We start from the raw sequence: 53,624 nt of genomic DNA, 5'->3' as shown, positions 1-53,624 counted from the left end.
CGCGGCATAGCGACCCGCTTCGACAAGACCCCGCAGAGCTACGAGGCCGGACTCCACCTGTGTGGTGCGATGCTCTGGCTCCGCAGCATCGCACCACACTCATGATCAAACTCCAGACAGGACCTAGCGAGAAGTCCACAAGGTCGTCGAGGCCGAACGCCGCGAGCTTGCGCTCGGCGTTGCGCCGCGTGTTGCCGGTCAGCAGGGAAGAGACGATGTCGCTGTCACCGGCGCAGTGGCGCAGGACGCGTTCGGCTCCGGCGAGGACTCGGCCGCGCTCGACCAGGTCGGCCGTCCGCGCGGCGAAGAGGCGGTCCTGCACGTCCAGGAAGCGGGCGAAGCCGTCGTCGGCGGGGTCCACGCTGTTGGCCAGCAGGGTGTCGTGGAACCAGCGCCACTCGGTACGCCCGGCGCCACGCGTCTCCTGGTGCTCGGTCAGGCCGCTGTACTCGGCGAACGCGGCCGAGAAGATCTCGAAGCCGACTCCGTCGACGTCGAGCAGGGTCTTGTCGATATCCCACAGCACCAGGCGCTTGCCCACGTGTTCTCCCATCAGCTTGACGTGGCGTGCTGTCACCGTATCCGAGCCCGTGTCTTAGTTCCCCCTGTTCGCCGGGAAATGCGCGATGGCGCCCGATACGGGTGGGGCCGACGTGCACAACAGGGGAAGGTGAGGCTAGGCTAACCTACGAATCCATTCGCTATTCCGTGTCCGATCGATCGGGAGTGCCTGTGCAGAGCTGCCATCCGCTGGTCGGCGTCGCTCGCTGGATCAACGCACGCGAGCTCTACATCGATGTGGACCTCCTGGGGGCCACCGACCCTGCCCCCTCGGGTGGGGAGTGGACACGACTCGACCGAATGCCCGACCGGGTCCCCGAACTCATCGCCCTCCTGCTGGAGCGCTCCTGTGCGGGGTACACCACGTCGGCCGCGGCCTTCCTCGCCTCCGACGCCGCGCGCCAGGTGCTCGCCTTCGCCTGTGTGGCGGCGTACCTGACCGGGCGCGCTCCGGACCTCGCCCCACAGCGGACCTGGGTGCGGCACGACCCGGAGACGGGCCGGCTCGACCGGCTCGCGCTGCGCCAGGGCGCGGTGGCCGTGGTCGACGGCGACCCGATGGCGCGCCGCCCCGGCGCCGTGTGCGTCAGCGATGAGGATGCGCTGGACGCGTGGTTCATGGGCGCGGCAGTGGCCGCTCTGGAGCCGGTGATCGACGCCGTGCGCGCCCACACGCGCTACGGGACCCGGGCGCAGTGGAGCATGGTGGCCGACGCGCCGCACGCCGCGCTCATTGGGGCGTCCTACGAGATCGGCGCTGACCAGCGGACCGCGTGGGAACGGGCCCGGCGCATGGTGGAGTGGATCAACGCCGATCGTGCCCGCGTCACTCCCAAGCAGCGCCCCTTCCCGCTCGTCCTGGCCGGGCAGCCGGAGCACCGCCCGGAGCGGATGTTCATGGTGCGCGGCGGCTGCTGCTTCTACTACCGCTTCGGTGGCGCCAAGTGCGCCATCTGCCCCCTGTCGAGCGACGAACGGCGTGAGAGCGTGCTGCGGGAACACTTCGAGCCCACGACGGCCCCGACCACCAGCTGACCGCGCGCGGATGACATGGCGCGGCACTCGTCCCGCCTCTCGCCTTTTTTCTCCCGGCCCTCACCTACACTCCGGCGCTAAACCGCTGCAGAGTCGGCCTCTATCTGGCAATATAACTCTCAGTAGTTAATACCTGACAGAAAGAGATGGCTCTCGTGTACTCCACACCCCGCCGCCTCGCCGCGGTCTGCGGTGCCGTACTCCTGGGCAGCCTGCTGTCGGTGGCCATCGTGCTCCCGGCCCACGCGGAGCTCTTCAACGAGTGCTCGATCGCCCGTGGGATCAAGTATGGGCGGCTCACTTTCCCCGACCCGTATGAGGAGAAGGCACTGCACCCGTGCGTGAAGAACATCCCGGTGCTCTTCCAGTGCCCGCACGGCTTCCTCTACAACCGCATCGACAACGTGTGTGACTCGCCCGGCCTGAAATCCTGACCACCACCCCCAGGTCGCCAATGACGACGCCTACGTGGTGCTGCTCGTCGAGGACGACGTCGAGAAGTTCACCACGAGGGAAGCTCACCGACGCGTCCACGCCCGCCACGAGGCCGGGTGTCGTGATCGTGCGGCCGGGGTAAGCCCATTTCTGGGGCGGGACGTCGACTTTCAGGGGGAATCCATGACGACCGCTGCAGACATCATGCATCAGAACGCTCAGTGCATCGACGAGGGCGAGACATTGGACGTCGCCGCCCGGATGATGCGCGACATGGGGGTGGGGGCGCTCCCCATCTGCGGTTCGGACAAGCGCCTCAAGGGCATCATCACCGACCGCGACATCGTACTCCGCTGTGTGGCCGAAGGCCGTGACTGCCGCACCACGACCGCCGCCGACCTGGCCCAGGGAACTCCGTTCTGGGTGGACGAGGAGGCGGAGATCAGCGAGGTCCTCCAGGGCATGATCGAGCACCGCATCAAGCGGGTCCCGGTCATCCGCGACCACCAGCTGACCGGCATCATCAGCGAGTCCGACCTCGCCCGCGCCCTGCCCGAGCAGCAACTCGCGCAGTTCGTCGAAGCAATGAAGTCGGGGCCCGCCGACCAAGTTCCCGGCGCCGGCACCCGGCCGCACCTCACCCACCACTGACCGACACGCGTTACGCCCGACCAGGGACCCCGCCCGATTCACACCGGTCGTGCGGGGTCTCGACGTGCGCGCCCTCGGCGACTGCTGCCGTGACCCCGGCACTGGACGCGTTCTCACCGCTACCGTCGAACGTGGGCCAATCAAGTGGCTGGTCCCAATCACGGTTCGACATGGCCGCTAGACGGATGCCTTCGCGGATGACCTCCGCCGCCGGGACACCACGACGGCGTGCGGCTTCTCTGACAAGGGCGAGGTCCTCCGGATCGACGTAGATGTTCGTCCTCTTCATGGGCATGCAGCAATGCTGCCCCAGGTCCCACTCTGCTGCCCGGAGATCGCGGTGCAGGCGAGCTGCCGGGGGGAGTTGAACACCAGCCTGATCCTCCGCCAGAACAACCAAGGCCAGGCCACCGTCCGCGACTACGGTTTGCTGGAGAGCGCGGTGCACCGACCGCAGTCCTCTTCGTTCGGTGTCGAGCACCATCCGGGACTCTTCGAGAAGGCCGCAGCGCTGATGCACTCCTTGGCGCGGAATCACACGTTCGTTGATGGCAACAAACGCGCGGCCGGGAACTGTACTGCGGTCTTCCTCGGTATCAATGGTGCTCCACTGGTGTCCCCGCTTGATGAGGACCGAGCGGAGCAGTTCGTCCTCGACGTGAACACAGGAGCGCTCGACGACATCGAAGCCATCGCTGCGGCCCTGTGCCCCTTCCACTTGGTGCCCTGAAGCTCGTCAGCACTCGATGACGTTGACGGCCAAACCCCCGCGGCTGGTCTCCTTGTACTTGTCGTGCATGTCGCGGCCGGTGTCTCTCATGGTCTTGATGACCTTGTCCAGGGAGACGAAGTGGCTGCCGTCGCCCCGGAGGGCGATGCGCGTGGCGCTGATGGCCTTGACCGAGGCCAGGGCGTTGCGCTCGATGCAGGGGACCTGCACCAGGCCGCCGATCGGGTCGCAGGTCAGGCCGAGGTTGTGTTCCATGGCGATCTCGGCGGCGTTCTCCACCTGGGCGGGCGTGGCGCCCAGGGCTTCGGCGAGGCCGCCCGCCGCCATGGAGGAGGCGGAGCCGACCTCGCCCTGGCAGCCGACCTCGGCGCCGGAGATGGAGGCGTTCTCCTTGAAGAGGATGCCGATGGCGCCCGCTGTGAGCAGGAAGCGGACGACGCCGTCGTCGTTGGCGCCGTCGGTGAAGTGGGTGTAGTAGTGCAGCACCGCGGGGACGATCCCGGCCGCGCCGTTGGTCGGGGCGGTCACCACGCGGCCGCCCGCCGCGTTCTCCTCGTTCACGGCCAGCGCGTAGAGGGTGATCCAGTCGCTGCCGCGCATCGGGTCGCTGAGGTCGGTCCGGTCCGGCTTGAGGAGGCCGGTCGCGTCGCACGAGCCGCCCAGCTGGCGGTAGAGGCGGTGGGCGCGGCGGGGGACCTTGAGGCCGCCGGGGAGGGTGCCCTCGGTGGTGACGCCGCGGCGGACGCACTGGCGCATCACGTGCCAGATCTCCAGCAGCTCGTCGTGGATCTGCTGGCGCGTGCGGCCGAACGCCTGCTCGTTGGCGAGCATGATGGAGCTGATCGACATACCCGTCTCGCGGCACAGCCCGAGTAGCTCCGCGGCCGTGGCGAACGGGTAGGGGAGCGGGGTGTCGTCCGGCTTGATGCGGTCGGCCCCGGCGGCTTCCTCGTCGACGACGAAACCGCCGCCCACCGAGTAGTAGACCCGCGAGCGGAGCTCAGCGCCCTCGGCGTCGAAGGCCGCGAACCGCATGCCGTTGGGATGACCCGGCAGGCTCTCCTTGCGCCGGAAGTCGACGTGTACGGCCGGGTCGAAGGTGATCTCCCGGTGTCCGCCCAGCGCGAGGAGCCGGGTGGTGCGAACCCGGCTCAGCAGCTCCGGTACCGCGTCGACGTCGACGTCCTCCGGGGTCTCCCCGAGCAGCCCGAGGATGACCGCGGTGTCGCTGCCGTGCCCCTTGCCGGTGAGCGCGAGCGAGCCGTACAGCTCGGCCCGCACCGTGGCCACCCGGTCGAGCAGGCCGGTGTCGGCCAGGCCCGTGACGAACGTGCGGGCCGCCTTCATCGGGCCGACCGTGTGCGAGCTGGAGGGGCCGATACCGATCTTGAAAAGGTCGAAAACGCTGATAGCCATGGTTCCTGCCCTCCTCGTTGAGTACAGGGTGCGATAGTCGGAAGCGGTTGCGGGGCACCGGCCGTGTAAAACGCCGACAGCCGGGCCCTGCGCCGAACTCGGTGCGACGGCGCACGGCCCGGCTGTCTGATGACGAGGTATGAGGTCGTGCGGCGGCGATGCGCCGCACGCCCCGAACCCGCGCGCCGGGGTGGCGGAGATGTCCCGCTACAGGCCCGGGTAGAGCGGGTGCTTGCGCGCGAGGGCGACCACGCGGTCGCGCAGGGCGGCCGCGTCGTACTCCGGCTTGAGCGCCTCGGCGAGGATGTCGGCGACCTCGGCGAAGTCCGTCTCGTCGAAGCCCCGGGTGGCCAGCGCCGGCGTACCGACGCGCAGCCCGGAGGTGACCATCGGCGGGCGCGGGTCGTTGGGCACCGCGTTGCGGTTGACCGTGATGCCGATCTCGTGCAGGCGGTCCTCCGCCTCACGGCCGTTGAGCTCGGAGTTCACCAGGTCCACCAGCACCAGGTGGACATCGGTGCCGCCGGTGAGCACCCGCACCCCGGCCTCGACGGCGTCGGGCTGCGTGAGGCGCTCGGCGAGGATCCGCGCACCGGCCTGGGTGCGCCGCTGGCGGTCGGCGAACTCCTCGCCCGCCGCCATCTTCAGCGCGACCGCCTTCGCCGCGATCACGTGCTCCAGCGGACCGCCCTGCATGCCGGGGAACACCGCGGAGTTGATCTTCTTGCCCAGCTCCTCCTTGGCGAGGATGAGCCCGCCGCGGGGGCCGCCGAGCGTCTTGTGCGTGGTCGTGGTGACGACGTCGGCGTAGGGCACCGGGTTGGGGTGCAGCCCGGCCGCCACCAGCCCGGCGAAGTGCGCCATGTCGACGAAGAGGATCGCGCCGACCTCGTCGGCGATCTCGCGGAACCGCGCGAAGTCCAGCTGCCGCGGGTAGGCCGACCACCCGGCCACGATCATCTTCGGCTGGTGCTCCTTGGCCAGCTTCTCGACCTCGTCGTAGTCGACGGTGCCGTCCTCGTCGCGCACGTGGTAGGCGACGGCGTTGAGGATCTTGCCGGAGTAGTTGAGCCGCATCCCGTGGGTCAGGTGTCCGCCGTGCGCAAGGTCCAGGCCCAGGATCGTGTCGCCCGGCTTGAGCAGCGCGAAGTACACCGCTGTGTTCGCCTGGGCGCCCGAGTGCGGCTGCACGTTGGCGTGTTCGGCGCCGAACAGCGCCTTGGCGCGGTCGATCGCGAGCTGCTCGACGACGTCGACGTGCTCGCAGCCGCCGTAGTAGCGGCGGCCGGGGTAGCCCTCGGCGTACTTGTTGGTGAGGACCGTCCCCTGGGCCTCCAGCACTGCCTGCGGCGCGAAGTTCTCGGAGGCGATCATCTCCAGCGTGTCGCGCTGGCGGGCGAGCTCGTCGTTGACGGCCGCCGCGACCTCGGGGTCGAACTGCTCCAGTGTCTGGTCGAGCATGTTGCGCGTCTCGGTCATGTGATCAGACCTCGCCTTCGGTGACCTGGGTGTACTGCTCGGGGGTCAGCAGGTCGGCCGGGTCTTCGGAGAGTTCCACCTTGAAAAGCCAACCGCGGCCGTAAGGGTCTTCGCCGATGATCTCGGGGTTCTCCACCGCGGCCTGGTTGACGTCGACGACCTCGCCGTTCACCGGCGCGTAGATGTCGCTGACGGACTTGGTCGACTCGACCTCGCCACAGGTGTCACCGGCCTCCACCGTGGTCCCGGTCTCCGGCGGGTCGACGAAAACGATGTCTCCCAGCGCCTCGGTGGCGAAGGCCGTGATGCCGATGGTGGCGACACCATCGGCGATGGCCACCCACTCGTGCTCTTTCGTGTAGTTCAGCTCAGCGGGAACGCTCAATTCAACTCCCCAGGAGATCATTCGTTATCCGGCACCGCGCGACACGTCCGCGCGGTCGTGTCCTGCACCATGCGGCTCGTCATCGGCCCTGACAGAGATTCTGCCGGGTCGCCGACGCGGCCCGCACCGCGGCTCGCGCTCTGGCCCCCATGAGGCCAGCTACATCAGCGGTCCCGCTTGTAGAAGGGCAGCTCGACCACGTCGACCGCCTCCGCGCGGCCCCGCACGTCCACGGTGAACTCACCGGACGTGATGTCGAGGTCGCCGTCGACGTAGGCCATCGCGATCGGCTTGCCCAGCGTAGGGGAGGGGGCGCCACTGGTGATGGACCCCACCGGCGTTCCCTCCCGCAGGACCTCCTGACCGTTGCGCAGGGGGCGGCGGCCGCGGCCGATGAGGCCGACCAGGCGACGCGTGCGCTCGGTCTCGGCGGCCTTGGCCAGGGCGGCGCGGCCCACGAAATCGCTGTCCTTCTCGAACTTGACCACGCGGCCCTGGCCGGCGTCGAAGGGCGTGAGTTCGGCGCTGAGCTCGTTGCCGTACAGCGGCATCCCCGCCTCCAAGCGGAGCGTGTCGCGCGCGGACAGTCCGGCCGGGGTCAGGCCGTAGGGTTCTCCGGCGGCGAGCAGCGCGTCCCAGACGGCGGGGGCGTCGGAGCCCGGCCGGAGGAAGATCTCGAAGCCGTCCTCACCGGTGTAGCCGGTGCGGGCCAGCAGGACGGGGTATCCCGCCACGGTGTGGGCGTAGCCCGCGTAGTACTTGATCCCGGAGAGGTCGGCGTCGGTGAGGGGGCCCAGGATCCGCACGGCCTCCGGGCCCTGCAGCGCGATGAGAGCGTACTCGGCGGACTGGTCCTCCACCCGGGCGTCGAACCCCGCGACGCGCTCGGTGAGCGCGGCCACGACGGTGTCGTGGTTGGCGGCGTTGGCGACGACAAGGTACTCCTCCTCGCCGAGCCGGTAGACGATCAGGTCGTCCAGCACCCCGCCGTCCGCCGCGGTGATCATCGTGTAGCGGGCGCGGCCGACCTTGACCTTGGAGAGGTGCCCGACCAGCGCGTAGTCGAGGAACGCGGCGGCCTGCGGGCCGGTGACGCTGATTTCCCCCATGTGGGACAGGTCGAACAGGCCGGCGTGCTCGCGCACCGCCTTGTGCTCGGCGGTCTCGCTGCCGTAGCGCAGCGGCATCAGCCACCCGGCGAAGTCGACCAGGGTGGCACCCAGCCGCTCGTGGACCGCGTGCAGCGGTGTGGGGCGGGGGGCGCTCGTAGGCTCCGTCATGGGCACTCCCGAGAGGATGGACGTCGAATCTGCAAAGGCGTTGCCATCCTCCCCCTCTGTCATCGGTGCCTGAGAGCTTCGCCCGCGCGCGGCGTGGCTTGCACCTTCGGCGAGGAGCGGTGAGCTCCTGCTTTCCAGAGTGGTCTCGCCCGTACGGTCCTGTGCGCCTGAGAGGTTGTCTTCGGGGAGGAATTGCTCCTTCGGCGGCCCGCGCTGGATGCGGGGGCACTCTCCCGTACGGGGTCAGCGACTACCGGTCAGCCTAGCAGCGGCGATAACGAGCCCCAAGGGCGCCCGTCCCCCCGCCCTCCTCCGTTGAAGATCAGGGCGAATGCCCTGGACTCCGTCCGTGTTGCCGCGACAGAAGCCGTGATCACCACGGGGCCGGGCCGTGGGTGTGCTGGGCGGTCCCGCGGGGTGGGAAAGCGCTGTCCGCAGCCCTGTCGCCGATAATGACGGCGTTTGGCCAGACAGAACGGACAGAGTCGAGGCCTGCCGCCATGACCATCGCAAGAAAACGCGGCAACACTGGACGTGCGGGCACCCTATTCTCCCGGTGATCATGGCGATTCTCCCGGCACACCGGAGATGGTCGGATGTCAGGCCTTGCGGCGGTTGCGGACGGCCTCGGCCAGTCCGCTGAGGACACCCTCGGTGGTCTCCCAGCCCATGCACTTGTCGGTGATGGACTGGCCGTAGGTGAGGTCGGCCGGGTCGTTGAGCTTCTGCGCGCCCTCGATGAGGTTGCTCTCCAGCATCACGCCGACGATGCCCTTCTCACCCGCGGCGATCTGGTCGCCGATGGCGTTGGCGACACCCGGCTGGCGGGTGTGGTCCTTGCTGCTGTTGGCGTGGCTCGCGTCGATCATGACGCGGCGGGGCAGGCCCGACCCCTCGATGACATCGAGCGCCGCACCGACGCTTTGCGCGTCGTAATTGGGGCCGGAACGCCCGCCGCGCAGGATCACGTGGCAGTCGGGGTTACCTTGGGTCACCACGACCGACCCGGCGCCGCTGGGGTCGACACCGAAGAAGGTGTGCGAGGCGGCGGCAGCGCCGCAGGCGTCCACCGCGACCTGCACGTCGCCGTCGGTGCCGTTCTTGAAGCCGACCGGCATGCTCAGGCCGCTGCTGAGCTGGCGGTGCACCTGGCTCTCGGTGGTGCGGGCGCCAATGGCGCCCCACGCGACGGCGTCGGCGATGTACTGCGGGGTGATCGGGTCGAGGAACTCGGTGCCGGAGGGGACCCCCAGCGAGCCGATGTCGAGCAGCAACTTGCGGGCGGCGCGCAGCCCGCGGTGCACGTCATAGGTCTCGTCCAGGCCCGGGTCGTTGATCAGGCCCTTCCAGCCGAGCGTGGTGCGCGGTTTCTCGAAGTAGACGCGCATCACCACGCACAGCTCGCTGCTGAGCGACGGGATGAGGCCCTTGAGGCGGTGGGCGTAGTCGAGCGCGGCCTCGGGGTCGTGAACCGAACACGGCCCGACGATCACCAGCAGCCGGTCGTCGGTGCCGTCGATGATCCCCTTGACCTCAGCGCGGGCGTCCTCGACGAGGGCGCTGCGCTCGGGGCCCATCGGCAGCTCGGCCAAAACGTCCTGTGGCGCGACCAGGGGAAGGTAGCTTTCGACCCTGGTGTCGTTGGTGTTCGGCATGCCGTTCCTCTATCCCTCATCCCCACGTGGCCTCCGGCAACACTAACGCGACGGGACCGGCGCGGCTTCCGACGCCCCTCGATTGTGGTGGGGCTCATCGACACTGATCGCGGGGCGGGGCCGGTCACGACCGCGGAAACAACGACCGCGGCCCCGCGCCGCATCCGGGCCGGCCGGGGAGCCGTCTCACAGCGTTGCCGGCCTCGTCGGTGCCGTCCACGCTCATTCTTCCTCGTCCTTGAGCCCCGGGAAGTCCTCTTCCCAATACTCGTACTCGTTGCGGGAACCGCGGCCGGTGCCGCGCCGCTCCTCGGCCGCGCGCAGCTCCACCCGACGGATCTTGCCGGAGACCGTCTTGGGCAGCTCGGCGAACTCCAGGCGCCGCACCCGCTTGAAGGGGGCGAGGTTCTCCCGCGCGTAGCGGAGGATGTCGCGCGCGGTCTCGGGGTCCGCGGCCCTGCCCTCCGTGAGGGTGACGTACGCCTTGGGTACGGCCAGCCGCACCGGGTCGGGGGACGGCACGACGGCCGCCTCGGCCACGGCCTCGTGCTCGATGAGTACGCTCTCCAGCTCGAAGGGGGAGATGCGGTAGTCGGAGGCCTTGAAGACGTCGTCGCCCCGCCCGATGTAGGTGATGTAGCCGTCGGCGTCGCGGCTGGCGACATCACCGGTGTGGTAGCGGCCGTGGCGCATCACCTGCTTGGTGCGCTCCTCGTTGTCGTGGTAACCGGCCATCAGCCCGACGGGGTCGTCGGCCAGGTCGAGGCAGATTTCGCCCTGGTCGCCCACCTCCCCGGTGACGGGGTCCTCCAGCGCGATCGTGAACCCCGGCATGGGGCGGCCCATGGACCCGGGCCGGATCTCCTGGCCGGGGCCGTTGCCGATCTGCACGGTCGTCTCCGTCTGCCCGAACCCGTCGCGCACGGTCAACCCCCAGGCGCGCCGCACCTGCTCGATGACCTCGGGGTTGAGCGGCTCACCCGCCGCCACCACCTCGCGCATGGGGACGTTCCACGCCCCAAGGTCGGCCTGGATCAGCATCCGCCACACCGTGGGCGGGGCGCAGAACGTGTCGACGCCGCAGTGCGCTATCTGGCTCAGCAGGTAGGAGGGGTTGAACTTGGACTGGTTCACCACCAGCACCGTCGCCTGGGCGTTCCACGGCGCGAAGATGCTGCTGTAGGCGTGCTTGGCCCAGCCCGGTGAGGAGATGTTCAGGTGCACGTCGCCGGGACGGATCCCCACCCAGAACATGGTGGACAGGTGCCCCACCGGATAGGACAGGTGGGTGTGCAGCACCAGCTTGGGCTGGGAGGTGGTGCCCGACGTGAAGTACAGCAGCAGCGGGTCGTCGGCGGAGGTGGGGCCGTCGGGCACGAAGTCCAGCCCGGCGTGCTGCGTGTCGGTGTAGTCGAGCCAGCCTTCCATGATCCCGACCGCGATGCGGGTCCAGTGCCCGCCGAGGCCCTCGAACTTGGGGGTGTCCACTGCGTTGGCGATGACGTGGGCGACCCCGCCCCGCTCGATGCGGTCGGCGAGGTCGGCCGTGGAGAGCAGCGTGGTCGCCGGGATGACGACCGCGCCCAGCCGCATGGCGGCCAGGGTCGCCTCCCACAGCTCCACCTGATTGCCGAGCATGATCAGGATGCGGTCGCCGCGATGCACGCCCTGGGCGTGCAGCCAGTTGGCGACCTGGCCCGAGCGCCGCGCGAGCTCGGCGTAGGTCTGCTTCGTCTCGGTGCCGTCCTCCTCGACGATCCACAGCGCGATCCGGTCGGGGTGCTCCGCGGCCGCGACGTCGAAGTGGTCCAGCGCCCAGTTGAAGTGCTCGGGCCGGGGCCAGCGGAACTCCCGGTGGGCCAGAAGTTGGTCCTCGCGGTGGTCGAGCAGGAAGTCGCGGGCGGAGCGGAACTCGCGGGTTGCCGGACTGGACATGGGCGGACCTCCACGTCGTCACTGTGACTCTGGTCACCATACCCGGACGAATGCCCCATGCCCGAGTCGACCCGCTCAAGATCAACGGGAAGTGCGATCCTGTCTAGGATTGGGTCGATGGCCGCCGGTGCCGCGGGTCGTCGTCCCCTTCGGCCGCTCACCGGCCGAGCCCCGTCCTCTGCTTTCAAAATTCTGTTAGACACGGCCCTCCACGTCTGCACGGAAGGTGCATGCCCGATGCGCACGCTGTACCCGCCGATCGATCCCTACGAGACCGGCATGCTCGATGTCGGTGACGGGAACCGGATCTACTGGGAGCTGTGCGGGAACCCCACGGGTAAGCCCGTGGTCTTCCTGCACGGTGGCCCCGGCGGCGGGTGCGGGCCGACGCACCGGCGCCTCTTCGACCCGGAGAAGTACCGCATCCTCCTGTTCGACCAGCGCAACTGCGGCCGGAGCGTGCCGCACGCCAGCGGGATGGACGTCGACCTCAAGACCAACACCACCCAGGCGCTGGTCAGGGACATGGAGCGGCTGCGCCGCATGATCGGCGTGGAGAAGTGGCAGGTCTTCGGCGGCTCCTGGGGCAGCGCCCTCGCCCTCGCCTATGCCGAGGAGCACCCGCACCGGGTCAGTGAGCTGATCCTGCGCGGCATCTTCACGCTGCGCAACGACGAACTGCGCTGGTTCTACCAGGAGGGCGCCTCCCACCTCTTCCCGGAGCTGTGGGAGACCTACCTGGAGCAGATCCCCCCGGACGAGCGCGACGACCTCATCGGCGCCTACTCCAAGCGGCTCAACTCGACCGATCCCGACGTGCGGCTGGCCGCGGCCCGCGCCTGGAGCATGTGGGAGGGCTCCACGGTCACCCTGGTGCCCGACCCCGACATCCGCGCCCAGCACGCCGACCCCGAGTACGCGCTGGCGTTCGCCCGGATCGAGAACCACTACTTCGTGCACGGCGGCTTCTTCACCCCGGACCAGCTCATCGCCAACGCCAAGCGCCTGCGCGAGATCCCCGGCGTCATCGTCCAGGGCCGCTACGACGTGTGCACGCCCGCCCGCACCGCCTACGAACTGCACAAGGCCTGGCCGGAAGCGGAGTTCACGATCGTGGACGACGCCGGACACGCCTTCAGCGAGCCCGGCATCCTGCACCACCTCATCGAGGCGACCGACCGATTCGCCGACGCCGACTGACGTCCCACCACAGACGTTCCCGCCCCTCCGTTGGTCCCGGGCGCCAGGGGGTCAGCGTCGCCCCGGAGCTCCCGATCTCTTGGAGATCAACGGAGGGGGCGGGAGCGCGGCCCGACGCATAGGGGTGGGCGGGGCGCGATCGCCCGCGGGGCGCGCGGCTAAGCTCGGAGGAAAACGCGAGTAAGTGAGGAGCGCCACATGCGGGTGAAGGTGGACTTCGACCGTTGCGAGAGCAACGCGGTCTGCATGGGGATCCTGCCCGAGGTGTTCGAGGTTCGCGACGACGACTTCCTCTACATCCTGCAGGAGGAACCGCCCGAAGAACTCCGCGACAAAGTGGAGGAATGCGTGCGGATGTGCCCCAAGCAGGCCATCAGCGTCGAGGACTGAACCCGGCCGCCGCCAGGGCGTCGTCCCACGCCGTCGGTTCCTCCACAAGCCTGCGGTAGCGCATGGTCTTCGGCGTGGAGCGCAGCCCCAGGACGCCGATAAGCATGCCGGACCGTCCGAGGAACGCCACGAACTTGCGGTCCTCGGGCGATCCGTGCACGAACTCCACGGTGTCGGCCGGCGCGGCCTGGCCGAGCAGCTGGATTTTCATCCCGTACTGGTCGGACCAGAAATAGGGCACCGGGGTGTAGTCGCGCCGGCCGGTGCCCCCCTCCCCAGCGAGCAGATTGTGCGCGGCCACCACCGCCTGCTCCCCGGCGTTGGTCCAGTGCTCCAGGCGGACCCGGCCGCCGTAGCGCGGGTATGTCCAGCTCGCCAGGTCGCCGACCGCGTACACATCCGGCACGGTGGTCGCGACCTGGGCGTCGCACAGTACCGCGCCGCCCTCGTCCAGCTTGACCCCCGACCCCGCGAGCCAGTCGGTGTTCAGCTCCACCCCGAGCCCGACCACGACCAGCGACGCCTCGATCGCGCTGCCGTCGGCCAGCAGTACCCGCTCCACCCGGCCCTTGCCCTCGAACCCGGTGACGCCGACGCCCAGTCGTACGTCCACCCCGTTGTCCCGGTGCAGGTCGGTCAGGACCGTGCCGACCCGTGGGTCGATCACCCGGGTCAGCGGCGTGGGCGCCGCCTCGACCAGCGTCACCTCCCAGCCGCACGCCCGCGCGCTGGCCGCCACCTCGGAGCCGATAAACCCGGCACCGACGACCACGAGGTGCCCTCCGGGCTGTGCGAACGCGGCGCGCACCGCCTCGGCGTCCTCCAGCGTGCGCAGCGTGTGCACTCCCGCCAGGTCGGTGCGGGGGCGGCGGGCGCGCGCCCCCGTCGCGATGACGAGGCCGTCGTAGTCCACCCGGGTGCCGTCGTCGAGCAGGACCGCCTTCTCCTCGGCGAGCAGGCGTTCGGCCCGGCGCCCGAGCCGCAGGTCCAGTTCGAGGGCGTCGATCGCCGCCTCCTCGCGCAGGGGCAGGCTCTTGGGCGTGCCCTTCCCGGTGAGGACTTCCTTGGACAGCGGTGGACGGGAGTAGGGGCGGTGGACTTCGTCGCCGATGAGTGTGACCGTGCCGTCGAACCCGGCGTCGCGCAGCGCCTCCGCCGTGTGCAGCCCGGCGATCCCCGCCCCGGCGATGACGATGTCGCGCATAACTGTGCGTTCCGCCCTTTCCCTCGTGCACCGACCCTCCCCGCGCGGGTTTTTGCGCCGGAGGCCTCGTGAATGCCCAACGAGCGGCGCACCAAGGGGATTCCCGCGCGGCGGGAGGGAACGGACCCTACGCGGCGATCGGGCGGATTTCGCCCACCGGCTCCCCGCCACCGAGGACGGGGGCGGAGAGCATGTCCTCCACCGGGGTGATGTCGACACCGAGCGCGCGCAGCGCGGTCAGCCCCACCATGGTGCGCGAGCGCGCTTTGGGGTCGCCGTCGCTCATCTTCACCGCGACGGTCGCGCCGTCGGGGGCGGCCATCACGATGACGCCCTCGGCGCCGATCTTGGAGACCAGCCCTGGAACGCGCCGCATCAGCGTGGTGTCGTCGCGGCCCTCGCCCGCAACGTACTCAGGGAACGCGCGCATCGCCCGCACGACCGCGGCCTCGTGGCTGTCTTCGGGCGCCTGGACCATCGCCTGGATGCCCCGGGCCAGCCCGACCAGGGAGACGGCCAGCTGCGGCGCTCCGCAGCCGTCGACCGCGGTGTGCGCGATCGGCTCGCCGCACTTCTCCTCCAGGGCCTCGCGGACCATCCGCTGCACGGGGTGGTCGGGGGCGAGGTAGGTCGCGGTGTCCCACCCCCGTGCGACACAGGCCCCGAGCATGGCGGCGTGCTTGCCGGAGCAGTTCATGTGCAGGCGGGTCGGCTCGCCGCCGGCGATCAGCAGTTCCTTGCGGGCCTGCGTCCCCATCGGCCAGTCGGTGGGGCAGCGCAGCGCGTCAGGCGTCAGGCCGGACTCGGCGAGCATCTTCTCGGCGATGGCGGTGTGGATCTGCTCACCGTTGTGGCTGCCAGCGGCGATCGCGATCTGCGCGCCGACGATCGGTGCTCCGGCGCGCAGAGACGCCAGCGCCTGGAGCGGTTTGGCAGAGGAACGGGGGAACATGGCAGCCTGGATGTCACCGCGCGCGTAGGCGACCTCGCCGGAGGCCGTGAGCCCGACGACCGTGCCGAAGTGCACACCCTCGCGGAGCCCCGACCGGACGATCTCGGCGAGCGGGGCGTAGACGGACTGCTGCGTTGCGGGCATGGGGTCTCCTGGCGCCAGTGGGTGTCGTCGAGGGTCTCGACACAGGGGTGGTCGGTCCTACATCGGATGATGTGGCGGGGGGCCAGCCTGAGGATAAACGCGCACACGGGCCACTCTCATCCCGTGGGTGCCGTAAGGTCGGGCCCTGACCTAGATCGACGCGACACTGGCAGCCTCCGGATCGCAGTCCAACGGGTCGGTATCACCAAGACGAGCAGACAGGGGATGGTCGACGTGCCCGACGAAGGCCGCGCCGGTTCGCGGGCATTCCGCAGGGGCGCCCTCACCCGGAGCCGGTCGGCGGGCTGCGGAGCCAAGGAGCTCGACTACGCCGTGGTCGACGTGGAGACCACCGGCCTCGACCCGGCGCAGGGAGCGCGGGTCTGCGAGATCGCGGTGGTGCGGATGCGCGGCGACGGAACGGTGACGCGCGAGCTCAACACGCTCGTCAACCCCGGCGTTCCGGTCACCGGCCAGGAGTTCCACAGCATCGGGGCGAGCGACGTCATCGGCGCGCCGCAGGCCGCCGACCTCGTCGGCACCCTCGCCGAACTGTTCTCCGGCGCCGTGGTCGTCGGACACAAGCTCGACTTCGAGGGGGCCTTCCTGGCCGCCGAGTTCGTCCCGGCCGGGCTCCCCGCCGACCTGCCGGGCCTGTGCACCCTGCGCACCCTGCGCTCCCAGGTCGATTTGGAACGCTACGCCCTGCCGCGGGCCAGCCACACCCTCACCGGCCACTGGCCCAGCGGGCAGCACACGGCGCTCGGCGACGCCCGTGCTTGCGCCCAGCTGCTGGCCGAGCTGCTGTACAACGCGCCCGGCGAACTCCGCTACGTCGGCCCCGAGCCCAAGGGGCTGGCCGAGGCAGGGAGCGGAGCACCGGTCCGGCTGAAGCCGCGCACGCCGGTGGCGCGCGGTCTGCGGCTGTCCGCCGTCCGCGAGGGCGCGTCCCGGCCGCTGGCGTCGTGGCCGAGCCGCTGGCGGCCGTTGGAGCTCGACCCCGGCCTGTGCGGGGGCCGGTTCGGCTCGGTTGAACGCGGTCTGGCCGCGCAGGACGCGCGGCGCCGCGCGGTGACCCGGGAGGCGCTGGCGGCCTCGGCCGCGCTGGCCGGCGTGGCGGCGTCGACGGCCGCCGCCCGTATGCTGCTGCGGCGTCTGCGCTGAGTCGCCGGTAGCTCCGTTGATCTCGGCGATATCGACCGAATTTCAACGGGAATTCGGTCGATATCGCCGAGATCAACGGGTCACGCGCCGGAGAGGGCGAGGAAGAAGGCCACGATCAGCACGCTGCCGCCCACCGTGGTGAGCAGGGCGCGGCCGGTCTCGGTAAGGCGGGCGGGGACGAACGCCAGACGCAGGCGCCGCTGATCGGAGCGGGGGCGGCGCGGAGGGGCGGCCACACGGCCGCTCCGTTCGGCCATGCGCGGTTCGCCGACGTCGGCGGGGACCAGACGCGGTACACGGTTGAACATGGCGATGCAGACCAGGGCGGCACCAGCCAGGATGAGCACGAGGGACACGTCTCGGTGGCCTTTGCGGGACGAGGGCGGACACCAACGGTGGCCGATTCTCCCGCACGCGGCGGTCGGCCGGGAGGGGCGGGTTCGGATACGGCCGGTTACGGCCGTTCCTCAATGACACGGGGTGGCCACGGACCGCATCAATCTTCACTCTCGGTAGTGTCCCTCGGGGCGGCCGACACACACCGCTGCACCTTGTCCTCCTCGACGCCCAGCGCCCGCAGGGTGAACGCCGACACCAGGACATGCGCCTCGGCGATGCTGGTCTCGTCGCGCACCAGCGGCACGCGCTGCGCGCCGATCATCGCCAGCACCAGCCGAGCGGTGGTCTCCACGGGGAAGTCCGCGAACTCCCCGCCCTCGGTTCCGTCGCTCAGGATCTTCACGAGCAGCCGCTGCATGGGCGCGACGTGGTCGGCCAGCGCCTGGTAGGCGTCGGGGCCCAGGCTGGCGCCCAGCTCGGCGGCGGCCGGATGCGGGTGCTCGGCGATCCCCTCCAGCTGGAAGCGGATGAACGCCGAGAGCCGTTCGGCCGCCGAGGCGTCGCTGGGCAGTTCCTGGGCGTAGCGGTCGACGAAGCCGTGGGTGACCTGCTCGGTGAAGGCGAGCAGCAGGGACGCCTTGTCCGGAAAGTAGTTGTACAGGGCCGTACGCGTGATGCCCGCCTCGGCGGCGACGTCGGTCATGGAGATGCCGTCGATCCCCTGGGTGCGCGTGAGGGTGGCCACCGCCTCCAGGATGCGCTCGCGGGTCTGGGCGCGGTGGGCGGCGATCGTCGGAGCGGAGATCTTGGGCATGGCCCTATGGTGACATGATTCAGGCCGCCGCCCCAGGGGCGTGATCGCGGCCGAGGTCGGCGAGGACCTCCACGTTGAGCTGGTAGGCCAGCTGGGTCTCGCGCACGATCCGGCACCGGGCCGCCTCGTCCAGGTCGAGGGCGTCGAGCCGGGACCGGTAGGTGTCCTTGAACCGGGGCAGGCTGTGCAGCTCGTCGAAGACGTAGAACGCCACCCCCGCCGCGTCGCTGAGGCCGTAGCTGCGCATCGCGATCTTGCGGATGAACTGGCCGCCGGAGAGGTCGCCGATGTAGCGGGTGTAGTGGTGCGCGATGTAGCCGCCCGGCTCGTCGGCCATCTGCTCGATGCGCGCCACGTACGTGCGCGTGGGTGCGGAGGGGACGATGCGGTCGCGCCAGTCGGGCCCGTAGAGGGCGGCGAGGTCCCGCTGCAGCGCCGGGACGCGGAAGAGCTCGGGGAACACGACGCGCCCGGCGACGGGGTCGTCGGCCAGGGCGCGGCCGACCTCCTCCAGCGCGACGTAGGCGAAGTAGTGCTGGGCGACCATCGCCGCGTACCCGTCGCGGGAGAGTGTGCCGTCCAGGAGCGCCTGGGTGAATCCGTGCGCCTCGGCCTCCTCATGATGCGACCAGGTCGCGGCCTTCAGCTCGGCGGAGAAGGGGGCTGGGGCCGATGAGGATTCTGAGAATTCGGGGGACTGGGGGGTCGGTTCCGTCGCCGCCGCGCGCTGGTGGGTGTCCACGCCTTGCTCCCTGTTGTCTGTCCGATATGGACTGTTTATGACATGATGTCAGCAAGATATGGGCCGCTGTCAAGTGGTTGGTGACACTGTGTCGAAAAAACACTCTGGGATGATGCCCAGTTCGATGGCGCGGCCGGGCCGGTATCCTGGCGGTGCACCAGGGTGCAGTGTGCGCTAGCCCAGCCGGTCAGAGCGTTGGATGTCTCTCGTGCAATCTCGCTGGCGACGAAAAGGGCCGGGCGATTATCGTTTGACTGCCGCAAAGGATCATCGGGCCTCGCTGAGCCGGCGGTCACCGTCTCGGAGAGTCAAAGGGGCCGATGCCCCGCGATCCCGGTCCGGGGGGTGGGAGGGACCCTCAGAGTCCGGGTGGAGCACGACGATGGTGCCGGGGGAAGACCGGTCGACGTAGAGGCGATGTGTGGATACAAGGAAAACAGGACACGAGCCCGTGACCATGGTAGATCCCGATTCCGCGGGGCCGGCGGGGACCGGCCGCGCATCGGCCGCCGTCGAATCGGTCGACATCCTGTTGATCGAGGACGACGCGCAGGACGCGTTCCTGGTCGAAGAGCTGCTCGCCGATACCGCGCTGGACGCCCGCATCACCTGGGTCGACACACTCGGTAAGGCGCGCGAGCACCTCGACGACTTCCGCGGTTGTGTGCTCCTCGACCTCAACCTGCCCGATGCCGGCGGAATGGATCTGCTGCGCGAGGTGCTCACCACCGCCGAATCAGCGGCCGTCGTCGTCCTCACCGGCCTCAACGACGAGCACGAGGGCATCGCGGCGGTCGCGGCCGGCGCCCAGGACTACCTGGTCAAGGGCCAGGTCGACGGCTCCCTCCTGGCGCGGAGCCTGCGCTACTCCGTCGAACGCCAGCGCGCCGACGAAAACGCCCGCCAGCTGCGCGAGGCCGAACTCCACGCCCGCGAGAACATGCGGCTGGAGCGCGGCCTGCTGCCCCAGGTGCTGCTGGACGACTCGCCGCTGAGCCACCGCTCCTTCTACCGCCCCGGACGCAAGCGCGCCCTGGTCGGCGGTGACTTCTTCGACGCCGTGCAGAAGGACGGCACCACGCACGTCATCATCGGCGACGTCAGCGGGCACGGCCCCGACGAGGCCGCGCTCGGGGTGAGCCTGCGTATCGCCTGGCGCGCCCTGGTCATGGGCGGTGTGGCCGAGGACGCCGTCCTGCCGGCGCTGGAGGAGATCCTGGTCAGCGAGCGGGCCCAGGACGAGATGTACGCCACGCTGTGCCAGGTCAGCCTGGACGTGCGCAGCGAGAAGGCGCGGATCCGCCTGTTCGGCCACCCGCCGCCGCTGGTCATCAAGGACGGCGTGGTCGAGGAGGTCCCGGCCGTGCCCCGCCCGCCCTTGGGCGTGTTCCCCGACGCAGAGATCGAGGTCGAGGAGTTCTCCTTCCCGCAGGGCGCCACGCTCATGCTCTACACCGACGGCCTGGTCGACGCCTACGACGGCGCCCCGCCCGCGCGCCTGGAGGTCCAGGGCCTGTCGAGGATCCTCGACGGCGTGCTCAAGAGCGGATGCTCCATCATGGACCTGCCCGAGCACCTCGTGGACGAGGCCGAACGCCACAACGGCGGCCCGCTCCAGGACGACGTCGCGATGATGCTCCTCACCCACGGGGCCGAACGTTGAGCCCCATGGCACCGCCCCTCGGCAGTAGCGGGGGGCCCTGGTCGCTGCGCCGTCGCGTGACCGTCCTGCTGGCGTCCGTCGCCGTGGTGCTGGTCGCCTCCGTTTCGACGATCACCTTCGCCGCGTTCAACGCCCGCGAGTCGCTGAACCGGCAGGTGGACCAGCTCACCCCCGCGCAGACCGCCGTCCAGCAGACCATGTCCGCCTACCTCAACCAGGACAACGGGATCCGCGGGTACGCCCTCACCGGCGAGATCGAGTTCCTCGCCCCCTACGAGCAGGGCAAGCAGTCGATCACGGAGAGCAAGCCCCTCCTGAACCAGATCGCCTCGGACGACAGCGACATCGGCGCCGACATCACCGAGCTGCTGGAGGCCGGGGAGGCGTGGACCGAGGACTTCGCCGACCCCACCCTGGAAAAGGTGCACGAGGGCAAGGAGGTCAGCGCCGAGGACTACCGGCTGGGCCGGGAGCGCTTCGACGAGCTGCGCGCCGCCGGAACCAAGGCCCAGACCCGTATCGACCAGGAGCTCGACCAGGCCCGCGACGGCCTCACTCTCGCCACCCAGCAGGTCGTGGCGCTGCTGATGCTCGTGGGCTTCGTCGTCGTGGTGATGTCGGTCTTCCTGTGGGTGATGCTGCAGCACTGGGTGCTGCGCCCCCTGGACGAGCTCGCCGGGCACCTTTCCCAAGTGTCGGAGGGGTACTACGCGCACCGCGTCGCCCTGCACGGGCCACCGGAGATCGAACGCGTCGGCCGCGACGTCGACGCCATGCGCGAGCGCATCGTCAGCGATCTGCACGAAGTCGCCGCCGCCCGGCGCCAGCTCCAGGAGCAGTCGGAGCTGCTGGAGCGCCAGACCGAGGAGCTGCGCCGGTCCAACCTGGAGCTGGAGCAGTTCGCCTATGTCGCCTCGCACGACCTCCAGGAGCCGCTGCGCAAGGTCGCCAGCTTCTGCCAGCTGCTGCAGCGCCGCTACCGGGGCCAGCTCGACGAACGCGCGGACTCCTACATCGACTTCGCGGTCGAGGGCGCCAAGCGCATGCAGACCCTGATCAACGACCTGCTCGCGTTCTCCCGGGTGGGACGGACCAAGAACTTCACCCAGGTGGACCTCAACGTCGCGCTCGAAGAGGCGCTGAGCAGTCTGGAGACCCGTCTGGACGAGGCCGGGGCGGTCGTCACCGGTGACGACATGCCCACCGTCGAGGGCGACAAGACCTTGCTGACGCAGGTGTTCTTCAACCTCGTCGGCAACGCCGTGAAGTTCCGCGGCGAGGAGCCGCCGCGGGTGTATGTGAGCTGTGAGCGGCGCGAGGACGAATGGGTCTTCTGCTGCTCCGACAACGGGATCGGCATCGAACCGCAGTACGCCGAGCGGATCTTCGTGATCTTCCAGCGCCTGCACACCCGTGACAAGTACGGCGGGACCGGCATCGGTCTCGCCATGTGCAAGAAGATCATCGAGTTCCACGGCGGGCGCATCTGGCTCGACACGGATTCGGACCACCGGGGGACCCGCATATGCTGGTCGCTGCCTGTTGAGGAGGGGAGCGCGGACGACACCGAGCCGTCGCACCCCACCGCGACCAAGGTCTCCGGCCACGACGAGGCGGGAGACGACGCCACTCCCCGCGACGACGGGGACCGTTCCGAGAAGGTCTGAGACGTTGAGCGAGGTCACTTTGGTGCAACCCATAGAGGTGCTGCTGGTCGAGGACGACCCCGGTGACGTCCTGATGACCAAGGAGGCCTTCGAAGAGCACAAGGTGGGCAACCGTCTCCATGTGGTCTCCGACGGTGTCGAGGCGCTGCGGTTCCTGCGCCGCGACGGGGAGTACGCCGACGCGCCCCGGCCGCACCTCATCCTGCTCGACCTCAACCTGCCCCGGAAGGACGGCCGCGAGGTGCTGGAGGAGGTCAAGAAGGACGAGGAGCTGTCGCACATCCCGATCGTGGTGCTGACCACGTCGGAGGCCGAAGAGGACATCCTGCGCAGCTACCGGCTGCACGCCAACGCTTATGTGGCCAAGCCCGTCGACTTCGACCAGTTCATCCAGGTCGTGCGGCAGATCGACGACTTCTTCGTCACCGTGGTGCGGCTGCCCAAGGGGTGAGCCGCGCGGGAGGCCCGCCCCCGAGACGTCGACGTCGGCCCAATGTCCGCGCGCGGGAGCGTTCGTCCCGTTCAGGGGGTCGAACCTCCGTTACGGTAATGACCATGAGCTTGCCGGAACCTCGTGACCCCGCCGGGCCCTACCGGATCTGCATCGTGTGCCTGGGCAACATCTGCCGGTCCCCGATGGCGGAGAAGGTCCTCACCGCCGACCTGGAACGCGCCGGGATCGCCCATCTCGTGCGGGTCGACAGCGCCGGCACCGGGAGCTGGCACATCGGATCGGGCATGGACGCCCGCGCCGCGTCGACCCTGCGCGTCCACGGCTACCTCACCGAACACATCGCGCGGAAGTTCGACCCCGCTTGGTTCGCCGAGCGGGACCTCATCCTGGTGATGGACCTGGATAACCTCGACGACGTGCTCCGGCTCGTCCCCGACCGTGCCGACGCCAGCGAGCGCGTGATGCTGTTCCGCTCGTTCGCGCCCGGCGGCGGCCCCAACCCTGAGATCCCCGACCCCTACTACGGCGGCGACGACGGCTTCAGCACCGTGCTGAGCATGGTGGAGGCGGCGGCCAAGGGGCTGACCGGCGAACTGGTCGCCCGTTTCGGCCCCCGCACCGGCTACGAGCGCGGCCGGGACGACACGCGGGACACCCCCGGTGCGTTCTGAGGAGCGCGCGGCGCCGCCCGTCGCCGACCGCGTCGCCGAGCTGACCGGCCGCGCGGTCGCGGCACTGGCCCCGCTGGGATCGAGCCACGCCTGGGAGCTGTACCGGGCCGAACTCGCCGACGGCACCGACGCCTTCGTCAAGGCGCTGCCGGACGGCACCCCGGACGGGGAGTTCGGCGGGCTGTTCGCCACCGAGGCGTGGGGCCTGGAGTGGCTGGGCGGGTCGTTCGGCTCCCCGGTGCCCGAGGTTCTCGGCGCCGACGAGCGCACGCTGGTGCTCCCGTGGGTGTCGGAGCGGCCCCCCACCCCCGAGGCCGCCGAGCGCTTCGGCCACCAGCTCGCCGGCATGCACGCGATACCGGCCGAATACTTCGGGGCGCCGCGCGACGGCTACATCGGCCCCCTGCCGCTGGACAACACCCCGCGTGACTCCTGGCCGGAGTTCTACGCCGAGCAGCGGCTGCTGCCCTATCTCGCCCAAGCCACCGACCGGGGCGTGCTGACGCCGTCCGATGTGCGTGTCATCGAACGGGCCATCGACGCTATCGGCGACCTGGCGGGCGCCCCCGAGCCTCCCGCGCGCATCCACGGCGACCTGTGGAGCGGCAACGTGCTCTGGCAGGACGACGGCGCCGTCATCGTTGACCCCGCCGCCCACGGCGGACACCGCGAGGCCGACCTTGCCATGCTCGCGCTGTTCGGCCTGCCGCACCTGGACCGGGTGCGCGACGGCTACAACGAGGCGTTTCCCCTGGCCGCCGGATGGCGGGGACGGATCGCACTGCACCAGCTGCATCCGCTGCTGGTGCACGCCTGCCTGTTCGGCGCCGCCTACCGGATCATTACGCTCAACGCCGCCCAAGCGGTTCTGCGGGAGGCCTGAGAGACAGCGGCCCGGGGCAACGCGCATCACCACCCCACGACCACCGTGGAGTCCGGGTAGAGCTCGCCGGCGCCCTCGACGACGCAGTCGGTGACGGTCTCCTCGTGGTCGGGGCCACCGGACGCTGCGAGGTCCGCCACGTTCGTCTCGTCACCCGTCGTGGTGACGCCGGCGTCGGACATGCACGCGCGGGTATAGGCCATGAGATCGTCGGCCATGCGGGGTTCGTGGTCCTCGGAATACCGGTCTTCCACTTTTTCCAGGTGGGCGGTGAAGCAGGCGTCGCTGATATCCGCAAGCGCGTCGTCGGGAATACCTTTGCCGTCGAACCACAGATCCATTCTCAGCTGGTCGACGGGATCCCACCCGTTGTTGTCGAGATCGATTCCCCGCGTGTTCAGGCACTCCTCCATCCGCTCCACCGCCGCGGCGTAATCGTCCTCGCCGACCGCTCCCCGCGCCAGCAGCGTGTCCTGCTCGGCGATTCCGGCGTCGACCTCCTCCCCGCTCGGCCCCTCATAGGCCGGCACCGCATCTGGACCGTCGTCGGCCGCGGGGCCCTCCGGCCCGCAGGCCGCCGCCGCGACGGCCAGCAGTGCGGCGGCGATCACCGGTCTGGGTCGCATTCCGCCGCCCTAGTAGTGTCGGACCCGGTAGACCTTGCCGTTGCCCCAGCCCTTGTGGAAGCTGGTGCTGAGCTGCCCCGTCTGCGTCGAGATCCTCTTGAAGTCGGGAGCGTGGTGCCAGCGGCTGAGCTCGCCGCCTCTCTTCTGCAACCGGACCCAGGCGTGGCCCAGGCACCCGCCCCGCGTCTTCTGCGTGGACGCGTAGGTGTGGTCGCTCCGGCCCACGTAGGTGCAGGTGCCACGGTGGATCGTGACCCAGCCCGTATGCGGCGCGGGAGCAGGGGCCATCGCGGTGGTCAGCACCAGGCAGGCGGTGATCGCGAGGGCTCGCGCGATTGCGGTCATGCGTTGTTTCACCTCTGTGGATCATGGGTGGCTGATGGGCCGCGGCGGCGCTGACGGCGGCCGACCCGCGGCCCGCCAGCCCCCACCACCGCGGAGTGGTCACACGGCGCGCCTAGCGGCTCAGCGGTGGTAAAGCCGGTAGACCTTCCCCTTGCGCCATGTCTTGTGCATGCTCGTCTTCAGCTGGCCCTTGCCCGTGCGGATCTTCTTGAAATTCTTGGCATGGCGCCAGGGGCTGTAGTAACCGTTCCTCTTCTGCAGGCGGACCCAGGCATGGCCCTTGCAAGAGCCGCGCACCTTCTGCGTCCACGCGGTCGTGTGGTTACTGCCGCCGGCGTAGGTACAGCCCGCGCGGTTCATCGTGACCGACGCTCTGTGGGCCGACGCCGCGGGGGCGGTCGCGGTGAACAGGCCACCGACCAGCACGGCGGAGACCACCGCAGCGCCGATCCTTCGCATAACCGTCATTCTTCTGCTCCATCGAAAAATGATTGTGCCTGCTGCCCCCTTGCCGACCGACCCTGGCTCATGTCGTGGGCGGGCACAAGGCGGTTTTCGTGTCCCAGTGTGGCCAGCGGTCGTCATTTCAATCGCTGAAAACAGAAATTCTGTGAACGTATGGAAAAGCGCCGAATCGCGTCTGCCGACGACCTCGATCCGACCATCGCGTACCTTCTTTGCACCCCTGCGGGAATCACTGTGCGTAGCCGCCCCCGGGGGTGATCGAGAAGTTACGGAGATCCTCTAAAGTCAGGGCCGTGACGTGGCCAGGAAATCCCCAGAACGGCAATTACAACTATCCCCAGCAGCCGGGTGCGCCGGCACCGCGCGCCTCGGGCGGAATGAGCCCGCTCATGCTGGCCCTGGTGGCCATGGTCATGGTCGTGGCGGTGGTCATCGCGGTCGTGGTGGTCTGGAACACGCTGCGCGAGCGTCCCGGGGCCGCCGCGTCGGCGCCGCCACCCAGCGCCACGGCGCACGAGGTCGACGATGACCCCTCCGAGGAGCCGTCGGAGTCACCCGGCGAACCGGAGAAGCTGATCAATCCCGGGTGGCGCACCGTCACGTCCCACAAGTGGGGCTTCACCTACGAGGTGCCGCCGTCGGACGACGGCTGGGCGGCCAAGGGCGACGGCTTCATCGTGGGGCAGGGCGAGGACGAGAACGGCGTGCCCGAGATCGCGATGAGCGGGGTCGCCATCTACAAGGACCAGCCCTGCGACGGCTGGGGCGACCGCGCGGTCACCGGGGCTCAGGGCATCACCGAGACCCAGGACACCGCGGCCATGGCCAAGGGCGTGGCCAGCAGGTGGGCCGAGCTCAGCTTCACGACCGACGCCGGTGCGGCCTCGACATCGGTGCGCGCGGTCGAGGAGTTCACCAACAACGGGCTCAAAGGGCACCGCGCGATCGTCGACGCCACGCTGAAACAGCCCACGGAGGGCTGCCAGCCGCCCACGGCCGAGGCGCACACGGTGGTCGTTCCCAACCCCGACGAGGAGAACGCGGTCCGCGCGTTCACCATCCTCGCCGACACCGGTCTGCCCGACGCGGCGGACACCGACGTTCTGGAGAAGATCCTGAACAGCCTGCGCAACCAGGAGTACGAGGTCGGATAGGAGGCGGGTGAGGGGGATGTGCGGCTCGCCCGTCCCGAGTAGGGTGAGGACCCCCGGTGCGGCCCTACAGGGCGCATCGTGTCCGGGCTCCGCAGCGGTGGCAGGGGTCCGGCGCCCGAGGGTGAGCCGAGCCGGACTCACTCGGAAGGAGCCTCCGATGCAGGACGAGCTGCCGACCCGGCTCTCCCTGACCCTGCCCGGCCCGTTCGCCGCTTGGATGGCCACGACAGCGGTGGCCACCACCCGCGACGCGAACCCCTTCCACCAGGCGGCGCAGGACGCCCTGGCCGCCGCGCGGACCGACGCCACCGGCCAGACCGTCGTCACCGGCACCGTCGACGCCATCTGCGTGATCGCCGACCACGCCTACAACCTGCTGCATAACCCCGCCATCGGCGGCGACCTGAACGACGCCGCCATGACCGTGGTCAACCGCTTCCACGCCGCGATGGCCCCCTTCACCGGCAAGGAGGGGTTCTGCGTCGACTGCGGCGGAACGGGGCGGACCCGGTCGGGCACCACCTGCCCCATCTGCAAGGGCACCGGGCGGCTGCCCACGGGCTGGTAGCCCGGCCAGGGTCGCGCGGCCACCGCGGCGAGGACGCTCGCCGCCGGCACTCCCGGTCTTGCGCACCACTCGTCGTCATCGCCTACCGCGTCGGCCCCGTCCGCCAGGTCGCCGGGCCCGTCACCCTTTCGTACTCCCCGCGAGCAGCCCCCGAACGAAGTAGCGCTGCAGCGAGAAGAACACGATCAGCGGCACCACCATGGAGACGAACGCTCCTGCGGTCAGCCGCTGCCATTCCTCGCCGCGCGTCCCGGCCATCTCGGCGAGCCGGACGGTCAGCGGGGCGACCTCGACGCTGCCCCCGGCGAAGATCAGCGCCACCAGCAGGTCGTTCCAGCCCCACAGGAACTGCAGGATCGACAGGGACACCAGGGCGGGAACGATGAGCGGGAGCACGATCCGGCGGAAGATGACGCCGTGCCCGGCGCCGTCGGCGCGTGCGGCCTCGATCAGGCTCTTGGGCAGCTGCACGATGAAGTTGTGCATCAGGAAGATGCCCAGCGGCAGGCCGAAGATGGTGTGGGCGACCCACACCCGCGTGAACTGGAAAGCGCCCCGCAGGTCCCACGCGGGCAGAACCTGGGTGGTGCCGATGGTCAGGCCGTCGGAGAACAGGCTGAGTAGCGGGACCAGGGACATCTGTAGCGGGACGATCTGCAGCGCGAAGACGCCGATGAAGATCCAGTCGCGCCCGGGGAAGTTCATCCACGCCAGCGCGTAGGCGGTGAGCGCGGCGATGCCGACCACGAAGACCATGGTCGGCAGGGCGATGACGAAGGAGTTGACGAAGTAGCTGGCCAGCTGTCGGGTGCTCGTTCCTCCGAACAGCACCTCCTCGTAGTTGCGCAGGGTCAGGGTGGGGTCGCTGAAGAACGTCCACCAGCCGGTGGTCTTGATCTGGTCTTCGGGACGGAAGGAGGAGATGAGCAGCCCGGCGGTGGGCAGTGTCCACAGCACCGCAATGATGATGGCCGCGGCGCTCGCCCCGGTGCCGGAGAGCTTGCGCCGGACGCGCGCGGCGGCACTCGGCCGGGCGGTGGCCGCGCGGCCGGGAGCGGGATCGGGCCCGGTGCGGGGCGGGGACAGGATCACAGCGACTGCGCCTCCCTGGTTCGTCGGGCGTTTCTGATCTGGATCAGGACGAGCGGGATGACCAGTAGGAACATGAACACGGCCAGCGCGGACCCGTGGCCCAGCTGGCCGTAGCGGAACGCCTGGCTGTACATCTCGTTGGCGATGACCGAGGTGCCGAACTGGCCGCCGGTCATGGTGCGCACGATGTCGAAGATCTTGAGGGTCTGCACCGAGATGGTGATGAGGACGACCGTGACCGTGGGCCAGATCGACGGCAGGGTGATGCGCCAGAACTGCTGCCAGCCGTTGACACCGTCGATGCGGGCCGCCTCCACGATCTCGGCGGGGATGGCCTTGATGGCCGCCGAGAGGATGACCATGGCGAACCCGGCCTGGATCCAGATCAGGACGACGATGAGCAGCAGGGTGTTCAGGGGTCCTTCGAGCAGCCACTGGCGGGGTTCGCCACCGGCCCAGACGAGGAGCTGGTTGAGCAGCCCGATCTGGTCGGCGTTGGCGGGGCGGAACGCGTAGACGAACTTCCAGATGATGCTGGCGCCGACGAACGAGATCGCCATCGGCATGAACAGCAGCGACTTGGCGATCGACTCGTAGCGGGAGCGGTCGACGAGCACGGAGTAGACCAGGCCGGTCGCGGTGGCGAGGATCGGGGCGAAGATGACCCACAGGAAGGTGTTGCGCAGCACGAGCAGGATCTCGGGCCGCGTGAACATCCAGACATAGTTTCCCCAGCCCACCCATGTGTCGCCTCCGGGGCCGTGGAAGGAGAGCACGGTGGTGCGGATGACCGGGTAGACCAGGCCGGTCAGGAGCAGGATCCCAGCGGGGGCGAGGAAGCAGGCGGCCTGCCACCAGTCGTAGCGGGTGCGCGGGCCGCCGTCCACGGCGAGCAGCAGCACGCCGAAGACGGCGAGGAACGCGGCCACGGCGATGACCAGCCAGAGGAGCTTGGGAAGCTCAGCCAAGATGTCGAATGCCATGGAGGCCCCCGCATTCCTCGGTCATCGTCGGTCGGTGTCCGTCGTCCGGGACCAGAGCCGCTGGCCGCGGGTCACGACTTCGGCCACGACTGCTCGACGTAGCTGAGCACGTCCTCGGTGTCCGAGCCGTTGATCCAGTTGGTCATGGCCCGCCAGAAGGTGCCCGAGCCGACCGCGGCCGGCATGTAGTCGCCGCCGTCCCACCGGAACACGGTGTCGGGGTCGCGCAGCAGATCGGCGGCGAAGCGGTCGTTGGGGTTGTCCAGCGCGTCGAGGTCGAGATCCTTGTGCGCGGAGAACCAGGCGCCCTCTTGGGCGCGGTTGTTGGCGTAGTCGGCGGTGGCGAGGTACTCCTGCACGGCGACGACCTCGGGGCGGTCGCTGAAGGCGGCGGCGAACTCCCCGCCACCGAGGACGGGCGTGCCGATCTCCTCGTCGATGGTCGGCAGGTTGAACGCGAAGACGTCGCCGTCCTCCGCGATCTCGGTGCCCTCGGGCCACTGCGCGGCGTAGAAGGAACCCATCAAATACATGCCGCACTTCTCGTCGAGGATGGGAAGGCCACCGACCTGGGACGACGTTGTGGCGATGCTCTTGACCCCGCCGTGGCCGCCGTTGACGTAGTCGGGGTTGCGAAGGATGTCGCCGACGCGGTCGAGGGCCTGGGTGACCTTGGGGTCGTCGAACGGGATCTCGTGGTCGATCCACTGGTCGTAGACCTCGGGACCGTGCTCCCGGAGCATCACGTTCTCCAGCCAGTCGGTGACCGGCCAGCCGGTGGCCTCACCGGACTCGATGCCCGCGCACCAGGGTTTGACGCCGTCGTCGGCCATCGTGTCGCTGAGCGTAATGAGGTCGTCCCACGTCTGCGGGATTTCGTATCCGTTCTTCTCGAAGAACCCCGGCGAATACCAGACGAACGACTTCACATTCGCGCCAAGGGGAGTGCCGTAAAGCTTCCCGTCATGCTCGACGTACTGCAGCCAGTCTTCGGGATATCCCTCTTGGGCGCGCTTGGCGACGCTGTCGGGCAGCGGAAGAGCGTCACCGGATTCGACAAAGCGGGAAAGCAAGCCGGGTTGCGGGAAGAACGCGATATCCGGCGCGTTTCCGCCGTCGACCTTCACCTGCACCTGGGCCTCGAACTCGCCGCTGCCTTCGTAGCGAATGTTGATACCGGTGCACTCGGCGAAGTCCTGCCACGCCCGCTGCATCCGCTCGCCCTCTTCGTCGCGGATGGAGGCGTAGATGTCCACGGTCCCGCCTTCGACGTCCGCCCATTCGGCGAACGGCTCACAACCAGCCCCATCTCGTCCGGCCGACGTGCCGCCGGTGCCACTGAGGTAGTCGCACCCGGTGGCGAGAAGCGCCAATGACAGAGAAGTGGCCGTGACGACGGCACCGTGCGACGGACGGATGGGCCTGACCATGCTCGCACCTCCTGCTACATCCCCGGGACTGGTATAGACCGGGGATTCGATGCAAGTGCCTTTCCCGCCCCGTGTCCATGATTTCACCCTTAACAGTTCCGTCACGGTAAGCGGACTCGCTGGTCAGACCTGGCGTGTCGGTCGCATTTCGGAACTTGGGAGTCGGGGCGAAAACGTCCCTTGGCGGGTTGAGGTGGGACGGTGGCCGAATCCGGCCATAACATGAAGATCATTCGCCTTCGTTATTGCTGAGGTCCAGGTGAAAGCAGGTTTCTCAAGATCACAGCAGGGCGACGGATGGTTCACCAGGGCCATATGGGCACTTTCAACCACGCTGTGTGGACTGCTAGCTTCACATCCGATTCAGGCATCGTGTGTTTCGCCCTGCTTCATGGCGTTATGCCGATGTTCCCCCCACCTGAGCACTAGACGGGATCCCCCATGCGTCGCCGGATGCCGGCCGTGGTCGCTGCTGCGGTCATGGCCACGTCCCTCACCACACCTGTCGCCGTATCCGCAGATGAACGCGGAGACCCCCCTTCCGTTGCCGGAAGCACCGCCGACGAGCGCTCCGCGTCCGCGAAAGCTGCGGCAACCGGGGAGCGCGTTGAGATTCCCGCGTTGACTGATGAGCGGTCGCGGGTGTTCGCGGAGCCGGATGGGTCGTTCACTTTGGAGCAGTCGGCGGTGCCCGAGCGGGTGCGCACGGCGGAGGGCTGGACGCCGGTGGACACCACCCTCGCCACGACCGGTAGTGGGATGGTGCGTCCGAAGGCGTCCTCGGCCGAGGTGGAGTTCTCCGGGGGCGGGGATGCGCCGATGGCCCGGGTGGGGCTGGGGTCCAAGGCGGTGGAGCTGGACTGGCCGGGCGAGCTGCCCGCACCGACGTTGGAGGAGGACCGGGCCACCTATGCCGATGTGCTGCCGGATGTGGACCTGGTGCTCACGGCCGGGACGGATGGGTTCTCCCAGGTGCTGGTGGTCAAGACCCGTAAGGCGGCCCAGAATCCGGACTTGGCCGAGCTGGAGCTGGCGCTGGGCACCGAGGGTGTGCGGATGCGTGCCGATGCGGCGGGCAATCTGGATGCTTTGGGGGACAAGGGCGGGGAGTCGGTGTTCACCGCCTCGGCCCCGGCCATGTGGGACTCGGCGGGCCAGGACGTCCCCGAGCAGGAGAAGGCCTCCCGGCCCGCGGCCGGCGCCCGCACCGCCCTGGTGCGGGCGGAGGTCGAGCCCGCCTCGATCAAGCTGGTGCCCGATGCGGCGATGCTGGATGACCCCGAGACCGAGTTCCCGGTCTTTATCGACCCTTCGGTGTCGGTGTCGCGCAAGGCCTGGGCTTATGTGAACCGCAAGTACCCCTCCCAGGCGTATTACAACCGCTCCGAGAAGGACACCGGGGTGGGGTATGAGCCGCAGTACGGCAACACCAAGCGGGCGTTTTGGCGGTTCAGTGTCTACAAGCGCACCCGCAAGGCGACGACGACGATCCAGCGGGCCACGCTGCGGATGAAGGTCACCCACGCGTTCGGGTGCACTGATGCGACCTTCCGGCTGTATCGGACCTCGGGCATCAGCTCCAAGACCACGTGGAACCGCCAGCCCTCCAAGTCGAAGTTCCAGGACAAGGTCAACGTCGACAAGGGCCGTCCGGCCTGCGGGGGCAAGGGCGTGGAGTTCGACGCCACCGAGGCCTACAAGTGGGGGGCGAAGTACGACAAGTCCTCGGTCACCCTGGGGCTGTACGGCAACGAGACCCGCTCGGGGTCCAACTGGGACTGGCGGCGGTTCGCCAAGGACCCCAAGCTGGTGGTGCGGTTCAACAACAAGCCGGCCCAGCCCGACACCGGCAAGATGTCGGATTCGCACGGCGGGGTGTGTTCCACGGATCCGAAGAACCCGCGGCTGATCAACACGAAATCGCCGACGTTCCGCGCCTATGTGCGTGACTACGACTCCCACTGGTACGGCCAGAAGCTCAAGACCCGCTTCGAGTGGAAGATCGGCGGAAAGGGCGACCGCGTCGGGTATGTGGACACGGCCTACAAGGACGTGGCGAAGTGGCCCAAGGGCAGCTATTACCAGGCCAGGGCCAAGGATCTGCCCGAGGGCGAGCTACTGGGGTATCGGGCGATCGCCCATGACCGCACGGTGTGGGGCTATCCGTGGTCGGACTGGTGCTACATCAAGGTGGATACCACCAACCCGGAGACCGGTCCCGAGGTGACCTCCCAGGACTACCCCGAGGGGGACGAGGTCAGCGGGACGGTCGGCAAATCGGGGGCGTTCACCTTCTCCGCCAACGGCGTCAAGGACGCGGCCGCTTACCACTACAGCGTCAACGACGCCTCCTGCTCTACCAAGCTCACGCCGAAGGAGCCCGGTGGCTCGGTCAGCGCCGTGATCACGCCAAGCACATCGGGTCCCAACCTGATCCACGCACGCACCACCGACGCCCACGGCAACTCTTCTGAGTGCGTGTTGGTGTACACCTTCACCGTGGCCGAGCCGAGCCATCCGGTGGCCTACTTTCCGGTGGACGAAGGCAGCGGAGGCACGAGCGGAGACGCCATCCAGGAGGGGCGGAACGTGACCGCCTCGGGTGGAGTGGACTGGACGCGGGGGCGTGTCGGCAGCGCCGAATATGGTTCCTACCGGCTCAATGGGACCGCTGTGAGGACTGATGGCACGGACGGCCGTCTGTCCACGGACGGCCCGGTGGTCGATACGTCCAGGGCGTTCAGCGTGGCGGCGTGGGTTCGGCTGGACGACCCGAGCCGCAACCACACCGCGGTCGCCCAGGAGGGCGAGTGGCACAGCGGGTTCTACCTCGGCTACAACCACCGCGGCGGCAACGGGTCGTGGGTGTTCAAGCAGGCACCCAGCGACGACACCGACTCCGCCGCCGTCGACCACCGCGTCTACTCGAAGGAACCGGCGAAGTCCGGGGCGTGGACTCATCTGCTGGGGACCTTCGACCCGGCGAGCGGCGAGCTGGCGCTGTACGTCGACGGTGTCAAGCAGGGCACCACGGTCCAAGGGACCCCGTGGAACGCTGACGGCCCGCTGGTGATCGGCGGCGCGAAGTTCAAGGGCGAGCCGTATGACCCCTGGCCCGGCGCGATCGACGACGTACGCGTGTGGGATCGCGTGGTCATGGATGAGGCTCTGGAGGACTCGGGCGGGAGACCCGAGACGTGGAAACTCGCTAATCGGCCGACTGCGCTAGAGGGACGTTGGGAGTTGGATGAATCCGCCGGGACCTCGGTTGCTGACTCCAGCGACCACGGGCTGACCGGAACACTGCACGGCGACCCGGACAGTGCGTGGGGCGGCGCGGAGAACGATCACACCTTCTCGCCTGGGGTCACGCTCAACGGCAAGGACGAGCGGATCACGACCGAGGCTCCGGCGATCCGCACTGACCGCAGCTTCAGCGTGGCCGCCTGGGTCCGCCTGGACGAGACCAACACCAACTCCACCGCTGTCTCACAGGACGGGACCAACCACAGCGGCTTCTACCTCGGCCAGCAGAACACCTACGACTGGGACAACTGGGTGCTCAAGATGGCCCCCTCGGATGAGGTCGGTGCCAAGGGATGGTCCCGGGCACTCTCAGAGGGCTCTCCTGAGCTGGGCCTATGGACGCACTTGGCCGCGACCTACGACTACACCACGGGCGAGATGACGCTGTATGTCGACGGTGTCAAGGAGGGCACCGACGTGCAGAAGAACCCGTGGAACGCCAACGGCGCGCTGGTGATCGGCGCCGCGCAGTTCGAGGAGAGGCTCACGGGCGCCTGGGGCGGCGATATTGACGACGTCCACGTCTACCAGGGCGTCCTGAACGGCGCCGAAGTGGCGCAGGTCCGCGGTGGGTCTGTCGGTATGACGTAGCGAGCGACGTCATGATCCACACCCCCTGAACTCCTTACCCCCCGCACGGCCCCGGCGACTTTGGTCGCCGGACTGGAGGCTCCCTGTGTCCGAGAACGCTTCGGAAGTCACGAACCCGCGAGCGCGCGCCCGGAAGATTCTTGTCCGGTCCACCGCACTGGTGGTCGTCGCTTCAACGCTGTCGACCGTGCCTGCTTCGGCACTGATGTACAACCACCGCCCCAGCGTCACCGATGAGCAGTCGGTCGCAGGCCGAGACGCCTTCGAGTCCGCTGTCGCGCAGGATGATTCAGTCAGCAAGGCCGCGATCACCGAACTGGCGGACGCAGACTGGCCCACACCTGAGAAGGTGAAACTGGCCGACACCAACGCGGAGCCCCGGGCACGGACCTTGTCTGCTCCTGCCAACACGGACTCGACGGCGGTGTCCATCGAGGCCGTGCCGGATGAAGTTCTGCAAACGTGGCAGTCGCCACTACGGCGCGACCAGGAATCCTCCGACAGCGCGACGGATAGTTCGGACGAATCTACCGAAGTTTCGCGGGGCGAGGAGACGGGGACGAGGGAGACGCCGCGGGAAAGCCGCCATGCCCCTGCTCAGCCCGAGCCCACCACACCAGAGCCGGGCCGCCCGTCGTCACCCGAGCCGGAGATGGAGCAGGGAAGGGAGCCCGAAGAAGCAGAGCCGCAAGAGGGGAACGCGCAGCACGAGTCGAATGAAGGCGCCGACCAAGCTGAGGCCGCGGGTGAGCCGGATAAGCCAGTCGAGTTGGAAAGCGCTGAGCTCGAAGTCCTTGATCAGAAGACTGCCGAGACTCTCGGTGTCGATGGGGTGCTGTTGCGCCTGACCCGGACCGATGGTGGATCGCAGACTGCGCCGGTCCAAGTCGGAGTCGACTATTCGGACTTTGCCACCGCCTTCGGCGGTGACTACGGCTCTCGCCTGGAACTCCTGGCGCTGGAAGACTGTGACGCCGAATCGGCTCCTCGGTATTGCTCGCGTGTCACCGATCTGCAATCGGAGAACAACGCTCAGGCGCGAACGCTTTCTGCTGTGGCACCTGCTTCCGCAGGAACAGGGACGCTTCTGGCAGTCGCGCCCAGCACGGAAAGCGAAAAGGGATCTGGAGATTATTCCGCCACCCCGCTCTCGCCATCATCGGAATGGAACGTCGGGGTGCAGACTGGGGACTTCTCTTGGTCGTACTCGATGGCCACACCCAAGGTAGCGGGTGAACTCAGTCCCGGATTGTCGCTGGGTTACTCCTCCCAGAGCGTTGATGGCCGTACGGCCAATTCCAACAACCAGACCTCCTGGATCGGTGAGGGCTTCTCGTACGACCCTGGCTACATCGAGCGCCGTTATGGGCTGTGCCAGGACGGGAAGAACGAGGTCGCCGATCAGTGCTGGGCCCGGCACAATGCCACGCTGTCGCTGAACGGCATGTCTACCGAGCTGATTATCGACTCCGATGGCGAGTGGCACCTCAAGGACGATGACGGTTCCAAGATCGAGAGATTGACCGGTGCGACGAACGGCGACAACGACGGCGAGTACTGGAAGCTGACCACGCCCGACGGCACGCAGTACTTCTTCGGTCGCAACCGCTTGCCGGGATGGGCCTCGGGCAAGCCGGAGACCAAGTCGGCGTGGACGATGCCGGTCTACGGCGATGAATCGGGTGAACCGTGCCATAAGTCTCGCTTTGCGGACTCCTGGTGCCAGCAGGCGTACAAGTGGAACCTCGACTATGTCGTCGACGTCCAGGGCAACGCCATGGCCTACTACTACGACAAGGAGACCAACTACTACGGCCGGAATCTCACGTCTACTGCGACCCCGTATGTACGGGGCGGATACCTCAAGCGGATCGAGTACGGACTCCGCTCAGATGACGTCTTTGGAACCGCTGCCGCACGTGTGAACTTCGGTGTCGGCGAACGTTGCCTGCCCACCGAGGATTTCGACTGTGCGCCGTCCAAGCGGACCAAGAAAAATGCCAAGCACTGGCCGGATGTTCCTCTTGACCAGGAGTGCAAGAAGGACGAGAAGTGTACGGGTAAGCACTCCGCTTCGTTCTTCTCCACCAAGAAGCTGAACACCATCACCACACAGGTCCACGATGGCAGCGACTACACCACCGTTGACTCGTGGAAACTGGAACACAAGTACCCGAAGCCCGGAGACGGAACCGCCCCGGCCCTGTGGCTGGAGTCCATTACCCACACCGGTCATGTCGGCGGCACCGAGACCTATCCTAAGATCACATTCGGTGGAACGGCGTTGGAGAACCGAGTCGATTCCACTTCCGATGGCTTGGCGCCGATGTACAAGTGGCGAATTACGTCCATTTATACCGAGACCGGTGGCCAAGTCGACGTCTCCTACTCCGCACCCGAGTGCAAACCCGGCCAGACACCGAAGCCGCACTCCAACACCAAGCGCTGCTATCCGGTGATCTGGACACCCGAAGGGGAGGAGGAGCTCACCGACTGGTTTCACAAGTATGTCGTCACCAAAGTCGCCGAGATCGACCTGGTGGCACAGCAGCCCGATGTCATTACCTCGTACCAGTATGTGGGAGGTGCGGGCTGGCACTTTGACGATCCCGACGGCATCGTTCCGAACAAGCGTAAGACGTGGTCTGTCTTCCGCGGCTACGCGAAGGTTAAGGTTCGCGAGGGTGCCGCAGACGAGACCCAGTCGGAGACGGAGCACCTGTTCTACCGGGGCATGAACGGCGACAAACAGCCCTCCGGGAAGCGGTCGGTGAGCATCACCGACTCGGAGGGAGGCAAGCAGGCCGATGACGAGGTGTTCAACGGGCAGACGCGCGAGGTCATCACCCGCAATGGCGCGGGTGGCGAGGCCGTGGAGAAGACCATCTCGACCCCCTGGAAGAAGAAGACCGCTGAGCGTAGCTACAGCTGGGGCACTCTGAACTCGCACCTGGTCAAGACGAAGACCACCGAGGGCTACACCGCTTTAGAAGAAGGCTGGCGGACAACCAAGACCGTCAACACCTTCGACGATTACGGGTACGTCGTCCGTACGGACGACCTTGGAGATACATCCACACCTGAGGATGACCGCTGTACCCGGACGACTTACGCACGCAACACCTCAAAGTGGCTCTTGGACAAGGTCTCCCGAGTGGAGACAGTCGCAGTCGCGTGCTCGAAGGACCCGAAGCGCCCCGACGATGTCATCAGCGACGAGCGCACCCACTTCGACGGTCAGGAATTCGGGAAAACTCCAACCCACGGCTTGCCTACCAAGGTCGAGCGCATCGCAGACTATGACTCGGGTACGGCCAAGTACCAGACACACGTCGAAAACACCTTCGACTCCTATGGGCGACTTGTGGACGTCATCGACGCGCTGGGTAACAAGACGACCACTGCGTACGAAAGCGCGGCGAAAAACGGCGCCCCGATGAAGATGAGCATCACCAATGCTCTCGGATTCACGACCTCCCAGGAGTACGATGTCCGTTCGTCACTGACAGCCCAGGTCGATGCGAACGGCAACCGCACGGAACTCTCCTACGACCCCTTCGGACGGTTGACTCAGGTATGGCTGGCTGATCGGCCGAAGTCCGATAACCCGCGTCCGAGCATGGAGTTCGAGTACAACGTCCGGAAGGACGCTCCCACCAGCGTTGTCACGCGTAGGCTCAACCACGATGGTCAGTACATCACCAGCTATGAGATCTATGACGGCTTGCTGAGACAACGCCAGACGCAGGGTGCGGCGACTGGCGGTGGTAGGCGTATCATCGATGTCTTCTATGACTCGCGCGGTAATGCGGTCAAGGAGAGGGCCTCCTACTACAACGAGGAAGACCCGACAGACTCCCTGTTCATCGTCAATAATGATGACGAAATTCCCCGTCAGACCGAGACCGTATTCGACGGGGCCGGCCGCGCCACTGATGTCATCCAGGTGTCCCGGGGTGAGGAGCAGCGGCGCACGACGACCGCCTACGCAGGTGACAGAACCTTGGTGACCAAGCCTGAGGGGGGTACCGGCAGCACGACGATCACCGACGCCCGCGGCCGGACCGTCGAACTGCGCCAGCACCACGGCCGCCTGCCCGAGGGCGACTACGATTCGACGACCTACACCTACGCCAAGAACGGCAAGATCGCCACGATCACCGACGCTGGCGGCAGCACCTGGACCTACACCTACGACCTCCGTGGCCGCAGGATCAAGGAGGACGACCCAGACACTGGAACCTCCACCTTTACCTACAACGCCTTGGACCAGAAAGTCCGTTCGACCGACGGTCGCGGTGAGACTCTGGCCCACGTCTATGACGCGTTGGGCCGTCGGATCGAGCTACGAGATGACTCTCCGTCGGGGAACCTGCGGGCCAAATGGGTCTATGACTCCGTCGCAAAGGGGCAGCTCACCTCCGCGACGCGTTACGTCGATGGTCAGGCGTACACCACCGAAGTGCGCAGCTACGACCAGATGAACCGGCCAAAGGTCAAGGACATCACCGTTCCGGAAATCGAAGGGGAGCTCGCGGGCACCTATCGCTACGTCAACGGCTACAACCCAGACGGCAGCTTGCAATCCATGGGTTACCCGGCAGCGGGTGCTCTGAAGAAAGAGACCACAGCCTTTGGATATGACGAGTTGAATCAGCCCACGACGGTGGAGGGCTGGCAGGGCCTCGTCACGGAGACTATCTACTCGAAGACCGGCAACCTCCTCCAGCGGCAGTTCAGCCGCGGTGCTGTAGGGGCGAAGGAGACGTGGGCGACACGCAAGTATGAGGAACCCACGAATCGGTTGTCTATGACCAGTCTCGTCCACGAGATCGGCGATGGTTCACTGTCAACCCAGCATTACGACTATGACGACAGCGGCAACATTCTCAGCATCCGCGACAAGCCGACGGACGAGAACCGTCCCAGTGACGCGCAGTGTTTCGCCTATGACTACCTTCAGCGCCTGACCGACGTGTGGACTCCTGCCACTGCTGGTGAGAACGCCTGTGGGGAGGAGCCGGATGCTGACAGGCTCGGTGGTCCGGCGCCGTACTGGGACTCCTACACGTACGACGAAGTTGGCAACCGCCTCGCTGAAACCAGACGTAGAGGGGAGGGGCAGACCTCTCGCACGTATTCCACCCCGGGAGATGACGAGGGGCCCGCTCACGCTGTTGCCCAAGTTGACCAGACGGGCAGCGACGGCGAAGAGACCTGGACTTACGAGTACGACGAGTCCGGCAACATGACCCGGAAGACTACGGCCGATCAGGACCAAAAACTGACCTGGGATGCCGAAGGCAAACTGGAAAAGGTCGGCAACGGTCCCGGTGAGACCAGCTACGTCTACGACGCCGATGGGCAGCGCCTCCTACGGCGCGAAGGTCCGGTGACAACCCTCTACCTTCCTGGCCAGGAGATTTCGTGGACCGCTGGCGAGGAGAAGACAGAGGCCACCCGCTTCTATCAGCACGCGGGGGAGACCGTTGCGGTTCGGGAGAATGATCAGAAGCTGAGCTGGCTGTTCTCTGACCACCAGGGAACAGGGCAGATCACGGTCGACGCGAACTCGGGCGCCTTTGTACAGCGGCGCTTCACCGTCTTCGGCGAGGAACGCAGCATCAGTGGCGAATGGCCAGGACAGAAGGGATTCGTCGGCGGGACTGTTGATGACTCGACGGGGCTGACCCAACTGGGCGCACGCGCCTACGACGCGACGATCGGCCGGTTCATCTCGGTGGACCCGCTGCTCGACGGGTCCTCCCCGCAGCAGATGCATGGCTATGCCTATGCGAACAACAGCCCCGCAACTCAGTCCGATGCGAGCGGTCTCTATCCGTGCGGCTATAGGCCCAAGGGGCCCAAGAAGAGCCCCTTGGCGAGTTGTTTCTCCAACCAGGGGAACGTCAAAGGAACAGTAAGCCAGGGCTACCGCCCCCCTTCCGGCGGCGGCCACAGGGGCCCGGGCGGTGGCGGACGCGGCGGCTACTACAACGGTGGCGGTAGCAAGAGCGGCAGCGGTGGTTACCGTGGTGGCGGAAGTCGGGGTGGCGGTGTAGCAACACCTGTCATCAAGGTGGATCCATATGCAGGTCCCTCACGCGATCCCAAAGCCGAAGCGCTTGGTATAGCACAATCCAATATGGGGGGACCATGTACAGGTAGTTACCCTGCAGTCTGCGGTCCGGATGGACGCTCGATGCCCGATGATGTCCTTCAGAGGCACAAGGAAGGGTTGAATGATGTATTGGAATGGTTGAAGGAGCATGCGGTTGTTGGTGCTGGGTATTGCCTCGTACTGTGCGTCGGAGCTTCCTTTCAGGATGGCATGATATCGGTATCTCTGGGTGTTGGAATTGGAAAGCTGGACTTGCCCGTCGGTGCAAGCGGAATGAGCCCGCGTGATAGTACCGGTGTGACTCCAAAGTTCTGCGGAGCGTACGTCGTGGGAGTGTGTGTCGGGCTCCCGAACGCTTCTGATGGGTCCGGTGAATCCTTTTCCGTGACCGGCGCTGGCGGGGTCGGGTTCGAGATAGGTGAGTTCACAGTATTTCAAGTCGACACAAATTGGAGTTGGAATCCCGCAGATTGGGGGAGCCCTGCGTTTCCAATCTTTACTCCAGAAGGGTGGCCCGAGCGTGGATACTAGTGGGAGTAGGGGTTGTGAAAGTCAAAGGAGCTCCGCTTCTAGTATAGCGCCCCCTCGCTTGCGATCATTAATTCTGCCCTTAAATAATATAAAGCATCCTATATCCTGAAACGTGACTTCTGGTTTGTATATTTGAGGTTTCTGGATGTGGATTGGTGGAAGCTGTATGCTTTCAATGGTTTTCGCATCAATAGTGGGAATTTCATTGATTGTGGTCGGGGTTTTCATTATTATGTTAAATGATAATGCTATTAACAAGGTGGTGATCGGATATTCTCGAATGCCGAGGATTTTAAGATTTGTGACTCGATATGTGAATAGTGGTTTGTTGATATTGTTTGGCCTGGGTATTTCGCTAAACTCTTTTTTTCGAATTTATTCTTCCCTCTATTCATAGCCGTTATTTCGATAAGGAAGTAAGATTATTGTAAATTTTCACGTGGTGGCTGGGATTCGGGTATAACGGTCGCCGCACGCCGGTCTTTGGAATTCCCCTACAGGCCGCCGGCTCTGGCGGCATGATCGGTTCCATGACCTCATCCTCCGAAGCGCTGCTGAAGCGGGTGCTCGCGCGCGTGGAGGAACTCGAAACCCGTGTCGCCGAGCTGGAAGCCGACAACACGCGGCTGCGAGCCGCCCTGGAGGCCCGCGACGCCCGGATCGGCGAACTGGAAGCCGAAAACGCCGCGCTGAAGAAGGAGAACGCCCAGCTCAAGCACCGCCTGGGCCTGGACTCCACCACCTCCTCCCAGCCCCCGTCATCCGACCGGCCCTGGAAGAAGCCCGCCCCCAAGTGCCTGCGCACGGCGAGCGGCAAGCGCCCCCGGCAAGCAGCAGGGCGATGCGGGCACCACCCTGTGCCAGGCCGAGATCCCCGACGAGGTCCTCGACCATTACCCGCGGACCTGCACCGGCTGCGCCCGGCCCCTGGAATCGCCCCCACCTGCCTGTGCAGCGCAGCGCCGAGGTCCTCGCCGATCTGCTGGGGCCCGTACGGCATCCTGGAGCGCGCTGACAAGTGCTCGTCGCTCCGAGTCCCCGGACCTGTGTGGGGGCGTCGTCGGTCGAGCGAGATCAAGGCGAACGCCAACCTCGGTTGTGCGGCTCAGGCGTGAAGGAGCCAGAGCGTCGCCCCCGTGTCGGTGCTGGTAGTCGAGGCGGCGGTGAATTTCCTACTTACTTGGTTGACAAAGGGGGGAATGGGCTCCAGAGTAGCGCTAGGCCATCTGTGATCAGCGGAGAGGACGGGGACTCCCTCATGGCACTGACGTTCCACTGGTTCCTGCCGACCCAGGGCGACGGGCGCGGCATCGTCGGGGGTGGGCACGGGGTCGATGTCGACTCTGCTTGGCGTGATCGTGAGCCGACCACGCGCTACCTGGCGCAGGTCGCCCGTGCCGCTGAGCAGCTCGGTTTTGAGGGGGTGCTCACTCCGACGGGGGCGTGGTGCGAGGATGCCTGGCTTAGCACGGCGATGCTGGTCGAGGCCACGGAGCGGTTGAAGTTCTTGGTGGCGTTCCGGCCCGGGCTGATATCGCCGACGCTGGCCGCCCAGATGGCCGCCACGTTCCAGCGGCTCAGCGGCGGCCGACTGCTGCTCAACGTGGTGACCGGCGGGGAGGGCGCCGAGCAGCGTGCGCATGGGGACTTCCTGGGCAAGGAGGCCCGTTACGCGCGTACCGACGAGTTCCTGCAGGTCGTGCGGCGCCTGTGGGCGGGGGACACCGTCGACTTCTCCGGTCGCCACCTCGCCGTCGAAGGCGCCCGTCTTCATCGCCTGCCCGATCCGCGCCCGCCGCTGTACTTCGGCGGCTCTTCCGAGACCGCCTTGCGGGTGGCGGCCGAGCGGGTGGATACCTACCTGACGTGGGGTGAGCCGCCTGCTGCGGTCGCCGACAAGATCGACCGAGTGGCCGCCCTGGCGGCCAAGCGCGGACGCACGCTGGAGTACGGAATCCGGTTGCACGTCATCACGCGCGACACGTCGCGGGAAGCGTGGGCCGAGGCCGAGCGGCTGCTGGCGAACATCGACGACACGACCGTCCAGACCGTGCAGAGCGGACTGTCGGCCAGCGAATCCGAGGGGCAGCGGCTGATGCGCGAACTGCACGGCGGCCGCCGCGACCGGCTGGAGGTCTATCCGAACCTGTGGGCCGGGATCGGCCTGGTGCGCGGTGGTGCCGGGACCGCGCTGGTGGGAAGCCACAGCGAGGTCGCCGATCTTATCGAGGAATACCACCGGCGCGGGCTCACCGAGTTCGTCCTGTCCGGCTACCCGCATCTGGAGGAGGCCTACTGGTTCGGCGAAGGCGTGCTGCCGATCCTGCGTGATCGCGGCCTATGGAGCCCTCCGGGGGACCTCCCCACCCAGGCAGCGGCCGTCCCCTTCGTCGCGTCGGCCGGGGCACCCGCCCCCACTTCCTCGGCGAACTGAGGCCTCCTCCCCGACCCCCGTCCTCCAGAGGGCCCGTACTGCGGTGTCCACCGTTCCACGCGCATGAAGGGCAGAACCGATGACCACCGTGCACACGATGCCCGCCCGGGCCACTCCTGGGCTGCGTACGCGGGCGAGTGCGCAGCCCCCGGATGTCGATGCCGACGCGTTCCGCCGCCTGATGGCACACCATGCCGCGGGCGTCGTGATCGTCACCGCCGACGTGTCGGGCCGGCCCGTGGGGCTCACCGCGACCTCGTTCACCAGCGTCAGCATGTCACCGCCCCTGGTGGCCTTCTACATCGCCGATTCATCCACCACATGGCCCGAACTGCGCAAGGCCCGGTTCTTCGCCGTCCACCTGCTCGCCGAGGACCAGTGGGACCTGGCCGCGCGCTTCTCCACACGCGGCATCGACCGATTCGCGCCACCCACGGCCTGGAGCCGGGGCGCGGAGAACGTCCCGCTCCTGGACGGGACCGCGGTGCACCTCGTGTGCCGCCGCTACGACACCCGCCTGATCGGGGACCACTGGCTGATGGTCGGCGAGGTCGCGCACGGCTACGTGCTCAGCGACCCCCGCCCGCCACTCCTGTACCACCGCGGCGCCTTCGGCGGGTTCTCCCCGCTCGCCTGACACCCCCATGCTTCCCGTGCACCGCGCGTCCCCACCCTGGTCATCTTCTTGAGGAGGAACCCGTTGGGTCCGCCGTCCGCGTCCGCTGTGCGGACGTCCGCCACCAGTGAACGATCGCAGCACCCACCTTCCCCTCCGTCGCCACCGACGCCCAGCAGCGGCACCACCGCTCCCAAGCGGAGCCGCGGCGGCGCCTGGCTGCGCTGGATCAGCCCGGTGGCGCTCCTCGCCCTGTGGCAGCTGGGCGCATCGGCCGGGGTCATCCCCGAGCGGCTGCTGCCACCGCCCTCCGCGATCGCGGCCACCGGCATCGACCTCGCGCGGGACGGCACCTTGCTCACGGCCGTGGGAACCTCCCTGGAGCGGGTCCTGGTCGGTTACGCGGCGGGGGCAGTGGCCGGAACTGGTTGCGCCCTCGTCGTCGGGATGAGCCGATGGGGCGAGCGACTGCTGGACCCGCCGCTGCAGATGCTGCGCGCCCTACCGATCTTTGGCCTGATCCCCCTGTTCATCCTGTGGTTCGGTATCGGCGAGACACCCAAGATCACTTTGGTGGCCATCGCTGTCGCCGTCCCCCTGTACACCAACACCGTCGCTGGCATTCGGGCCGTAGACGTCAAGTACATCGAGGTCGCCCGCGTCCTGGGGCTCGGCCGCGCGGCGGTGGTGCGCCATGTCGTGCTGCCCGGAGCGCTCCCCGGGCTGCTGACGGGACTGCGCGTCAGCCTGGGAGGCGCCTGGCTCGCCCTGATCGTCGCCGAGCAGATCAACGCCGACGCCGGGCTGGGCTTCATGATCAACAGCGCGCGGGAGTTCCTGCGCACCGACATCGTCGTCCTCGGTCTCGTCGTCTACAGCCTGCTCGGCCTGGCCACCGACGCACTCGTCCGGCTCCTGGAGAGGAGGGCGCTGTCATGGCGGAGCAGCATGCACACGTGACCCCGAAACGCGGTGCGGGCGCGGTCTCGCCCCCGGCCGCGCGTGTGCGCGGTCTCGACAGGTCCTTCGGCGGCGATCAAGTGCTGCGCGGCCTGGACCTGGACCTGGCCCCAGGGGAGTTCACCGCTCTCCTTGGACGGAGTGGATCAGGCAAATCGACCCTGCTGAGGGTGCTCGCGGGTTTAGACGCCGACTACGAGGGCGAAGTCGCCGCCGAAGGCGCGGTCGCCGTTGCCTTTCAGGAACCACGGCTGCTCCCGTGGAAGAAGGTGTGGGCCAACATCGTCCTGGGGGTGGCGACCCCGTCGCCACGCGACGCGGCCACGGCAGCGCTCACGGAGGTCGGCCTAACCGAGCGGGCCGACGCCTGGCCGCTGACGCTGTCCGGCGGCCAGGCCCAGCGTGTCTCCCTGGCACGCGCCCTCATCCGCGAACCACGCCTCCTGCTACTGGACGAACCCTTCGGCGCCCTGGACGCACTGACCCGCGCCGCCATGCACGACCTGGTTCTGAACCTGTGGAAGCGGCACCGCCCCGCCGTTCTGATCGTCACCCACGATGTCGACGAGGCGCTGCTCCTCGCCGACCGAGCGCTCGTCCTCACCGATGGGCGCATCTCCCACGACATCCCAGTGAAGCTGGAGCGCCCGCGGCGGCGGGGCGACCCCCGCGCCGCGGAACTTCGCGCCGAGCTGCTCACCGCGCTCGGCGCCGCCCCGGCTGCCTCTTAGTTGCGGCTCGCTCCCGCGTTGCCTCCGACGGAAACGGAACCCCACCGATGATGGCCCGTACCACGTCCGCACCCGCCGCCACCGCATCGGCGGTCCTGGCCCTGCTGCTTCTGGGAGTGGGCTGTTCGGCACGGAACGGCGGTGCCGACGACGTCAGTGACGTGGTGCTCCGCGTGGGTGACCAGATCGACGGAGCCCAGGCGCTGCTTGAGGCGTCGGGGGAGCTCGACGATGTCCCGTACACGATCGAATGGTCCACGTTCACCTCCGGCCCGCCGCTGTTGGAGGCCCTGCACGCCGACGCGGTCGACATCGGCCAGGTCGGCAACACGCCCCCGGTCTTCGCCGCGGCCGCGGGCTCGGACATGCGGATCGTCGCCGCCTTCGCGTCCTCCCCGGACAGCACCTCGATCGTCGTGCCGACCGACTCCGACATCGAGAGCCCCGCCGACCTGGTGGGCCACTCCATCGCCGTGACCAAGGGCAGCTCTGCCCACGGTCAGCTGCTGGGGGTTGTGAAAGCCGAAAAACTCGCCTTCGACGACATCGACGTCAACTACGTCCAGCCCGCAGACGGCCTGGCGGCCTTCTCCGAGGGCCAGGCCGACGCCTGGGCGGCATGGGACCCCTACATCGCCCAGGCCGAGGACCGTGTGGGCGCGAAGATCCTGGTCAGCGCCGAGGGATACAGCAACACCTTCACCTTCCAGGTCGCCGCGGTTGATGCGTTGGAAGACCCGGCCAAGGAAGCGGCGCTGGAGGACTACGTGGGCCGGGTCCACCGCGCGGTGCTGTGGAGCGCGGCCCACCCGGACGCCTACGCGAAGGTGTGGTCCCAGCACACCGGACTGCCCGACAAGGTCACCCGGATCGCCGCCGAGCGGCGTGCCCCCGCGCCGCGGCCCATCGACACGGAGTTGATCGCGTCCGAGCAGGACCTGGCCGACGCCTTCGCCGACGCCGGGGAGATTCCCGAAGCGCCGGTGATGGCGGACTATGTCGATGACCGGTTCAACGATCTCGTGCCTGAGGCCGAAGGGTGAGCGGGGAACAAGCGGGACATGTCATGTCAGACGAGATCACGCGGCGGCCGGCGCTGCTGGGCGGATCGCGTGGGCGCTCGCCCTGGCCAACGGCGTATCGCGGTGGCGCGGCCGCCGATGGCCAGGGACGCGCTGTGCGCGTGGTGTGCGGTGTGGCCTCTAGTGGTCGGCGCCAGAGCGCTCGACGATCTCGGCGAGGCGGTTCAGGGTTTCGCGGAGACCCGACTCCATGCCCGAGGCCACCATGGCGTCGCGGTCTTCGACGGACTGGAAGACGGAGACGCTGGTGTACTTGGTCTTGCCTCCGTCGATCTCCTCGAAAGTAGCGGTGTCGAGTTCCACGTGTCCGGGCACGCCTTCGAATTCGAAGGTGGAGACGACGCGTTCCGGTGCGACGAGGTCGTGGTAGACGCCCTTGAACGCGTATTCGGTGCCGTGCTCATCGCGGCTGATGTAGCGCCACACGCCGCCCGGCCGGACCTCGGCGCGGTCGACGGTCGTCTCGTACTGGGCGGGGCCCCACCACTTGGGGATGAGGTCCGGGTCGGTGAACGCCGCGTAGACGACGTCGCGCGGGGCGTCGAAGACGCGGGTGACGACGATGTCGTGGCGGCCCGGTTCGACGATGAGTTCGGTCTTGTCGGTTTTGTTGGTCGTATTGGTCCTATCGGCCATGGTTCTCGTCCCCTTGGTCCTGGTGATCCTGCCGATGGGTCTCGCGGTTGGCGTGCATGCGGTGCTGGAGGCTCTTGATCTCCTGGTCGAGGCGGTCGAACCGCTCTTCCCAGCTGGCCCGGTAGCGCTCGATCCAGTCGGAGGCTGATTGCAACGGCGCCGCCTCCAGGCGGCACGGCCGCCACTGGGCGCTGCGTCCCCGGCTGATGAGGCCCGCGCGTTCGAGCACCTTCAGGTGTTTGGAGATCGCCTGGAGGCTGACGGAGAAGGGCTCGGCCAGTTCGTTCACCGTTGCCTCACCCTCGGCCAGGCGGGCCAGGATCTCCCGCCGGGTGGGGTCGGCCAGCGCCGCGAACGTCAGGCTGAGCTGATCTTCTTCCATACCCTATTCAACCTCTCGGTTGTTTAACCTATAGGTTGATTATGCGCGTCAGGGGAGAGGGTGTCAAGGAGCGCGCGGCGCCTCGGATCGCGATCGCTCACGGCGAACGCCGCGAGGGGAACAAAACCCGACTCTTTTTTATTGAGTGATAGTGACTCAACAAGGAGGGTTCGATGAGTGAAGCCCAGTCCAGCGTGACGTTGCCCGTCCTCCCCCTCGACGGAGACGTCGTCCTACCTGGCATGGTCGTGCCAGTGGACATTTCCGAGTCCGACGTCCGTGCCGCGATCGAGGCCGCCCAGGCCGGGGACGATCGAGACGAGAAGGTTCCCGGCATCACCTCGCAGAGCGGCAGGGGAAGCAAGCCGCGGGTGCTGATCGTGCCGCGCATCGACGGCTCCTACGCCGGTGTCGGCGCGGTGGCCGTCATCGAGCAGGTCGGCCGCACCCCCGAAGGCGAACCCGCGGCCGTACTGCGCGGAATCGCGCGTGCCCGCGTCGGCAGCGGGACCACCGGCCCCGGCGCGGCCCTGTGGGTGTCGGTCGACATCCACCACGAGGAGGCACCCGAGGGCGGCTACCCCGGCAAGGTCACCGAAGCGGCCCGCGAGTACAAGGCGCTGCTCACCACCTACCTGCAGAAGCGCGGTGCCTGGCAGATCCTCGACGGCATCCAGCAGCTCGACGACCCGGGCAAGCTGGCCGACCGCGGTGGATACTCCCCGTTCCTGAAGACCGAGCAGAAGCTGGAGCTGCTGCAGACCTACGACGTCGCTGAGCGGCTGCGCCTGCTCAGCGAATGGACCCGCGAGTACCTGGCCGAACTCGACGTCGCCGAGACCATCGACGCCGACGTCCAGGAGGGCGTGGAGAAGCAGCAGCGCGAGTTCCTGCTGCGCCGCCAGCTGGAGGCGATCCGCAAGGAGCTCAACGAGCTGTCCGGAAAGCCGGGCAGCGAGGAAGAGGACTACCGCGAACGTGTCGAGGCCGCCGACCTGCCCGACTACGTCCGCAAGGCCGCGCTCGCCGAGGTCGACAAGCTGGAGCGGGCCGGTGACTCCTCACCCGAGTCCGGCTGGATCCGCACCTGGCTCGACACCATCCTCGACATGCCGTGGAACGAGCGCACCGAGGACGCCTACGACATCGCCGGGGCACGGGAGATCCTCGACGCCGACCACGCCGGGCTCGACGACGTCAAGGAGCGCATCGTCGAATACCTGGCGGTGCGCAAGCGCCGCGAGGACAAGGGCCTCGGCGTGATCGGCGGGCGGCGCAGCGGCGCCGTACTCGCCCTCGTCGGCCCGCCCGGTGTCGGTAAGACGTCGCTGGGCGAGTCCGTGGCGCGCGCCATGGGCCGCGAGTTCACCCGCGTGGCGCTGGGCGGCGTCCGCGACGAGGCCGAGATCCGCGGCCACCGCCGCACCTACGTCGGCGCCCTGCCGGGCCGTATCGTCCGGGCAATCAAGGAGTCCGGCTCGATGAACCCCGTCGTGCTGCTCGACGAGATCGACAAGGTCGGCAGCGACTTCCGCGGCGACCCCACGGCCGCACTGCTGGAGGTGCTGGACCCGGCGCAGAACCACACGTTCCGCGACCACTACCTGGAAGTCGACCTCGACCTGTCCGACGTCGTCTTCCTGGCCACAGCCAACGCGCTGGAAACCATCCCCGGCCCGCTGCTGGACCGGATGGAACTGGTGGAGCTCGACGGCTACACCGAGGACGAGAAGGTCACCATCGCCCGGGACCACCTGCTTCCGCGCCAGCTGGAACGGGCCGGCATGGACGCCACCGACGTCGACTTCGAGGAGGGCGCGCTGCGCAGCATCGCGGCCGAGTACACGCGCGAGGCGGGCGTGCGCGGCCTGGAGCGGACCATCGCGCGTGTGCTGCGGAAGGTCGCAGCGGGCGTGGCCCTGGGTGAGCGGGAACTCCCGGTCACGGTGCGCGCCGAGGACCTGCCCCAGTACATCGGCCGTCCGAAGCACACGCCGGAGTCGGCCGAGCGGACGTCCGTCCCAGGCGTGGCCACCGGCCTCGCCGTGACGGGTGCGGGCGGAGATGTGCTCTTCGTCGAGGCCTCGCTGGCCGACGCCGAATCCGGGGGCAGTGGGCTGACCCTGACGGGCCAGCTCGGCGAGGTGATGCAGGAGTCCGCCCAGATCGCCCTCTCCTACCTGCGCTCACGCGGCGCGGAGCTGGAGCTTCCGGTGGGCGACCTGAAGGAGCGCGGCGTGCACATCCACGTCCCGGCGGGTGCGATCCCCAAGGACGGCCCGAGCGCCGGTGTCACCATGACGACCGCGCTCGCGTCGCTCCTGTCGGGCCGGCCCGCGCGCTCCGATGTCGGGATGACCGGTGAGGTCTCGCTGACCGGGCGCGTGCTGCCCATCGGCGGTGTGAAGCAGAAGCTGCTGGCCGCCCACCGCGCCGGCGTGACCACGGTGCTGATCCCGTCGCGCAACGAGCCCGACCTGGACGACGTCCCGGCCGACGTGCTGGAGGAACTCACCGTCCACGCCGTGAGCGATGTCCGCGAGGTCCTCGACCTCGCGCTGGAACCCGCGCACAGCGGCGCGGCGGCCGTGGCCGCCTAAGAGGCCGACCGTCATGCGGAACGGGGCTGTTGGCTGACGCTTCAGCCAACAGCCCCGTTGCTTTCGGTAAGCGGCCTTGCCACGGCTCCTGACGCGGCCGGCTGCCCTGCCCGCCCGGTTTGTAGGGGAGATGGCAGGACCCTGGCGGGCGAGGGGTGGTCGGTCCACTCTAGGAACAGGGCCCACTTTTTCGCGTGTGCCATGGCACGGCTGGCCGTGCAGGTGATTCGCGCTCCCATCTGGTGCCACCGTGAGTGGTGATTCCACTGGTGCGAAGGCCGGAGCGAGGCGAGCGGGAAGTGGCACCCCGCGGATGCGTTTCAGCACCTGGAGGGAATTGTCCGAAAACCGCGGTGAAGAATGGGGCATCATGCCCCTATGCCAACAAAACCCACCACACTGGTACCGGGCGCCACGCGAGCAACCTTTTTCACTGCGACCGCCGTTTTCGGAGCCCTCGTGATCGCGGCTTTCGCTCAAGGGTGTGCAGGAAGCCCGGACAACGGCGACCCGCAGGGCGCCGCCCCGGCCCCGGCGCCTACCGTCACGGTGACCGCCACGCGCACCATCGAGACCACTGCGACCGCCACACAGACTGTCGAAGCCACCAGAACGGTGCGGGAGACCGTCACCGAGCAACCGCCCGCACCTCAGGGAGGCGGCGGACGGGGGCGGGACGAGTTCTACGAGAACTGCGACGCCGCGCGCGCCGCCGGTGCCGCACCAGTGCGTGAGGGGGACCCGGGGTACGGACTACACCTTGACCGCGACCGCGACGGGGTGGGCTGCGAGTAGCCCTCTTCCCCACCTAGCGGGGGACAGGTGCTGGGTGTGCACGATTGGTTCGGCCAACCCCCCGTCAACGATCTCGAATCGTTTCGCGAGGCGCAGGCGCCCGTGCCTGCCGTCGTCGCCGGTGGTCGCAGTGGTCGGCGCGACCACGACCGCCCAGCACCGTGCGAGGCCGGATACCGCTTAAAGGACGCCAGTCTCGGGGTGCGCGGTGTCCTGGTCTGCTTTCTCCGGCCTTCCTGCTCGACGGTGCGCTGCGACGCGTTCCCGCGTGGCGCATCGGGGAGAGCAGAAACGGCGCGGGGCACCGCGGCCGAGCGCGATGTAGACGTGCTGGCAAGTCGGTGATGAGCAGATCCCTCCGGGCTTGCGCTGGCGGTCGGCGATGAGCACCGCGAACGCCATGCAGGACGAGGTCAGCATCCACTCTGGCCATGGGGCGTCGTCGTGGCTGTCGAGGTGGAGGTGCCAGTTGGACGTTCCGCCGTGATCGGTGAGGCGGGGCGGGCGCGCGTGCTCCGCGAGCAGGTGGTTGACCCGGGCGGCGGCCTGGCCGGTGTCGGTGGCCGCGAAGACCTCGCGCAGCTGGCGGGCGACGAGCGCCATGGTGTCCACGTCCGCGCGCGTCAGATGGAGGGGATCGGTCTCCCCGTGGGCGCGCAGGACATCTGCGACAGCGTCCGGATCGGCCGGTGATGGATAGAGGGCGTTGACCAGATCGACAGTGCGGTCGGCGACCGCACGCATCGAGCGCCCGGCAAGGGGATCGGAACCCGTGTGCGACATACTCCGACAGTAACGCGGTGTGTAAAATTCTGCGTTACCCATGTAACGTCATCCTTGTGAATTCGCGTTACATACTCCGGGGATACCTGGCGGGTGGCGCCTCGGCCCGCATCGGGGACGAGATGTCCGGACCGGCGCTCCTCCTTCTGGGGCTCGCCGTCACGGGGTCCGCTACCTCGGGGTCGGCACTGCTCGCGGGCGTCACCATCTCCGCGGTGATCGGCGGCCCCCTCCTCGGTGTGCTGCTGGACCGGTCCGACCGGCCGGGTCGCGTACTCGCCTTCGCGCTCGCGGGTTACGCCGCCGGGCTGGCGGCGATCCTCGTGAGTCTCGGGCGGCTCCCTACCCCTGCGGTTGTCGGCATCGCGTTGCTTACAGGACTGCTGGGGCCGGCGCTGGCGGGAGGCTGGACATCCCAGCTGCCGCGAGTGGCCCCGGCCGCTGGGCTCTCGCGCGCTACGGCCCATGACGCCATGACCTTCAGCCTGGCTAGCCTTGTCGGGCCCGCAGCGGCGGGGCTGGTCGCCTGGGCAGCCGGAGCCGCCATGGCGGTGGCAGTGTCGGTCGCGCTCATCGCTCTGGCCCTCCCAGCAGCATGGACGCTGCCCTACGCGCACGCGTCGCCTGCCTGGCGCCCGTCGGGCCCGCGACGCAGCGTCCCGCGCCACCTCGTTTCCGGCCTGCGCGCGATCATGCACGGGCGTCCGCTGTTCCGTGCGACGGCGACCTCGACGATCTCCTACGTCGGCATCGGCATGTTCGTCGTCTCCTGCCCGTTGCTCGCCGAGCCGGTGTTCGGCGACGCCCGCCATGGCGCCCTGCTGCTTGCGGCGGTGGCGGGGGCCGCGCTTGCCGCCAACGCGTTGCTCGCGCGACGACCTGGGAGCGCCGGTCCGCCGGACCGGATCCTCTGGCTCAGCGCGGTCATACTCGCTGTCGCCTTCTCCGTGGCATTGGCCGCGATCGCGTCCGTGCACGCCGGCAGCGGGGTAACCGGGTACGCGGCACCACTCCTCATCACGGCCGCGGTGGTCGCCGGTGCGGCCGACGGCCCGCAGCTGGCGGCGCTGATCGCGATCCGCCACCGTGAGGCTCCGGACCACCTGCGCAGCCAGATCTTCACCACCGGCGCGAGCTTCAAGATCACCGGGTTCGCCGTCGGATCCGCGCTCGCTGGTCCCCTCTCGACGTGGTCCCTGGGCGGAGCCCTCGCGTCGGCCGCCGGTGTCGAGATCGCTGCCGCACTCGCGTACGCCGCGTGTCGAGCCGAACGTCCGCGTCGAGAGGGGCAGCCGGTCGGTGATTCCGGGCATCGCCGATGGATAGCGTGAGGACCATGAGCTCTGCGAACGGTGCCGAACGAGAACTGCATGTCGCCGTCATCGGCTACGGCAAGGGCGGTGAGGTGTTCCACGCGCCGCTGGTCGACGCCACTCCCGGGCTGCGGCTGTCCGCGGTCGTGACGGGTAACCCGGAGCGGCAGGCCGCCGTACGCGCTCGCTACCCGCACGCGACGGTGATCACCTCCGCCGAGGAGCTGTGGC

At 68.1% G+C, this 53,624-nt stretch carries 48 protein-coding genes and 1 riboswitch (1 of these 49 cut by a window edge); of the genes, 26 read left to right on the top strand and 22 right to left on the bottom strand.

Annotated features, from left to right (window positions below; all coding sequences use genetic code 11):
* On the bottom strand, positions 1-577 hold a 577-nt coding region (locus ABD259_RS14510; RefSeq protein ID WP_344162864.1), incomplete at its 3' end, for an HAD family hydrolase.
* 149 nt (positions 578-726) lie between these two features.
* Between ABD259_RS14510 and ABD259_RS14505 the strand changes: the two genes are divergently transcribed.
* The 3 genes from ABD259_RS14505 to ABD259_RS14495 all read left to right on the top strand — a co-directional run bounded on the left by ABD259_RS14505 (position 727) and on the right by ABD259_RS14495 (position 2,682).
* On the top strand, positions 727-1,596 hold the full coding sequence (locus tag ABD259_RS14505) for an IucA/IucC family C-terminal-domain containing protein (protein WP_344101405.1): 870 nt from the start codon (positions 727-729) through the stop codon (positions 1,594-1,596).
* A gap of 155 nt (positions 1,597-1,751) precedes the next feature.
* Entirely contained in the window at positions 1,752-2,030 is a 279-nt protein-coding gene (locus tag ABD259_RS14500; RefSeq protein WP_344101403.1) for a carbohydrate-binding module family 14 protein, read from the top strand.
* 184 nt (positions 2,031-2,214) lie between these two features.
* A complete protein-coding gene (locus tag ABD259_RS14495; RefSeq protein ID WP_344101401.1) occupies positions 2,215-2,682 on the top strand; it encodes a CBS domain-containing protein in 468 nt (155 codons plus the stop codon).
* Positions 2,683-2,692: 10 nt separating this feature from the next.
* Here the strand turns inward: ABD259_RS14495 and ABD259_RS14490 are convergent, their stop codons facing one another.
* A complete protein-coding gene (locus ABD259_RS14490; RefSeq protein WP_344101399.1) occupies positions 2,693-2,977 on the bottom strand; it encodes a ribbon-helix-helix domain-containing protein in 285 nt (94 codons plus the stop codon).
* Between the two features lie 6 nt (positions 2,978-2,983).
* On the opposite strand from ABD259_RS14490, the gene ABD259_RS14485 reads away from it, so the two are divergent.
* The gene (locus ABD259_RS14485; RefSeq protein WP_344101397.1) at positions 2,984-3,412 is read left to right on the top strand and encodes a type II toxin-antitoxin system death-on-curing family toxin; all 429 of its coding nucleotides are present in this window, start codon (positions 2,984-2,986) and stop codon (positions 3,410-3,412) included.
* Between the two features lie 6 nt (positions 3,413-3,418).
* Here ABD259_RS14485 and ABD259_RS14480 read toward each other — a convergent pair whose 3' ends face one another.
* From ABD259_RS14480 to ABD259_RS14455, 6 genes are all read right to left on the bottom strand, one after another.
* Positions 3,419-4,828 (bottom strand): L-serine ammonia-lyase, encoded by a 1,410-nt coding sequence (locus ABD259_RS14480; protein ID WP_344101395.1) that lies wholly within the window; start codon positions 4,826-4,828, stop codon positions 3,419-3,421.
* 207 nt (positions 4,829-5,035) lie between these two features.
* Entirely contained in the window at positions 5,036-6,307 is a 1,272-nt protein-coding gene (locus tag ABD259_RS14475) for a serine hydroxymethyltransferase (RefSeq protein ID WP_344162861.1), read from the bottom strand.
* A gap of 4 nt (positions 6,308-6,311) precedes the next feature.
* Positions 6,312-6,692, bottom strand: coding sequence for a glycine cleavage system protein GcvH (gene gcvH, locus ABD259_RS14470; RefSeq protein WP_344101391.1), 381 nt, complete (start codon positions 6,690-6,692; stop codon positions 6,312-6,314).
* A 164-nt stretch (positions 6,693-6,856) separates the two neighbouring features.
* Complete coding sequence (gene gcvT / locus ABD259_RS14465; protein ID WP_344101389.1) at positions 6,857-7,972, bottom strand: glycine cleavage system aminomethyltransferase GcvT; 1,116 nt, start codon at positions 7,970-7,972, stop codon at positions 6,857-6,859.
* Between the two features lie 144 nt (positions 7,973-8,116).
* A riboswitch (glycine riboswitch) is annotated at positions 8,117-8,218 on the bottom strand.
* 353 nt (positions 8,219-8,571) lie between these two features.
* On the bottom strand, positions 8,572-9,627 hold the full coding sequence (locus ABD259_RS14460) for a 3-deoxy-7-phosphoheptulonate synthase (protein WP_344101387.1): 1,056 nt from the start codon (positions 9,625-9,627) through the stop codon (positions 8,572-8,574).
* Positions 9,628-9,849: 222 nt separating this feature from the next.
* Positions 9,850-11,562 (bottom strand): AMP-binding protein, encoded by a 1,713-nt coding sequence (locus ABD259_RS14455; RefSeq protein WP_344162858.1) that lies wholly within the window; start codon positions 11,560-11,562, stop codon positions 9,850-9,852.
* 237 nt (positions 11,563-11,799) lie between these two features.
* Between ABD259_RS14455 and pip the strand changes: the two genes are divergently transcribed.
* Positions 11,800-12,762: a prolyl aminopeptidase gene (pip, locus tag ABD259_RS14450; protein ID WP_344162857.1), complete on the top strand. Its 963-nt coding sequence runs from the start codon at positions 11,800-11,802 to the stop codon at positions 12,760-12,762.
* A 198-nt stretch (positions 12,763-12,960) separates the two neighbouring features.
* Entirely contained in the window at positions 12,961-13,152 is a 192-nt protein-coding gene (locus ABD259_RS14445) for a ferredoxin (RefSeq protein ID WP_026125531.1), read from the top strand.
* On the opposite strand, the gene ABD259_RS14440 is transcribed toward ABD259_RS14445, so the two are convergent.
* Positions 13,136-14,356 (bottom strand): NAD(P)/FAD-dependent oxidoreductase, encoded by a 1,221-nt coding sequence (locus tag ABD259_RS14440; protein WP_344162855.1) that lies wholly within the window; start codon positions 14,354-14,356, stop codon positions 13,136-13,138. The genes ABD259_RS14445 and ABD259_RS14440 overlap by 17 nt on opposite strands.
* A gap of 127 nt (positions 14,357-14,483) precedes the next feature.
* Positions 14,484-15,452, bottom strand: coding sequence for an asparaginase (locus ABD259_RS14435; RefSeq protein WP_344101378.1), 969 nt, complete (start codon positions 15,450-15,452; stop codon positions 14,484-14,486).
* Between the two features lie 225 nt (positions 15,453-15,677).
* Between ABD259_RS14435 and ABD259_RS14430 the strand changes: the two genes are divergently transcribed.
* Positions 15,678-16,616, top strand: a complete 939-nt coding sequence (locus ABD259_RS14430; RefSeq protein WP_344101376.1) for a 3'-5' exonuclease — start codon at positions 15,678-15,680, stop codon at positions 16,614-16,616.
* 80 nt (positions 16,617-16,696) lie between these two features.
* Here ABD259_RS14430 and ABD259_RS14425 read toward each other — a convergent pair whose 3' ends face one another.
* From ABD259_RS14425 to ABD259_RS14415, 3 genes are all read right to left on the bottom strand, one after another.
* Positions 16,697-16,972 (bottom strand): hypothetical protein, encoded by a 276-nt coding sequence (locus ABD259_RS14425; RefSeq protein ID WP_344101374.1) that lies wholly within the window; start codon positions 16,970-16,972, stop codon positions 16,697-16,699.
* Positions 16,973-17,112: 140 nt separating this feature from the next.
* Positions 17,113-17,769, bottom strand: a complete 657-nt coding sequence (locus ABD259_RS14420) for a TetR/AcrR family transcriptional regulator (protein ID WP_344101372.1) — start codon at positions 17,767-17,769, stop codon at positions 17,113-17,115.
* A 19-nt stretch (positions 17,770-17,788) separates the two neighbouring features.
* Entirely contained in the window at positions 17,789-18,511 is a 723-nt protein-coding gene (locus ABD259_RS14415; protein ID WP_344162852.1) for a biliverdin-producing heme oxygenase, read from the bottom strand.
* A 457-nt stretch (positions 18,512-18,968) separates the two neighbouring features.
* Here ABD259_RS14415 and ABD259_RS14410 point away from each other — a divergent pair, with 457 nt between their 5' ends.
* The 5 genes from ABD259_RS14410 to ABD259_RS14390 all read left to right on the top strand — a co-directional run bounded on the left by ABD259_RS14410 (position 18,969) and on the right by ABD259_RS14390 (position 23,849).
* Entirely contained in the window at positions 18,969-20,174 is a 1,206-nt protein-coding gene (locus ABD259_RS14410) for a PP2C family protein-serine/threonine phosphatase (protein WP_412759364.1), read from the top strand.
* A gap of 5 nt (positions 20,175-20,179) precedes the next feature.
* Complete coding sequence (locus ABD259_RS14405; protein WP_344162849.1) at positions 20,180-21,841, top strand: ATP-binding protein; 1,662 nt, start codon at positions 20,180-20,182, stop codon at positions 21,839-21,841.
* A gap of 37 nt (positions 21,842-21,878) precedes the next feature.
* A complete protein-coding gene (locus ABD259_RS14400; RefSeq protein ID WP_344101786.1) occupies positions 21,879-22,292 on the top strand; it encodes a response regulator in 414 nt (137 codons plus the stop codon).
* Between the two features lie 104 nt (positions 22,293-22,396).
* Positions 22,397-22,966, top strand: a complete 570-nt coding sequence (locus ABD259_RS14395; RefSeq protein ID WP_344101364.1) for a low molecular weight protein-tyrosine-phosphatase — start codon at positions 22,397-22,399, stop codon at positions 22,964-22,966.
* Positions 22,956-23,849 carry a fructosamine kinase family protein gene (locus ABD259_RS14390; RefSeq protein WP_425573523.1) on the top strand — a complete coding sequence of 298 codons (894 nt, stop codon included), beginning with the start codon at positions 22,956-22,958 and terminating at the stop codon, positions 23,847-23,849. Before ABD259_RS14395 ends, ABD259_RS14390 begins: the two co-directional genes overlap by 11 nt.
* A 26-nt stretch (positions 23,850-23,875) precedes the next feature.
* On the opposite strand, the gene ABD259_RS14385 is transcribed toward ABD259_RS14390, so the two are convergent.
* The 3 genes from ABD259_RS14385 to ABD259_RS14375 all read right to left on the bottom strand — a co-directional run bounded on the left by ABD259_RS14385 (position 23,876) and on the right by ABD259_RS14375 (position 25,288).
* Positions 23,876-24,475 carry a hypothetical protein gene (locus ABD259_RS14385; RefSeq protein ID WP_344162846.1) on the bottom strand — a complete coding sequence of 200 codons (600 nt, stop codon included), beginning with the start codon at positions 24,473-24,475 and terminating at the stop codon, positions 23,876-23,878.
* 9 nt (positions 24,476-24,484) lie between these two features.
* Positions 24,485-24,820: a hypothetical protein gene (locus ABD259_RS14380; protein ID WP_344101358.1), complete on the bottom strand. Its 336-nt coding sequence runs from the start codon at positions 24,818-24,820 to the stop codon at positions 24,485-24,487.
* 120 nt (positions 24,821-24,940) lie between these two features.
* Positions 24,941-25,288, bottom strand: a complete 348-nt coding sequence (locus ABD259_RS14375) for a hypothetical protein (RefSeq protein ID WP_344101356.1) — start codon at positions 25,286-25,288, stop codon at positions 24,941-24,943.
* 290 nt (positions 25,289-25,578) lie between these two features.
* On the opposite strand from ABD259_RS14375, the gene ABD259_RS14370 reads away from it, so the two are divergent.
* Together ABD259_RS14370 and ABD259_RS14365 are read left to right on the top strand one after the other, a co-directional pair.
* Positions 25,579-26,439 (top strand): DUF8017 domain-containing protein, encoded by an 861-nt coding sequence (locus tag ABD259_RS14370; protein ID WP_344162844.1) that lies wholly within the window; start codon positions 25,579-25,581, stop codon positions 26,437-26,439.
* A gap of 157 nt (positions 26,440-26,596) precedes the next feature.
* Positions 26,597-27,007: a hypothetical protein gene (locus tag ABD259_RS14365; RefSeq protein WP_344101352.1), complete on the top strand. Its 411-nt coding sequence runs from the start codon at positions 26,597-26,599 to the stop codon at positions 27,005-27,007.
* A gap of 120 nt (positions 27,008-27,127) precedes the next feature.
* Here ABD259_RS14365 and ABD259_RS14360 read toward each other — a convergent pair whose 3' ends face one another.
* The 3 genes from ABD259_RS14360 to ABD259_RS14350 form a co-directional block, all read right to left on the bottom strand.
* Entirely contained in the window at positions 27,128-28,093 is a 966-nt protein-coding gene (locus tag ABD259_RS14360; RefSeq protein ID WP_344101784.1) for a carbohydrate ABC transporter permease, read from the bottom strand.
* 2 nt (positions 28,094-28,095) lie between these two features.
* A complete protein-coding gene (locus ABD259_RS14355) occupies positions 28,096-29,082 on the bottom strand; it encodes a carbohydrate ABC transporter permease (protein WP_344101350.1) in 987 nt (328 codons plus the stop codon).
* A gap of 71 nt (positions 29,083-29,153) precedes the next feature.
* Entirely contained in the window at positions 29,154-30,512 is a 1,359-nt protein-coding gene (locus tag ABD259_RS14350; RefSeq protein ID WP_344162842.1) for an ABC transporter substrate-binding protein, read from the bottom strand.
* A 441-nt stretch (positions 30,513-30,953) separates the two neighbouring features.
* On the opposite strand from ABD259_RS14350, the gene ABD259_RS14345 reads away from it, so the two are divergent.
* The 8 genes from ABD259_RS14345 to ABD259_RS14310 all read left to right on the top strand — a co-directional run bounded on the left by ABD259_RS14345 (position 30,954) and on the right by ABD259_RS14310 (position 46,845).
* On the top strand, positions 30,954-34,409 hold the full coding sequence (locus ABD259_RS14345; protein WP_425573522.1) for a LamG-like jellyroll fold domain-containing protein: 3,456 nt from the start codon (positions 30,954-30,956) through the stop codon (positions 34,407-34,409).
* A gap of 85 nt (positions 34,410-34,494) precedes the next feature.
* Positions 34,495-41,061: an RHS repeat-associated core domain-containing protein gene (locus ABD259_RS14340; RefSeq protein ID WP_344162837.1), complete on the top strand. Its 6,567-nt coding sequence runs from the start codon at positions 34,495-34,497 to the stop codon at positions 41,059-41,061.
* 530 nt (positions 41,062-41,591) lie between these two features.
* Positions 41,592-42,176 (top strand): DUF6444 domain-containing protein, encoded by a 585-nt coding sequence (locus ABD259_RS14335; protein WP_344162834.1) that lies wholly within the window; start codon positions 41,592-41,594, stop codon positions 42,174-42,176.
* Positions 42,177-42,319: 143 nt separating this feature from the next.
* Positions 42,320-43,495 (top strand): LLM class flavin-dependent oxidoreductase, encoded by a 1,176-nt coding sequence (locus ABD259_RS14330; RefSeq protein ID WP_344162831.1) that lies wholly within the window; start codon positions 42,320-42,322, stop codon positions 43,493-43,495.
* A gap of 79 nt (positions 43,496-43,574) precedes the next feature.
* Positions 43,575-44,132 (top strand): flavin reductase family protein, encoded by a 558-nt coding sequence (locus tag ABD259_RS14325; protein ID WP_344101340.1) that lies wholly within the window; start codon positions 43,575-43,577, stop codon positions 44,130-44,132.
* A 63-nt stretch (positions 44,133-44,195) separates the two neighbouring features.
* On the top strand, positions 44,196-45,071 hold the full coding sequence (locus ABD259_RS14320) for an ABC transporter permease (RefSeq protein WP_344101338.1): 876 nt from the start codon (positions 44,196-44,198) through the stop codon (positions 45,069-45,071).
* The gene (locus ABD259_RS14315; protein WP_344162828.1) at positions 45,047-45,802 is read left to right on the top strand and encodes an ABC transporter ATP-binding protein; all 756 of its coding nucleotides are present in this window, start codon (positions 45,047-45,049) and stop codon (positions 45,800-45,802) included. Before ABD259_RS14320 ends, ABD259_RS14315 begins: the two co-directional genes overlap by 25 nt.
* A 47-nt stretch (positions 45,803-45,849) precedes the next feature.
* Positions 45,850-46,845 (top strand): ABC transporter substrate-binding protein, encoded by a 996-nt coding sequence (locus tag ABD259_RS14310; protein ID WP_344162825.1) that lies wholly within the window; start codon positions 45,850-45,852, stop codon positions 46,843-46,845.
* A gap of 159 nt (positions 46,846-47,004) precedes the next feature.
* On the opposite strand, the gene ABD259_RS14305 is transcribed toward ABD259_RS14310, so the two are convergent.
* Together ABD259_RS14305 and ABD259_RS14300 are read right to left on the bottom strand one after the other, a co-directional pair.
* Complete coding sequence (locus ABD259_RS14305; RefSeq protein ID WP_344162822.1) at positions 47,005-47,520, bottom strand: SRPBCC family protein; 516 nt, start codon at positions 47,518-47,520, stop codon at positions 47,005-47,007.
* On the bottom strand, positions 47,510-47,902 hold the full coding sequence (locus tag ABD259_RS14300; protein WP_344162819.1) for an ArsR/SmtB family transcription factor: 393 nt from the start codon (positions 47,900-47,902) through the stop codon (positions 47,510-47,512). The genes ABD259_RS14305 and ABD259_RS14300 overlap by 11 nt, the downstream gene beginning before the upstream one ends.
* A 173-nt stretch (positions 47,903-48,075) precedes the next feature.
* On the opposite strand from ABD259_RS14300, the gene lon reads away from it, so the two are divergent.
* Both lon and ABD259_RS14290 read left to right on the top strand, forming a co-directional pair.
* Positions 48,076-50,502: an endopeptidase La gene (lon, locus tag ABD259_RS14295; protein WP_344162816.1), complete on the top strand. Its 2,427-nt coding sequence runs from the start codon at positions 48,076-48,078 to the stop codon at positions 50,500-50,502.
* Between the two features lie 549 nt (positions 50,503-51,051).
* Positions 51,052-51,297, top strand: coding sequence for an excalibur calcium-binding domain-containing protein (locus tag ABD259_RS14290; RefSeq protein WP_344101297.1), 246 nt, complete (start codon positions 51,052-51,054; stop codon positions 51,295-51,297).
* A gap of 180 nt (positions 51,298-51,477) precedes the next feature.
* Here ABD259_RS14290 and ABD259_RS14285 read toward each other — a convergent pair whose 3' ends face one another.
* Positions 51,478-52,080 (bottom strand): CGNR zinc finger domain-containing protein, encoded by a 603-nt coding sequence (locus tag ABD259_RS14285; protein ID WP_344101295.1) that lies wholly within the window; start codon positions 52,078-52,080, stop codon positions 51,478-51,480.
* A gap of 56 nt (positions 52,081-52,136) precedes the next feature.
* Here ABD259_RS14285 and ABD259_RS14280 point away from each other — a divergent pair, with 56 nt between their 5' ends.
* Positions 52,137-53,411, top strand: a complete 1,275-nt coding sequence (locus ABD259_RS14280; RefSeq protein ID WP_344162813.1) for an MFS transporter — start codon at positions 52,137-52,139, stop codon at positions 53,409-53,411.
* Between the two features lie 5 nt (positions 53,412-53,416).
* Positions 53,417-53,624, top strand: partial view of a Gfo/Idh/MocA family oxidoreductase gene (locus ABD259_RS14275; RefSeq protein ID WP_344162810.1) — the 5' portion only. Its footprint extends 893 nt past the window's final position; only the first 208 of its 1,101 coding nucleotides appear in the window; it begins with the start codon at positions 53,417-53,419; its stop codon lies off the right edge, out of view.

The sequence above is a fragment of the Nocardiopsis rhodophaea genome (assembly GCF_039530945.1).
GTDB lineage: Bacteria > Actinomycetota > Actinomycetes > Streptosporangiales > Streptosporangiaceae > Nocardiopsis_C > Nocardiopsis_C rhodophaea.
This window is presented reverse-complemented; position numbering and strand designations above follow the sequence as displayed.

Coding starts and splice junctions, on each gene's coding strand:
- ABD259_RS14440 (WP_344162855.1), bottom strand. CDS start 14,356: ATGCGCGACATCGTCATCGCCGGGGCGGGGATCGCCGGGCTGCACACG.
- gcvT (WP_344101389.1), bottom strand. CDS start 7,972: ATGACGGAGCCTACGAGCGCCCCCCGCCCCACACCGCTGCACGCGGTC.
- ABD259_RS14485 (WP_344101397.1), top strand. CDS start 2,984: ATGCTGCCCCAGGTCCCACTCTGCTGCCCGGAGATCGCGGTGCAGGCG.
- ABD259_RS14445 (WP_026125531.1), top strand. CDS start 12,961: ATGCGGGTGAAGGTGGACTTCGACCGTTGCGAGAGCAACGCGGTCTGC.
- ABD259_RS14285 (WP_344101295.1), bottom strand. CDS start 52,080: ATGTCGCACACGGGTTCCGATCCCCTTGCCGGGCGCTCGATGCGTGCG.
- ABD259_RS14455 (WP_344162858.1), bottom strand. CDS start 11,562: ATGTCCAGTCCGGCAACCCGCGAGTTCCGCTCCGCCCGCGACTTCCTG.
- ABD259_RS14310 (WP_344162825.1), top strand. CDS start 45,850: ATGATGGCCCGTACCACGTCCGCACCCGCCGCCACCGCATCGGCGGTC.
- ABD259_RS14325 (WP_344101340.1), top strand. CDS start 43,575: ATGACCACCGTGCACACGATGCCCGCCCGGGCCACTCCTGGGCTGCGT.
- ABD259_RS14300 (WP_344162819.1), bottom strand. CDS start 47,902: ATGGAAGAAGATCAGCTCAGCCTGACGTTCGCGGCGCTGGCCGACCCC.
- ABD259_RS14410 (WP_412759364.1), top strand. CDS start 18,969: ATGGTAGATCCCGATTCCGCGGGGCCGGCGGGGACCGGCCGCGCATCG.
- ABD259_RS14330 (WP_344162831.1), top strand. CDS start 42,320: ATGGCACTGACGTTCCACTGGTTCCTGCCGACCCAGGGCGACGGGCGC.
- ABD259_RS14395 (WP_344101364.1), top strand. CDS start 22,397: ATGAGCTTGCCGGAACCTCGTGACCCCGCCGGGCCCTACCGGATCTGC.
- ABD259_RS14480 (WP_344101395.1), bottom strand. CDS start 4,828: ATGGCTATCAGCGTTTTCGACCTTTTCAAGATCGGTATCGGCCCCTCC.
- pip (WP_344162857.1), top strand. CDS start 11,800: ATGCGCACGCTGTACCCGCCGATCGATCCCTACGAGACCGGCATGCTC.
- ABD259_RS14345 (WP_425573522.1), top strand. CDS start 30,954: ATGCGTCGCCGGATGCCGGCCGTGGTCGCTGCTGCGGTCATGGCCACG.
- ABD259_RS14475 (WP_344162861.1), bottom strand. CDS start 6,307: ATGACCGAGACGCGCAACATGCTCGACCAGACACTGGAGCAGTTCGAC.
- ABD259_RS14490 (WP_344101399.1), bottom strand. CDS start 2,977: ATGCCCATGAAGAGGACGAACATCTACGTCGATCCGGAGGACCTCGCC.
- ABD259_RS14315 (WP_344162828.1), top strand. CDS start 45,047: ATGGCGGAGCAGCATGCACACGTGACCCCGAAACGCGGTGCGGGCGCG.
- ABD259_RS14405 (WP_344162849.1), top strand. CDS start 20,180: ATGGCACCGCCCCTCGGCAGTAGCGGGGGGCCCTGGTCGCTGCGCCGT.
- ABD259_RS14435 (WP_344101378.1), bottom strand. CDS start 15,452: ATGCCCGCAACGCAGCAGTCCGTCTACGCCCCGCTCGCCGAGATCGTC.
- ABD259_RS14355 (WP_344101350.1), bottom strand. CDS start 29,082: ATGGCATTCGACATCTTGGCTGAGCTTCCCAAGCTCCTCTGGCTGGTC.
- ABD259_RS14460 (WP_344101387.1), bottom strand. CDS start 9,627: ATGCCGAACACCAACGACACCAGGGTCGAAAGCTACCTTCCCCTGGTC.
- ABD259_RS14335 (WP_344162834.1), top strand. CDS start 41,592: ATGACCTCATCCTCCGAAGCGCTGCTGAAGCGGGTGCTCGCGCGCGTG.
- ABD259_RS14365 (WP_344101352.1), top strand. CDS start 26,597: ATGCAGGACGAGCTGCCGACCCGGCTCTCCCTGACCCTGCCCGGCCCG.
- ABD259_RS14350 (WP_344162842.1), bottom strand. CDS start 30,512: ATGGTCAGGCCCATCCGTCCGTCGCACGGTGCCGTCGTCACGGCCACT.
- ABD259_RS14380 (WP_344101358.1), bottom strand. CDS start 24,820: ATGACCGCAATCGCGCGAGCCCTCGCGATCACCGCCTGCCTGGTGCTG.
- ABD259_RS14430 (WP_344101376.1), top strand. CDS start 15,678: ATGGTCGACGTGCCCGACGAAGGCCGCGCCGGTTCGCGGGCATTCCGC.
- ABD259_RS14420 (WP_344101372.1), bottom strand. CDS start 17,769: ATGCCCAAGATCTCCGCTCCGACGATCGCCGCCCACCGCGCCCAGACC.
- ABD259_RS14305 (WP_344162822.1), bottom strand. CDS start 47,520: ATGGCCGATAGGACCAATACGACCAACAAAACCGACAAGACCGAACTC.
- ABD259_RS14495 (WP_344101401.1), top strand. CDS start 2,215: ATGACGACCGCTGCAGACATCATGCATCAGAACGCTCAGTGCATCGAC.
- lon (WP_344162816.1), top strand. CDS start 48,076: ATGAGTGAAGCCCAGTCCAGCGTGACGTTGCCCGTCCTCCCCCTCGAC.
- ABD259_RS14375 (WP_344101356.1), bottom strand. CDS start 25,288: ATGACGGTTATGCGAAGGATCGGCGCTGCGGTGGTCTCCGCCGTGCTG.
- ABD259_RS14385 (WP_344162846.1), bottom strand. CDS start 24,475: ATGCGACCCAGACCGGTGATCGCCGCCGCACTGCTGGCCGTCGCGGCG.